The sequence below is a fragment of the Pseudomonas sp. E6002 genome (assembly GCF_013385565.1).
Classification (GTDB): domain Bacteria; phylum Pseudomonadota; class Gammaproteobacteria; order Pseudomonadales; family Pseudomonadaceae; genus Aquipseudomonas.
Window position 1 is genome coordinate 1 of the sequence record NZ_JACAPT010000024.1, and the last position, 57212, is coordinate 57212.

Sequence of the window (57212 nt, forward strand, 5' to 3'; positions counted from 1 at the left end):
ACTACCCTGACACCGGGGGGTACTCAATCAATCAATCAATCAAACCACTCCCCCCGCTCAAGAAACGTATTCCGAATCATCTCCACCACCCACCCCACCTCCAGCGGATGCCGCACATCAGCACCCACCCCCATCCAGACCTGCCGCTGCATCCCCTCCAGAAACACCCCATCCAACGCCGTCAACCCACGATCAAAACAACTCATATACCGCGGCAACAACCCAATACACGCACTGCACCGAATCATCTCCAGCATCAGCGGATACGCTTCCACCCGCACTACCCCCGCCAGCCGCTGCTCCACCAGGCTATTCCACGGCCGCAGCGCCTCCACCTGCCGGTCCGGCTGCCACTGCACCAACATATAATCCGCAAGGTCTTCAATGCTGTCCGGCCGCACTGCCAACCGCGAATACCGCTTGGCAATATGCGGCGAATAATCCAACCGCGCCAACACCTCTGGCGCCCCAATGGCAAAACTCGGCCCCGCCCCCGGCGAATCCATCCCCGACAACCACACCACCACATCCGCATCCAGCGCCTGCAACCCCAACTCGCTGTCGATGGAAATGATCTCCAGCCGCACACTCGCATTGCGCCGCAACAGCGCAATCAGGTCCCGCCCCAGAATGTCATGCAGGATCGACTCGGCAACCGCCAGCCGAATCAACGGCTGCTCCAGCACCGGCAAGCGTCGCTCATGCGCCAGGGCAATCAACTGCGCCTGCAACTGCTGCCCTTCACGACTCAGGGCCAGGACATTGCCCTGATAGCTGAACAGCGAACGCCGCAGTTGCTCTTCCAGCTGCGCCAGGCGCTTGCGCAACTGCGTGGCCTTGATATTGAGGCTGCGAGCCGCCTGCATGAAACACCCACAGCGGGCGCTGATCAGGAAATACTGCGCCACCTCGGGCTCGATGGCGGCCGCCAGGGCCAGCCAGGCCTCGCGGGATTCGGTCGACGCACGATAAGGCGCGACGCCGTGGGGTACAGCCGGTTCAACAAATACCATGGGAGACTCCCTGTCTTGTGGGTACTGTGCATCCAATGCGGTGATACGGTTTTACTCCAGTACCTTGTTCAGCTCGGCGCCGTCGATACTCAAGGTCGCGGTATTGAGCATGCCTTCCAGGTAGGCCTTGGCAATCTGCTCCTGGCGTTGCGCACGCAAGGCCTCGGTCAAGCGGCCACGCAGTTCATCCAGCGTGGCGGTGCGCGCCGGTTGTTGCCCAGTGAGTTTGAGCACGTGAAAACCCGCCGCACTCTGCACCGGCTCCGACACCCCGCCCGTCTTGAGCCGCGCCACCACACCGCGCATTTCAGGCACCAGTTGCTGCAACGGCTGCATCCCGGCATCGCCACCGCGCCGGGCGCTGTCGGGGTCCTGGGAATACTGGCTGGCCAGGGCGGCAAACTCGCCTGGCGAGGCCTGCGCCTTGCGGCTCAACTCCTGGGCCTGGCGGCGCACATTGTCGACGGTTTGCGGGTCGCTCACGGCCAGGAAAATCTGGCTGACCTGGTACAACGGCGGCGTCACCCATTGTGCCTTGCCGCTGTCATAGGCTTGCTGCAATTCGGCGGCGCTGGGGTAATCCGTCGGCACCTGGCTGACCGACAACATGTAGTCGCGAAATACGATCTGCTCGGTGGCGGCGCGGGTCTGTTGCTCCACCTCCGGGCGCTGCCGCCAGCCCTGCGCATCTGCCTGTTCAAGCACGGCCTTTTGCGCCAGGCGTGAACGCAGCCAGGTTTCCAGGGCGCCACGGTTGCCACGCAGTTGCTCGCGGGTTTCCGCCGGCAAGGCGGCCAACACCGACTTGAGTTCGGCGAGGTCGATCTGCTGGTTGCCCAGGCGCGCCACCGCCGGCCCGTCCTTCACGGCCACCGGCGCCGGCTGCTGGGCTGCGACCGGGTCACTGCCCGGCCGCAGGCTCAACCCCACCGCGACCGCCAGCACCACCAGGGCGCCAGCGCCGACCACCAGGGCTGGTTTCTTCACAGTGCAGGCGCCTCTTCGCGCGCGTCGACAGCAGGCGCGGACCCGGCCTGGAGCTGCGCGGCTTGCTGGCTGTATTCACGCAGGTAGACGATGAATTCCTGCAGCAGGCGGTCCCACAATTCCAGCTGATTGCGCAAGTACGGCGCACCCACGCCGGCGGCCACCACGTCCATCTCCATCAGCAGGAACTCACCCTGCAACGACAACCGCGCAAAACGTCGGGAAGCGTTCCAGACCTGGGCCAGCCCCTCGGGCAATTCGCCCTGCACCCGCAGCGCGCAGCTGTAGGTGAAGTCCACATAGCTGCCCTGCTCTGCCGCCGGGTTGCCGAAACGCACGGCGAAGCCGATGCCCTGGCTTGCGCTGAGCAATTGCACGATGCCGTTCTGCTCGGTCTGGTTGACTCGGTAGCCGGCTTCCTGCAGCAGCTCGGTCAAGGCTTGCGGGGTCACGCTGGTGATCAGTTGTACGTCGCTCATAGGGGTATCTTCCTTGTCGATCAATGATTAGTGACGGTCTGTGGAGCATCGAACCGATTAAGGTAAAGGCCGTCACCAAAACCCTGGGCGAGTTCCTCGAACTTGACCCGGGTGCTGCTGGCGAACGGTTGGCGGATGCTCATCACGTCGGCCACGTCGATTTTTTCGTAGGCCGTCAGCAACTGCTGGGCCACGTCGTACATCTGTTGATTCTTGACTGAACATTGCTGCACTTGTGTGTCACGTTCCGTGAGTTGCGCCTGCAAACGTGCGCGCTCGGTTTCTTTGCCCCGGGCGATTACCAGCAAGTCTTCATAGGCTTTCTTGAACTTGCCCACCTGCTCATTGCTCGCGGCCACCTGGGCCTGGGCCTGGCTGTGCAGACTCTGTTGCTGGCCCACCAGTTGCTCGGCCACGCCACGGGTCTTTTCCAGTTCGGCGGTCAGTTGCTTGACCTGCGCCTGGGCCTGCTTGGCCTGGGTTTCGGCGGCGATGCGTGCGGCACTGGCTTGGGCCTGCTCGCTTTGCAGCGCCCGCAACTGCTGGGTGGTGCTGCGCAGCTGAGTGCGCAGGCGCTCCTCCATGCCTTCAGCCGAAGCGCCGGTGGTGACGAGCAGTAGAAGCAGGCCGCAAATTCGCGTGTTCATGAGCTTTCTCCGGCGCATCAGAAGCGCGTGTTGAGTTCCAGTTGCATGACATCCACTTCAAACGGCGCGCCATACACTTCGGAGGCGCTGAGCCAACGGGCACTGGCGTAGATGTTCTTGTCGAGGCCGTAGTTGGCACCGATGAAATAGCCCTTGGCGTTGGTGCCGCCGAGGTGGAACGAGGAGTCGTTGAAGCCGTCCGGCAAGGCATCCGGCTGGATGTATTTGTAGCCGGCCAGCACGTTCCAATCGCCCTTCTTGCGCATCTCCAGCGCACTGCCGAGGGTGAACTGCACCAGCAGCGCATTGCCGCCGCTTTCAAACTGGCCGTCGCTGTTGAGGTTGTTGACGATCTGGCCTTCGCTGCGCTTGAGCATCTCGCCCTTGTCGTAGGCCAGGTTGTGGATGAAGTTGGTCTGGCTGCGCAGCTTGAGGTCTTCCGGCAGCTCGCTGTCCCAGGCCAGGTTGAGGTCCAGCACGTTGAACTTGGACGCCAGGCCGACGAATTGCGGTTGCGGGGTCAGGCCAGGCGTTGCCGGGTTGGGGGTGATGTCCCGCAGCAGGAACACGCTGTTGCCCTTCTGCATGAAGGCCAGGCGCGTGCCATCGGTATCGCACGCCGGCTGGCCGGCCCACGGCGAGCAAGGGCTGGAGCGTTCGCCCTGGATATCGCCGAAGTGGTAGTAGGCCATCGAGCCCTTCAGGCTGTTGCTGCGGTTGATCTTCCAGTCGGCGCCGATCTGCCCGCCGAACAGCCATTTGTTTTCGCTCTCGTCCTTGTCGAAGCCGTTGGTGGTGGCGGTGTCGGGGCTGTATTCCACCGGGAACGCGCCGAGGGTGCCGAACAGGCCCCAGTCGCTGTTGAGCTTGTGGTTGAAGATCGCCGCCACACCGTCGAAGTTGAGGTCCCCGGAATACATCATGTCGGTGGAATAGAACGGGTTGGCAAAACGTCCGGCGGTCAGGGTCATGTAGTCGGTGGTCTTCCAGGTGAGGTAGCCCTGGTCGAGCCAGATGTCTTTCTTGCCGAAGCCGCCGCCCAGGGTCTGGGTGGTGGACACCGGGTTGTTGTCGTTGCCGGTGCCGAGGCGGATGCCGGCGGTCCATTCCGGCGAGATCACGGCTTTCATGCCCAGGCGGGCGCGCAGGCGGAACAGGTTCTCGCGGTCTTCGCGGGTGTTGAGCAGCGGCGGCAATTTGGTGTTGGTGTTCTTGTTCACGTCGTAGGGGCCGCTGTCGTTGAGCTTGGCGTAATCGACGATTTCATTGCTGTTGTTGCCCGAGAAATAGCGCGACTCATCCCGCAGGCGAATATCGCCGTCGAAGCTGATGCGCGAGACCCACTCCGGGAACGTGTTGGGCTGGGCCCAGTTTTCCTGCTTGGCGGTGGCCATGACCTCGGCCTTGACCTGGTCGCGAATCTGGTCGCGCACCGCTGCCGGCACGTACTGCACCCGCACATCGCCGGGGGCCGCAGTTGGACCTGCCGCTACTGCCGTGGCGGTGCTGGCCTGGCGTGCCTGCTGAGCCTCTTTTTCAGCCTGGGCGATCAGCCCGTCGGCCTGTTCCTGCTTGAGCACACCTTGCTGCACCAGCAGGCGGATCAGGTTGATCGTGGCGTTTTCCGAAGGCGCGGCGGCGGCCGTCGCCTGGCCGACCAGGGTCGCGATGACCATGCCGACCGCCAGGGTCAATCGATTCACGTGGGAAATCATCTGCACACAACTCCTGTAGAAAACTGCAAAAAAGGGTTCGATCAATCCGGGCGCCGGCCCTTGAGGGACAGGCGTACCGGCAGGGTCATTGAGGCGGGTGTGCGTTCCTTCAGCCGCGGTGTGGCACGCAATGCGGCCAGCACCTGGGCGTCGGTGTCGGCGTCGCCGCTGGACTTGGCCAGCTCCACGCGCGTCACCTCGCCGTCTGCGCTCAGCCACAGGTCGGCCTGCACCGTGTAGGCCTTCTTGCGCAGCTCCGGGTCTTCCCGCAGCAGGCGCTGGAACACCCCGGCCAGGTACTGCTTGAACGTCCCGGTGCCGAGCCCGCCACCACCGGAACCGGCCATGCCGCCGCCCTTGCCGGCACCGATGTTGAAACCGTCGGTACCGGACTGAGCGTCGCCGTCGATCTGCATCGGGTTGGCCAGGTCGTCTGCTGGCGAAGGCGGTGCCTCTTCCTCGGGCTTGACCTCGTCGGGGGTCGGCGTGGGTTCCGGCTCAGGGATTTTTTCCTGCACCTCGGGCTCCGGTTCCTTGGGTTTTTCCGGCGGCGGTGGTGGCGGTGGCGGCAACGGAATAATCGTCGGCACCTTGGGCGCTTCACGGCGCACGCCACTCATGTCATTGGCCCACTGCCAGAGAAACCAGGCAGCCACGGCGCCCAGCAGCAGGCCAATGCCCCACTTCAGCGGGCGCAATGGCGGCTTGTTCTTGAGGGGCGTCGGCGTGATCGGCATCTGTGCGGTCATGACTCAGCCCTGGCTCGGTTTGCCGGTGACCAGCCCGACCTGGGACAGCTCCAGGCGACGCAGCAGGTCGAGCACTTCGATGACCTTCTGGTACTGCACCATGGCGTCGCCGCGCACGATCACCGGGAAGTCCGGGTTCAGCGCTTTCTCGATGCGCAGGCGCTCTTCGAGTTCAGGCAAGGTCACCGGGTAAGCGTCGAGAAACACCTGGCCGCCATCGTTCACCGAGATGGCCTTGGTCTTGGCCTCGGACAGCGATACCGAAGCACTGGCCTTGGGCAGGTGGATCTGGATCCCCGAGACCTGGGCGGTGGCGGTGAGGATAAACATCACCAACACCACCATCAGCACGTCCACCAGGGGCGTGATGTTGATGCTGTCGACGGGTGCGTCATCGTCATCGTCGTGGGAGGCATTCACGGAAGCCATGCTGATTCTCCTCAGGCCGGGACGTGGGCGTGGTGGTCGCGACGGTGCGCCGCTTCACTGTGCTGGCTCTCGCCGTGCATCTCCGCCAGGCGGGTGATGAACTCGTCGACGAACACGCGCATGTCGGCGCTGACTTCCTTGTTGCGGGTAATCAGGCGGTTGTAGCCAAACAGCGCGGGGATCGCGACAAACAGGCCCATGGCCGTGGCCAGCAAGGCCGCCGCCATGCCCGGGGCGATGGCGTTGATGTTCACGTCGCCGGCCATCGCCGTGCCGAGGAACACCACCATGATCCCCAGCACGGTGCCGAGCAGGCCGATATACGGGCCACCGGCAATCGCGTTGGAGAGGGTCGACAGCTTGGCGCCGAGTTGCTGGTTTTCCCGGGTGCGCACGCCGTCCATGGAGCAGCGGATGGCTTCGATGGTGGCTGCCGAGACCGACGAGGTGTCGGCGCCCTGGGCGCGGCGAGTGCGGATTTCCTTGACCGCGACCCGGTACAGGCGCCACAGCGAGGAATGGGTCAGGCGCTCAGCCAGCAACGCGTCGTCGTAGTACATCTCCAGGCGCGTACCGATCTGTGCGAATTGCTCGCGGAAGATATCGTTGGCAGCACTCACGCGACTGACCTGGCGGTTCTTGCGGAGCATGATGAACCACGACTGGAACATCATCCCCACCAGCACCAGGATGATCACCCAGGCATCCACCGGCACCGCCTTGAGCAGGAACCCCAGGCTGCCGAAGCCGAAGCCCGACTGTTCTTCATCCACGCCATAGGCCACCAGTTTCGACTCGGCGCCCTGGGCCGTGGCATCGGCCAGCAACAGGGCTGCCGGGCGCGCGACCTTGGACAAGCGCAGTTCGTCCATGGCCCCGGTAAACGGCAGGTGCCCGCCGGCGGCTTCCGGCAAATCGGCACCGATGGCCAGTTGCGAATTGAACGCCGGCATCGCCACTGCGAGGGTCGCGGTCTCACGGCCGTTGACGTACAGCGAGACCTTGTCGCCCTCGGCGGTGAACGCCAGGTGCTGCCATTGGCCGGGGTTCAGCGGCTGGGTCGAGACGGCGCGCTGGCCGTCGATTTCAATAAACGGCATGCCCTGGTTCAAGCCCAGCAACAGGCTGTGGGCGCCCTCGCGACGGGCCACCACCACTTGCTCGCCGCTGGCCTGGTCGACCCGCAACCAGGCGCTGAAAGTGAAGGCGCCGCCCGCTGCGTGTTGCAGCGACGGGCTGGCTGGCAGCAGCAACGGCTGGCCACTGAACTGCAAGGCCCGGCCGATCACGCCGTCGATGCTCGCACCGGTGGCGTTTACGGCAGTGTTGCCGTAGGCCGTGGTGTCCCGGGGCGGCGTGCCGTTGGCGCCGTCGAAGTGGTAGAGCGCGGTGTAGTTCGGGTCGAAGGTCAACTGGCCGTTGGCGGTGGCCGGCGCCTTCTGGTTGCCGTAGTACATCCACAGGTCCTGGCGCTGGCCGCCTTCGACCTTGGGCACATCGACCCAGATCAGCGCCATGCCCATCAGCGGGTCGAAGCTTTCGATCTGGTGGTTGAACACGGTCTTGTCATCGGCGCTGACAAAGCGCAGGTCGGCGCCGTCGTCCTTGACCCCGTCAAAGCTGAAGTTGCCGGTGTGCAGGCGCACCAGCAACGCAGTGCGGCCCAGGGCCTGGCTGATGGCTGCGCCCTGGGAGGTGGTGTCCACCGTGATCTGTTTACGGTAGTGCCAATCGTCCTGCCACCAGGCATGGGCGGTGGCCGGGAGCGCGAAGCCCAGGCAGATCAACAGGCTCAGAAATAGGCGTTGCATGTCAGGAGTCTCCGAAAAAAGGGGTCAGAAAGTCGCCTGCACACTGAAGTGCAGTCGCGAGTCCTGTTTCTGGGTATTTGGGCCTTCAAGCAGCGGGTAGCCCCAATCCAGGCTGCCGGACAACCACTTGCTCAAACTGGCGCGGGTGCCGAGGCCGACACTGGCCAGGCTGTATTCGTCTTCCTGCTCGGGCAGCGGGTCATGCAGGCGCAGGCGTGCGCCTTCGGCAAACGCATAGAAGCGCCACTCCTGCACGTAGCTGCCGAGGAACTTGGCCAGGGACGGCGTGCGCAGCTCCTGGGACAACAGGTAGCCTTCGTCGCCGGTGCGCTCGGCGGCGAGATACCCGCGTACCGACGTAGCGCCGCCAGCGGAATATTGCTCGTTGGACACCAGCGGCCCCGAGGCCAGCTGGAAGCCGGCCTTGGACGCCGACTGCCAGTCGTTGCCGAAGGTGTAGGTGTAATTCAGGTCGCCCTTGAGCACCGCAAAACTCGGGCTGGCCTTGTCACGCTTGTACTGGAACTCCTCGGCGTCGCTGCCGTAGCCGAAGAACGCGCGGGTACCCACCACCAGGCTCAAGCCCAGCCCCAATTGCGACTGCTCGGTGTAGCGGTAGCCGTTGTAGCCGAAGGTCAGCGGTGCGTACTTGAGCGGGATATCGTCCGTGCTGCCGCCAAACTTCATCTGCTCCTTGAAGTCCTTGAAGTCGACCCCGGCAGAGAACGAATTGGCCCAATTGCCACTGGCCGGCAGGCTGTAGATCGCCGACACGCCGTAGGAATGGCCCTTGCCCAACACGTTGCTGCCGCCGATGGTGGCGATGTTGCTGTCGGACTGATAACCGGAGAACTGCAGGCTCCAGCGATCAGTCAGCGGCGCGGTGTAGGAGCCCGACCAGACCTTGGCGTTGTCGCTGTCCTGGGGTGCGGTGAAGTAGGTCAGGGAAATGCTGTGGCCCAGTTGCCAGAGGTTGTCGTAACCCAGGGTCGCGACGCTGCGCAGCTCCTTGGTGTCGGCGCTGTAGTCGTTGTTCAGGCCGAGGCTGGCGTGCCAGGGGTTCTGGTCTTCCACCTGCAGGTCGACGTCCATGGTGCCGGGGCGCTGGCCTTCGCGGACCAGCGGCGTGACCTGCCGCCCGGCGCTGCGATTGAGGCCGGCGAGTTGGGTTTGCACGCTGGTGAAATCCGGAACCGCGCCCTCCTTCAAGCCGGGTACTTCGTCGCGGATTTCCACCGGCGAATAGTGCTTGGCGCCGACCACGCGGACGCGCCCGACCTTGGTTTCGCTGACCTGCAGGTAGACGATTCCGTCATCGACCTTCTGCTCCGGCAGTTCGACGAACACCGACTGATAGCCGCGTGCCTGATAGATCTTCTGCAAGGCATCCCGGGCGCCTTCGATGTCGGCGAGGGTCTTTTGCGGGCCGAGAAACGGGTACACCGCCTCTTCGATCGCACGAGCGTCGAGCACGGTGTTGCCGCGCACGAAGTACTCGTTGACGTCCACCAGCCGTGCCGGAGGCTCGGGCTGGGTGCCCTGCTCTTCGGCCTGTAGCGGTTGCGCCAGTGCACCCAGCGTCAGCCAGCACAGCGCCAGCGTTGATTTGAACAGATGCTCCACACCGCCCCCTGGTTTACTCGAGATGATTGCCGTCGCCGTTTGCCCGGCGTTTGGCCAGTTCAATTGCTGGATATCGAGGTGTTGCCGTGCCGTGCGAGCCAGGTGTGCAGCAGGGCGAAGTTCAGGGAGAACTCCGGCATGTGCAGCAAGGCGCCACAGAACACTTCACCAATGATTTTCTGGATCAACTGCACCGCCTGCGGGTTGTTCAGGAACGTGGCGATGTCGCGTTGCAGGAGGTTGATGCCCCAGACTTTCTGGTTCAGGTCGAGGCCGACGAACCAGCGGAACAGCAGGTTGTAGTTGAGTTGTTCGTGCAGTTGCTGTTCGTTGGGGACTGAGTACAGGAGTTGCAGCAGCAGGATCTGCAAGACGGTCTGGGGGGCGATCTGGGTGCCGGGTTGGGCCTGGAGCAGGTCGCGGTGGAGGTCGAGGATGTCGTCGATCTGCGGGCGCAGCAAGACCAGTGAATGGCCTGCGGGGATGTAGCTGGAGACTTCCTTGAGCGCGCCTTGCCAGTCGTCCTGGGAGACGATCCATACCCACGGTGCGCCATAGCGGTAGACCGAGACCGGTTTTTTGCGTGCGGCTTCGACGATCTTTGACAGGCGCTGGTCGAGCTCCTGCATGCCGACTTTCGAGTAACGTTCCATAGTTCCCATTCGCCCCACTCCTGGCATCCTGCTTGCGGCTCTGACGTCGCCTTTTTTGGCGGTGTTGAGCGCGTTACATAGCCAAGACGGGGGTCGCTGGGGACTACCGAACTTTTGTCATAAAAGCTTCTTTTTTGGGCGGGGTGAGGTGGGCATATCCGTTGCTGCGGTCAGGGCTGGTATTGGTTCCGCGCTTACAGCGGCTCACTTTTGGAGTGTTGTGAAGCAAAATCAAAAGTTAAAGCGGGCACGGTTCAAATGTGGGAGCTGGCTTGCCTGCGATGGCATCGCCTCGGTGTATCTGAAAAACCGAGTTGTCTGCATCGCAGGCAAGCCAGCTCCCACAGAAAAGCAGAACCACGGAGTGCGGGCATGCCGAGCCTAGGCGAGGCACCGAGTGGTGGAGCAGAGACCTTTTGGTTACTTTTGGCTGGGCCGGCATTCCGGGCGTTTGCCAAAAGTGACCCGCTGTAAGAGCGGAACCATAAGCGGCCGTTACCGAAGAAACGGAGATGTACTCAAACCAAAGACCCCGGCAACGGCAACTCATAAGACTTCTTAACCGTCCTGACCACCAAAGTAGACGAATAAGTACGAATCGGAATATCCCGATAAATCTCTAAAAACCGATAGATATAATCAGTGTACTCAGTGGCATCCCGAAACTTCGCCACCATCACAAAATCAAACTCCCCGGTCAGCAGATAACAGTCCTGAATCTCCGGATGACTCGCCAGGATATGCTGCATCTTGCGGTCGATATCATTGCTGTCCCTATCAAGCTTGATCAGGAAGAACGCCGTAACCTGAATCCCAAGCTTGCGCTCATCCAGCACCGCCACCTTGGCCTTGATGATCCCGACACTCTCCAACCGCCTGATACGCCGGTAACAACTGGTTGAAGACAGCCCGACACTGTCACTCAACAACTCCAGACTCTGACTGCAATCCCTTTGCAATTTCCCCAGAATCTTCAAATCCATGGCATCTGTCATTTTTTCCATATCTTCCTTGAAAAAACTGCAATGAATCCACCGTAAACACCCACCAATTTGCACAAATCCTGCGCGGTGGCGCACTAACATCAATCCAGCTTAGCAGCCCAGCCAAATCAGGCACCGGGGCCGCATGAGAGGGATCTTATGATAGTCGCGAAACCGACATGGGCCACCGATATCCACGGCCTATTCAGCGCCCCCTACTGGATCCCCCAAGAGCAACGCGCCGCCGTCGCCGCCTCCTGGGTGGGCTGCATGAACGCCTACTTCGTATTCCTCGAAGACCCCGCCTCCGTCAAGACCTGGTCCGAAACCATCTACCAGCACCTGGCCTCCCGCAGCATGCCGCTGACCCTCGACCAGCAGCAGTTCTGGCCCATCGACGCGCTGGAAACCTTCAGGCTGTGGGTCAACCAGGGCTGGCGCCTCACTCCCGCCTCACCGTTCGACGAGGCAGAACGCATCCCCCCACCCGACCTGCCTCACCCGGTCAAACGCGTGCGCCAGGACATTCGCGCACTGACACAGGAACAACTGAACCTGTACCGCTCACGCCTCGATGACGTAATGCAGGTGGCCAACGCCGACAGCGGCTCCCCGTGGCAGCGTTACGCCTATATCCACACCAACTGGTGCCTGCATTACCAGGAAGCGTTTGCCCTGTGGCACCGGGCCTATCTGCTGTACCTGGAAGCGCTGATCGACTGCCCCATCCCCTACTGGGACTGGATGGCCGAAGACGCCAGTGTCGACGGCAGCCCCCAGGCCGGCTTGCCCCAGGCGTTTCTCGATGAAACCTACGTGCACCCGCACACCGGCGAGGTTCGCCCTAATCCGTTGCGCTACGCCGCTGCCAAGGACGGCTGTTCGAAGGTCTGTGAAAAGGCCAGCATCCCGGGTGTGGACTGCCGCTTCGTGCAACGCAACCCGCTGTTCTACACCCGGGGCGAAACGCAGCGCGTCGAACGCACCCAGTTGTACGGCATGAGCCGGATTTTCCAGCAACAGGTGGTCGATGCCCTGAAGTTCAACACCTTCAGCCAGCCCCAGGGCGTGCCAGGTTATCCCTGGGCGAACATCCCGGTGTTTGATCCCCCCCAGGAAGATGACCTGTACCCCAACCGTGCGCTGAATTTCGACGGGCTCTACGAGCAGCCCCACGACAACTATCACGGCTGGATCGGCTGCGACATGGCCGACAACGCCTACACCGCGTTCGACCCGGTGTTCAGCTCCTACCACGCCAATATCGACCGGATGCTGGAGGTCTGGATCCGCGCCCATCCGGCAGCGCAGTACACCACCCAGTGCCTGCTCCAGCCGTTTGCCGGCAGCGAGGCCGACGATGTCACCTTCACCAGTGCCGACGCCTGGCGCTACACCACCCTGGGGGACATGGCCCAGGACAGTCGGCATATCGGCTATGACTACGGTGTGCCCGTCGCACCGCCCTTTGGCACCCGCCGCCCGGCCGCAAAAGCCTGCTGCCAGCAAAGTTCGACGCCGATGCAAGCGCAGGAACAAACCGCAAGCCTGGGCCCGTGGGTGGTGTTCGACCATGTGCGCTGCACCCACGACACCTACCTGATCGACGTATTCCTCAACCAGCCCGACGCCACGCCGCAGCAGGTGAGCGCCGACAATCCGCACTATGTCGGGCGCTTCAGTCGCATCGGCATGGGCCTGGTGGATGACAAAGGCCGCTGCATCACCCATGGCGTATCACGCGCGCTGAATGCCGCGCGCACTGCTGCCGCATTGAACCTTCGCCCCACTGACACCACGCAGTTATCCGTGGTGGTGACCCATCTCGATAGTGCCCGGGTGTTGACGCCGCAAGAGTACGCGCCGCTGCCTGGCTTTATCGCCCAACTGGTGTGGGACGACCCGCGCCAAACCGTCGCCGGCCCTGCTCCCAGTGCCGGTTGCTGCTCCGTTTCCACCACAACAACACCTGGAGAATCGACATGAGCACACCCTTCAAACAATTCACCTCTCCCGCCGGGCAAGCTCCCAAGGACTACAACAAGCTGGGCCTGGAAAACCAGTTGCCGCAGTTTGAAACCGACTGGAACAACGACCTCACCGGCTGGACCCAGTCTGCGATCATCGGCAACCCGTGGTCGGGCCTCAATGACGCGCCGCGCTCGGGCTATTACAACCCACTGGTGGAAGGTTACGGCCCCACCACGCCGCCGGCGATTACCTGGGCGCCCTTCCCCAATCGGCTGTGGACGTTTTTCTATAACAACGGCACGGCGGTGATTCCACAGTTGGGCGGCAAGGCCATGTCCATGCAACAGGTGATGGAGCTGACCGACAACGGCCAGATTACGATCAACAATACCCTGTACATGCTCTACGACCCGAACAAGCAAGGCACCCTGCTGCAACTCCCCGTCACTCGCTGCCCGAGCATCGACTGGCAAGGCAAGTACAAGGATTTCTCGCCTTCGGGCCCCCGTGGCTGGCTTGACGAATATTGCGAGTGGTCCATCGTGCGCGATGCCGACGGCAACATGCGCAAGATCACCTTCACTTGCGAAAACCCGGCGTATTTCCTGGCCATGTGGCGCATCGATCCGACTGCTGTACTGGGGCTGTATCGCGACTACATCGACCCGCAGGTGCAACTCGAAGACCTGTACCTGCGCTACACCGCCGACTGCCCGACCGGTAAGGCCGGCGACCCGGTCATCGACCCCACCACCGGTCAACCGGCCTACGACACCGTCAACAAATGGAACGCCGGCACCGCCTGTGTGCCAGGCCAGTACGGCGGTGCGATGCACCTGACCTCCGGCCCCAACACCCTGAGCGCCGAGGTGTACCTGGCTGCCGCGGCGACCATCCTGCGGCCATTGAGCAGCAGCCAGAATTCCCAGGCGTTGATCTGCTGCGCGCAATACGGGCAGAACTACCGCAACTCCGATCCGCATATCGGTTTCTCGGCCAACAGCGTGGCAGTGAACAACCGGCTGTCGCTGACCAACCCCATCGGCTTGTACCTGCAACAACCCACCGACTTCTCGGCGTGGAAAGGCCCCCAGGGCCAGGATGTCAGCCAGTACTGGAAAATCACCCGTGGCACCGCCAAATCCGCCGCCAACGGCTCCGACCAGATTCTGCAAGCGGTGTTTGAAGTGCCGGTCAGCGCCGGGTTCTCGATAAACGACATCACCATCAGCGGCCAGCCGATCGACTACGTGTGGGTGATTGCCCAGCAGTTGCTGGTGGGCCTGAGTGTGACAACCACGCCCATCAGCCCGACGCCGGATTCCTGCCCGTGCGTGACGGACCGGGTCAACGGTGTGCAACCCTGGCCGGTACAGCTGTTGCCGCTGGACCTGTTCTACGGGCAGTCACCCACCGACCTGCCGGCCTGGCTGGCACCCGGCACCAGCGGGCAGTTTGCCCTGGTGGTACAAGGCGCCGACCTCAAGACCACCGCCGAGACGGCGCGGGTGCAATTCTCCAATCCTGGGGTGACGGCGCAGGTCACAAAGTTCCTGCCGGATGCCTCGGCCATCCCCGGGCAAACCAACTCCGGTGGCACCCAGGGCTACCTGCTGACCATCACCGTAAGCCCCACTGCCGCACCGGGGCTGGTGACAGTGCGCGCCCTCAACCCGGGCGAAGCCGATAATCCCAGCGCGGCGGAACACCCATGGGAATCCGGATTGGCGCTGGTGCCTGGCGCCTGACTGATACAGCCCATCAGCCGCACCCACCCAGGGTGCGGCTTTACCTGCTTGCAAGGAGCGCGATGATGTCCAGGTTACGCTTGAGTGTTTTATCGCTGCTGACCAGTGTGGTGCTGAGCCTGTTCGCCATGCAGGCCGCCTACGCATCCCCCACTTCCGACGCCGACGCTTGCGTGCAGCAACAGTTGGTGTTCAACCCGAAAAGCGGCGGCTTCCTGCCGATCAACAACTTCAACGCCACCGGCCAGAGCTTCATGAATTGCTTTGGCTGGCAGTTGTTCATTGCCCTGAACTGGCCGGTGAATCCCGGTTGGCCAGCCACACCTGCCCTCGCGGGGGAGCCGGACATGAACAGTACCCTGGCGCAATTCGGCGTACCGACTGCCTCCGGGCAGCCGATGAGCGTGGCGCCGGTATGGGCCAGCTACAAGGACGCCAACGATATCTTCCTGCCCGGCGCGCCCGCGCCCACCGGCTGGGGCGTGCAAACCCTGGTGCCGTCCAATTGCAGCACCCAGGGCAGCCTCAGGGCGATGTCGGTGGGGACGCGCAAGTTCATGACCGCCACCTCCGAAAGCGCGATCAACGCGCGGCATGGGTTTCACCTGTCCAGCGGCACCCTGGCCTCGATTCCGGACCCGATCATGGAAGCCTCCGGCGGCTGGCTGACGGACCAGTCGCAGAACCTGGTGTTTTTTGAACGCAAGGTGGGCAAGGCCGAGTTCGACTACATCGTCAGCAAAGGGCTGTACGACGCGGCCAACCAGCTGAAAGTCGCGCAGAACCTCGACAACCAGAACCCCGGCGGGCTGTCCTTGCCCATCGGTGAACCCATGCGCTCGCTGCCGCCCAACCCGGTGCCGCAGGAGCAACTGGGAGCTCTGGAGGTCAAGGCAGCATGGCGAATCCTCACCGGCAAACCCGAGCTCTACGGACGTTACCTGACCACCGTCGCCTGGCTCAAAAACCCGGCCACCTTGCAGTGCACCCAGCAGGTGGTGGGCCTGGTGGGCCTGCATATCATCAACAAGACCCAGGCCTCGCCCAACTTCATCTGGACCACCTTCGAGCAAGTGGACAACGTGCCGGAACCCAACCAGGTGCCGCCACAACAAACGCCGCCCGACAGCTTTGCCTTCAACAACCCGAACTGCGGCACCGGCCCCGAATGCACGCCGAACGTGGCGCGTATCCAGTGCAAGCAGCAGCATCCGGACCGCGACTGCACCGAGCCGTTTCCACGGGACCAACCCGTGCAGACCACCCGGGAACATCCGCTGCCCACTGAACTGCAGGCGCTTAACGGCGCGGTGCAGGCCAATTTCGCCCAGCAGAGCCAGGGCAAGTCGGTGTTCCAGTACTACAAACTGATCAACGTACTCTGGACCCTCACCCCCAACCCGCCCACCCAGCCGGAACCGGGTGTCAGTGCGCAAGTGCCGCTGTCCTACGGGCCATTTATCAGCCAGGGCAACGTACCGGTGGCCAACACCACCCTGGAGACCTACGTCCAGGGCGATAACTGCAATGCCTGTCATCAGTACGCGACCATCGCCGGCAGCTCGACCCTGGCCTCGGACTTTTCGTTCCTGTTCAACAGTGCCGATTCGGCCAGCAAGAAAAGCCTGGTCAAGCGCGTAAAAGCCTTCCAGACCCTCAAGGACAGTTCACCCTGAACTCGACTGTTCAGACCGCTGCTCAAGGTTTCTCGGTGCTGTAAGGCCTTGAGCATTTGGTCCTTGCGCTAGCTCCTGCTGGTTAAAAGAGGCGCCCCTTATCAAGTAACGCCCGAAATGTCCGACAGCCCCCCGCATCTACCCGGTAAGACCGCTCTCGAGGGATATCGTGTGACCACCCGCCGGCCACTCATGACTTTTGGTAAAGAGTCCTTTTCGGATTCAGCGGTTTTTCCGAAGGAACGAGAGGCCGATACTCGACTCCATTGTTCACATCACTTCAGGAGTCACTCATGTCCATTCCCGCATTCGGCCTCGGCACGTTCCGCCTGCAAGGCCAGGTCGTCATCGACTCCGTCAGCACCGGCCTGGAGCTGGGCTATCGCGTCATCGACACCGCACAAATCTACGAAAACGAAGCCGACGTCGGCCAGGCCATCGCCGACAGCGGCATCCCACGGGACGAGCTGTTCATCACCAGCAAGATCTGGATCGCCAACTTCGCCGAAGGCCAGCTGATTCCCAGCCTCAAGGAAAGCCTGCGCAAACTCCAGACCGACTACCTGGACCTGACCCTGATCCACTGGCCATCGCCGGAAGACCAGGTACCGGTCGCCGAGTTCATGGGCCAGTTGCTGGAAGCCAAGCGCCAGGGCCTGACCCGCCAGATCGGTATTTCCAACTTCACCGTCGACCTGATGAAGCAGGCAATTGCCGCCGTCGGTGCCGAGCACATCGCGACCAACCAGGTGGAACTGCACCCGTACCTGCAAAACCGCACCGTGGCGGAGTTTGCCAAGGCCCATGGCATCCAAATCACTTCCTACATGACCCTGGCCTACGGCGAAGTGCTGAAGGACCCGGTGATCCAGCAGATCGCCGAACGTCATCAGGCAACCCCGGCGCAAGTGACCCTGGCGTGGGCCATGCAACTGGGCTACGCGGTGATCCCGTCGTCGACCAAGCGCGCCAACCTGGCCAGCAACCTCAAGGCTCTGGACCTGACCCTGAGTGACGCTGACATGGCGCAGATCGCCGCCCTGGAGCGTGGCCATCGGCTGACCAGCCCCAAAGGCATCGCGCCGAACTGGGACTAAGCCGCAGGGCTGCCGGACAACTCTCGCAGCCACGGCAACACCCGCAACCCGTCGGTGGCTGACGGCGGGTCGATGATGTCCATGAAGTGTTCGAGGTTGATGCTGTCCGGCGTACCCGGCAGACGCACCAGCAGGGTTGGTGCGGCGGCCGGCGTGCCCAGTTCGCGGATATCGTAGACCAGCACATGGCGAATCTGCGGGTGCTGTTCCTGGAAGGCCAGCACCCCGCCGTCGCTGTCTGCCAGCCCGGCGTTGATGATCAGCACATCGAACGGCCTGGCCGGAATCGCCGTGAGGATCCGCACTTCTTCGAAGGTCTGCACCGGAACGATGCGGTAGTAGCCCAGTTGGTTGAGCATTTTTTCGATGTACAGTCGTTGCAGATGCTGTTCATCGGCGATCAGGAGGGTCAGTGCTTTGTTTGGCATGGCGAACACCTGAGCAAGAAGCGCTCGTGAAGGACTGGACGCACTATTTTCCAGACATATTCCGAAGACTAAATAAGGCTTGTTCCACCTTCACGTAGGAGTTGTCCCAAACAGCTCAATACCCCTCCGCACCGGTCAAGTCTGATTGCAATACCCCGACAGCGCGTGGTGCAGGTGCGCGAGCGCTTCATCCATGCCATCGACGGCACTGGCCAATTCGTCGCGGGCCTGACGTTCACAAACGCTTTCCAATACCTCGCAGCAAACCATCAGTGCATGGGCCTTGACCATCTTTGCCCCGCCCTTGGTGCGATGGGCCAGGTCATGCAGGCCGGCAAAGTCTGCCTTGCGTTGCAGGTTCACCAGCTGCCCATGGTCTGCCTCAAGGCTGTCGAGCAAGGGCGCCAGCAGCTCCTTCACCGCGTCGATATCCCCGCCGGTCAGTTTCTCAAGGTGGCTCAAGTCAAAGTCTGCCGCCAGTTCATCCGTGGTGCCGGGCGCCACCGAAGGTGTGGCCGTGCGCCGCGCCAGGGCCGCATGCAAATCCTCAAGCCCGGTGGGTTTGAACAGGCAGCCATCCATGCCCGCCTGCCGGCAGCGCTCGGCTTCCTCGGGCTGGGCGTTGGCGGTAAACCCCAGCAACAGGCACGGCGCCAGGCCACGCTCGCTCTCCAGGGTGCGGATATCCCGCGCCAACTCATAACCGTCCTTGAACGGCATATTGCAGTCGGTAATCACCCCGTCAAAATGCCCGGACAGCCACAACTCAAGCCCCTCGACGCCATCTTCGGCGGTGGTGATCCGGTGCCCCAGGAAGCTCAATTGCCGGGCCAGCAGCAGCCGGTTGGCCGGGTAGTCATCCACCACCAGAATGTTCAGCGCGTGGGCCGGCGGAGTTTCCACGGCAACCGGTACGGGCGGCATCAGCGTGGTGTCGGCGACTGCCAGCTCCAGGGTGACATCCACCCGAGTGCCCTGCCCCAGCAGGCTGCTCAATTGCAATTGTCCCCCCATCATCTCGCACAGGTTGCGGCTGATGACCAGGCCCAGGCCCGAACCGCTGCGCGCCGATTGCGCAGTGTTGCTGCCCTGGATAAACGGGTTGAACAGACGCTTCTGGTCTTCGACACTGATGCCGATGCCGGTGTCTTCCACCCACAGCCTGAGGTTCAAGTAGCCGCTGGCAATCGCCGACGAGCCGGACGCGCCAAGCCGCACCCGGCCGTGAGGGGTGAACTTGATCGCGTTGCTCAAAAGGTTCGACACCACTTGCTTGAAGCGCATCGGGTCCACCAGCACGTACCGATCAATCAGCGGGTCGAGTTCCACCTGCAGTACCAGGCCCCTGGCCCGCGCCAGCCCTTCGAAAACCCGCGCCACCGACGCCAGCAACTCGTGCAGGTTCGAAGGCTCGAGGGTCAGGGACAGGTGGCCCGATTCTATACGCGCGATATCGAGGATATCGCCGATCAATTCCAGCATGCCCCGTGACGCATCGGCGGCCACCTCCAGCGCATCGCGGTCGGCCCGGTTCTGCTCGGCGGCTTTCAGGGCCAGTTCGATCATGCCGATCACGGCGTTCATGGGCGTGCGGATTTCATGGCTCATGGTCGCGAGAAACGTGGTCTTGGCGCGGTTGGCCGCGTCGGCATCCTCCTTGGCCTCCTGCAACTGGCCGAGCAATTGCTGCCTTTCACTGACATCCACCCAGCCGGCGATCATGCCCACCACCTGCTCATTACCGTCGCGGTACGGCAGCATCCAGTGGTAGATGGTCAGGACCGCACCGCCCGGCACCTTGAGCACGCGGTCCTGGATCTGTGGCTCGCCCCGCTCCATCAAGCGCAGGAAATCCTGATGAAAAGACTCGGCCTGGGGGCGATTGCCGGTGTCGGTCTCGACCACGGTTTTACCGGTCACGTCCTCCAGCTTGAAACCGAACACATCAAGGTAAGCGCTATTGCACGCCATCAGCCGGCCCAGGCGATCACGCACATAAATCGGATGGGGTGTGCCGTCGATCAGCACGCCCATAAAGCGCATCTGATCACTCAGCGCTCGTTCGGCCTCGACGCGCTTGCGTATCAGCTGACGCAGATAAATCGCCCAGCCGAGGGTGATCAGCAACAGCAGCGCCGCCAGGCTGAAACCTTGAATAATCGCATTGCGGTGCCGCGCCCAGTAGCTGTCTTCAACCAATACCTCGCTACGCCAGTGGCCAGCCAATTCGTCCATTTCCTGGGGCGTAATACTCAGCAGCGCCTTGTCGAGGATCGAATACAACTCCAGTTGGCTGCGGTTGACGCCAAAGGCTATACGGGCCGGCTCGGACCCGACCGTGCTGGTGATCCGCAACCGGTCACGGTACTCGCGGGCAATCATGTAGCGGGCGCTGATCAAGGTATTGACGGCGGCATCGGCACCGCCATCGGCCACCAGCTCCATGCCGTGTTCGGGGTTCTCGACGTCCACGAACTTGATGCTCGGATAGTCCTGGGCGATGCCCTCCTGCAGGCTATTGCTGCCAATCAGCGCCAGGCGCTTGCCGGCCATGTCTTCCAGGGTAAGGGGGCTGCCGTCATCAATGCGACTGACCAACACAAACGGATTGGTCAGGTAAGGCCGGGTAATGCGTACCTTGTCCGTGCGCTCGACGCTGGGGGTGACCACCGCGATCATGTCTGCACCACCGGTGTTGACCCTGTCGATTTGCCGGAGCATCGAGGTGCCGGGAATGAAGTCAAACTTCAATCCCGTGCGCAAGCTGATGCGGGCCAGCACCTCGGCGCTCAACCCTTCGAACGCGCCCTGCTTGTCGATAAATGAAACCGGCAGAAACTTGTCGAGTACAGCGACCTTGATCCTCGGGTTCTTGTCCAGCCAACGCTGTTCACTGGCACTCAAGCGCAGCCGGTCCGCCCCCAGGAACCCCAGGTTGCCGGCACTCCAGCGCCGCAGGATTTCCATCTGCTCGCTGACCGGGATCACCGCCAGTGCCGCATTGATGATCGACAGCAAGCGCGCGTTGTCCCGGGAAAATGCAAACGCGAAGGGATTGACCTCAAGTGACGAGAAGTCGGCCATGCGGACGTTGTTCAGGTGGTTCCTGTTGATCAGGTAGTTGGTGCTGATTGCATCGCCGAGGTAAACATCTGCATGGCCGAACGCAACCGCGCCGATGGCCTCGAAGGTTGAAGGGAACAGCTGGATCCGGGCATTGGGGTAAAACGCCTGCACCGCGTCAGGCTGCATGTAGTGATAAAACATCGCCACACGTTTATCGGCCAGGTCGCTGCTCAGGCCCTGGCTGTCACCCGTGCGGGTGACCAGGGTCGGTTGATCCATGGCATAGGAGCGCGAGAGCACCAGCTGCGGGTCTGCCGCCTCGTAGCCATTGGCAGATCCCACAAAATCCACCTCGCCACGCTTGAGCGCGGTGACGACTTCATCACGATTGTCGTAGCGGCGCACTTCTATCGTGATGTTCAGCGCATCGGCGATCAGCGACGCGTAATCCGCCGTAATCCCCTCGAGTTCATCGCTGGTGCTCAACTCGAATGGTGCGTAGTCGGGCCCAGAGATCCCCATCAACAACCGGCGCCGTTCGCGCAGCCAGCTCCACTGCGTTTCATGCAGCCGTACGGCGGGCGTTTCAATGACGGAATGCCCCAACAGATACAGGGTGCGCGGCTCGCCAAGCGCCAGGCCTTGTGTGCAGAGCGCGCCCAGCAGCACACTTGCGCTGAGCCACAAGACCCGAAAGTTGATCATTTCAGATCAGATGATTGCGCTGGGCGAACTTGGACAAATGCACCACCGACGACATCCGCAGTTTCTCCTTCAGTCGGGTTTTATAAGTGCTGATGGTCTTGTGGCTGAGCAACATGTCCTCGGCAATTTCCTTGTTACCCAACCCCAGCGCCAGCTTCTGCAGTACGGTCAGCTCGCGGTCGGAAAGCTCTGCCACCAGGTCCTGCTCGGTGGATTGCAAATCGTCGCGGCGCACCGAGCTGGTGGGCAGGCTCGGAAAGCAGCTGTAGTTGGACATCACGGCCTTGATCGCTTTTTGCAGCTCATCCAGCTCGCCGGTCTTGGCGACAAACCCCATCGCGCCGGCACGCATGCAGCGGGTGGAAAAAAACACCGCCAGGTAGGACGTCAGCACCAGGATCTTGCACGGCAGGCCCAGCGCCTTGATCCGGCTGATCACCTCCAGGCCACCCAGCTTCGGCATCGCCAGGTCGAGGATGATCAGTTCGGGGCGTTCCTCCCGGGCAATCTGCATGGCATCGGCGCCGTTGCCGGCCTCGAAGATCGTGTCGAAGCCTTCCTGCTTCAGCAGATAGCGGACGGTTGCGCGGATAAATGGATGGTCATCCACGATTAAAGCTTTGCTCATAAGGCTCCCCTGGGAGGATTCAGTACCGTTACACATCACACGGGACCTATCTACCTGTGAGAAATGACAGTTCCGACGAACGGAACTGAACAGTCCTACAAGCAGCAGTCGGGTCCCTCCATTTGAACAGCGCATAACCCTAGGTAGGCGGCACCTGCGTGCCTGGCTAGTCGCAAGCGCGCAACCTTACCAATGGAACGGCGTAACAACTGAAGGGATAGTCCCAGCTGTATGTAGGACTTTTCCTCACCATAAGCATAGTAAAGAGCCGGTCCCGGGGGCGCCAAGGCGGCCTAGTCGGTGGTACTCGGACTCCAGAACGCTTGCACCACGAGGGCTGAAGTGGAAATACGGGCCACCAGCGCATCCAGTTCGTCACCGTCTACCGAGGTCACGGCCAGCGTCGCCTCGATTTCCACCTCTTCAGGACCAAAGGGACGTACGTCCACATCACTGGCCGGGTAGTTGCAGCGAGCAAGTTCGGCTTCGAGCAAGGCCAATACCGCCTTCTGCTGGGTACGCCGGGCCACCACATACAGAATGTTGGTCACCTCGGCCGACACCACGTCCAGTGGCTGGCGGTTGATGTTATTGACGATCGGGCGCAGCAGCGTGTTGGCCGCCAGCACAAACAGCGTACCGAGCAGCGCTTCGAGGATCAGGTCGGCACCGGCACAGGCACCCACCGCCGCCGACGCCCAGAGCGTGGCCGCAGTATTCAGGCCGCGCACGTTGCCTTCTTCACGCATGATCACACCGGCACCGAGAAAACCGATGCCCGAGACCACATAGGCCACGACCCGCACCGCACCTTCGGCGCCGCCCAGGCGGTTGGCCATGTCGACGAAAATCGCCGCTCCCACCGCCACCAGCACGTTGGTGCGCAGCCCCGCCGTGCGCTGGCGGTACTGACGCTCAAACCCGATCAGGCCACCGAGAATGAAGGCCGCGGTGAGGCTGACCAGCGTGTCGATCAGCGAGTTGAGGTTGATGTTGTTGATTGCTTGCATAGGCGTCTTCCCTATTCATTACCAGCCAAACTTACGCGAGGAAACCTTCGGCCAGGTACGACCATCCTGGGCCGTGATTGAGTCACGGGCACGACAGGACAGGCCCGCCCGTCGCAAACGACAGGCGCGTCCGCAGTACCGCGATGCAAGGCATCACGTACTGTTAGCGTCGATGAGAGGGAATTCGGAATCGGGCCAGGACTGGCCGCCATCGAAATGCCGCTTCTCGCTTCTGGGCGAGACAACGGCATCGGAAAAATGCGCGTTATCTTGCCAAGTATGTGCCGGTTATCGAGACCGGCCGACGACTGTCACTCGAACAAGTACCCACTGAGGGTCTCCGCTATTGATGAAAACGCGCGAAGCTTACGCTCCGAATTAATGAGAGTAAACCGTAGGAAAATTTACCCGATGGGTTTGGGCAGGTTCTTCAGGGAGGGTTCAGGTACGCACCACTGCGCAGCTATCCCCCCCGTAGCAGCTGTCGAGCCCAAGCGAGGCTGCGTCGGCCACACTGCGATCATCAAGCCAGACACTCCAACCAGTCGCGCCGAACGCAGCCTCTCCCAGGCTCGACAGCTGCTACGCAGAAGACGGTCGATCACGCTCCACCAGCGCCAAATACTCATTGATCGCCCCACCCGCCAACGCCTTCACCTGAATGGAAACCCGATTCACCTGCCGCCCCATCTCGATGCCATCCCGAGTCCGCACCTGAACATACCCAAGCCGGGGCCAGAACCGCTCAGCCTTGACGTTCCCCACCACCACCGTCAACCGCAACCAGCGTGCGCCCAGGCTCACTACCCAATCCTGGAAATCGGCATGCAACTGCCGCGCAAAACCGCTGCCATGCAACGGCGTGGCCACCAACAGCAACCCGATATGCCAAACCCCGACCGCCAACAGATCCGACGCCACATTCACCACCGCAACCAACTGCCCTTCGGCATTGCGGTAGCCAATCCAATACATCCGCGTGTAGCTCCAGGTACCAGGCAGTTGAAGAGTCAACTCATCTCGCGCCTCCGTGGGTGAGGCTGGCTCACCGTTGACCGCGAGAAAATATTCCGGGGCTGCTTCGAAAAAGCGCTGCAACTCGGCTTCATCCTCAAGGGTCAGCTCAACCACCCGAATGCCCGCTATCGAACTGCGCGGCAACTCCCCTGCTTCAACAACATCCATGTTCACCGCCCCTCAATCATCCCGCGTCAGTACTTCCAGCAACTCAATCTCAAACCGCAAATTACTGTTGGGCGTGATATGCGCCCCCATCGAGCGCTCGCCGTAGGCCAGGTGCGCCGGCACGAACAACGTGCGAATGCCGCCAACTTTCATGCCCATCAGACCCTGGTCCCAGCCCTTGATCACGCGACCGGTGCCGATCACGCATTGAAACGGCTTGCCGCGTTCCCATGAGGAGTCGAACACCGTGCCGTCTTCCAGAGTGCCGGTGTATTGCGTGGTGATCAGGGCGCCTTTGACCACGGTTTTGCCGTCGCCGAGGCGGATGTCGGTGATTTCCAGTTCGGTGCTCATCGTATTCTCTCGTTGTCAAAGCAGCGGGTGCAGGTTGATTGATGATAGCGAGCCACCCTTTGCGATAATTCAGTAATTGCAAAAAGCTAGCGACACTTTACGTTTTCAAAATAAGGAATGCCGATACGGACTGCCTGACTTCTGGCAACTACAAGTCCCTGGAAGGCAAAATCAGTGACATTTCCCTTTCCTTTGCAGGAAGCTTCCTAGAAAATTCTGCCCCCTTGTGCCGTTCAAATCACATGACTAGTCTCCAGCGGTCACTACCAATTCAGTGACCGGGTTTAGTAGCCCGCTATGTGATTAGGCGCAAGGCGCCCCCTTCTGCAAGGCGCCTTTTTTCGGCCCTGCGTTATGGTGGCCGTGCGTAGGGCACCTTCGGGTGCGCCGGGTCCTAATCACCGGTCTACTAACCTGCGCGCGGCCGCCACCCCGTTTAGTAGCGATGGTGTTGGCTCTCTAACGTCGATTAGGAGTTTAACCATGAGCAAGTTTGTTACAGAAGAACCAGCCTTATTTGCCGTTGATCCCGATACCAGTTTTGAAAGCGCCCTCATCCATACCAGCAGCTTGTTGCACTGTGCATCAGTCACCGCCCAACAAGCCGGCGACCAGTTGGATGGCCCGTCTCGGGCACTAGTCATTTCAGTAATGCACCTGGTGGATATGGCACGCGTAATGGTTGACCGGGCGGTGGATTGTTTACAACCGCGTTAAGGATATCGATCGTTCCCTCGCAGAGCGAGGGAACGATCCCCCATACGTCTATCACACTACCTACCGGAACTGACCTACAACTCAAGGGGAAGCAGCTGACTTACCCTTGTTCATCATTTCACCTCTTATAAAAAAACAACCTCCTTGGTTGCATAAAAATAAGAGGTCACCCGCAATGAGCGATCCAACAAGCCCTGTTCGCATAGCTGTCGTACAGTTTGATCCCCAGGTCGGAATGGAAAACCGGGAGCGCAACCTGCGTCATAGCCTTGAGCTGGCGACGGAAGCAGTGAGCGGCGGTGCCAACCTGATCGTGCTGCCAGAGCTCTCTAACTGTGGCTATTTCTTCTCCAGCCGTCAGGACGCGTTTGATCATGCCGAGGCCATTCCGGGTGGGCCAAGTGTGCAGGCCTGGACAGATTTTGCCTGTAAACATCAGGTGTACCTGGTGGCAGGCCTCAGCGAAATTTCCGCTATGCAGCTGTTCAATACGGCTGTATTGCTGGGGCCGGATGGCTTTATTGGCAAGTACCGCAAGGCCCATCTGTGGAACCTGGAGAAGCTCTGGTTCACTCCCGGCGATACAGGATTCCCCGTTTTCGAAACACCCATAGGCCGTATTGGCCTGTTGATCTGCTGGGACATTTGGTTTCCCGAGGTGCCACGCATCCTCAGCCAGCAAGGCGCCGATATTATTTGCAGCCTCAACAACTGGGTGTGGACCCCGCCGCCGTTGTTCGACGACGCGGGGAAGTGCATGGCGTCGTATCTCACGATGACCGCCGCCCACGTCAATAACGTGTTTATCGCTGCCGCCAGTCGTATCGGCGAGGAGCGCGATGCGCGTTACCTGGGATGTTCGCTGATTGCCGGTACCAATGGATGGCCCATCGGTACGGTGGCGTCGGCGAATCGGCAGGAGATCCTTTTCGCCGATGTCGATCTCACCAGTGCCCGCAGCGCGCCTATCTGGAACAGTCTTAACGACTTGCAGCGGGACCGGCGTGCTGATCTTTACGACCAGATGCTCGGGTACACCCAGCACCCTGCCCTGCCACGCTGATCGGAGGGTGCATCATGGAAAGCCTCTTTGAAAAGCCGCGTGCAGGGCGCTCCCGGGCCGATAACACCGTCATAGTTCTGGGTCTTGCCAGTGCTTTGCTGATCCTATGGATAGCCCTTATTTACCCTTGGCCGGGATATGCCGATATGGTGACCAGCCTTCCACATCCCAGTGCGTGGCTGCGCTGGGTGTTGGGGGATATCAGCGAGGTCGCGTTCTACAAACACGAACTGGCGTCACTGGGCCTGCTGGGCGGTGCGTATCTGGCGTGGTGGGCCAGCCGCACGGGCAAGTCCTGGCAGGGCTTTGCTATCTCGTACGGCACAGGGCTGTGGCCGTGGCTGATAACCAGCTCCTTACTCGGCTTGCTGCTAAGCAACGCGTTATGGGGCTGGACGGTGACCGCTGACACTTGGCAACCGACGTTTGCAGCGTTTGTTTCACTGCCGGCGGCAATGGTGCTGATGTTCGGAGGTGGCTGGAAAGTGACGCTCAACGGCGCCGTACTGGGAGGTTTACTGGTCACGCCGATGTGTTTGTTGATCGTTAATTACGTCTGCATACCGCTGGGCTTGCCGGTGGTGATCGGAAATGTGCTCGGGATGGCGGTTGGCAGTGTGATTGCCTTTGTATTGTGCCGTCACGTGCCGGTCCTGGTACGAAGCGATTACACAGCGCCGCAAAGGCCCGCCCCGCTGAAGCCACCGACTTATGGTGTGGTGTGGAGCGTGCGGAGGGTATTGGCTGACTTTTCCGAAGCGCCGTTCTTCGGCAATGAGCTGGCCAGCCTTGGCTTGCTGGCGGGTGTGTTACTGGCTTACGCGCTGAACCCGATGAGCCCGGCCTATGGATCCGGCCTGATACTGCACCTGATCGGCGCGCAAGCGCTGACATCCGCGCTTGGCGTGGTGATCTGGCGACATCAGTGGATAAAACGAGGCTGGTATCCCACGTATGTCCCGCTGGTATCGGTAGTCCCGGCAGCCGTATTGACCCATGGCGGCAGCTGGATGGTGATGGGGTCCAGTGCGTTGCTCGGCGCGCTGATGGCGCCGCCACTGGCCTGCGCGATTGCAGGACGGTTACCACCGCACTTTCATCCTTATATCGGCAACGTAATCTCAATGGCGCTGAGCACGTTGGCGGTAGTGCCATTGGTGGGATGGTTAGCCGTTTAGCTCCGCTCTCCTACGCCGGGCAAAGGACTGCCCGAGCACTTAAAGCCAATGCCAGAACCGACTCCAGAACCCACGCCCCAGATCATTCTTGCAGCCCGCATATTGCGCCGCATACATCTGCGAACGCGCCTGCACCTTCCCCGCCACCGGCATCAGCCAGGCTTTGCTCGCGTAGGTACGCTGCCGGTAACCGCCCCAGCCTTCGTGGTAATTCAGGTACTGGCCGTAGGCATCGTATTTGTATACGCCGTTAATGGTGTAGGTCTTGTCCATGTACCAGCCGACAAAGTCGATGGCGTCGTCAAAGTCCTGCCGGCTGGCGCCGTAGCGTCCGGTGCTTTTCTGGTAGTCGCTCCACACTTCGTCCTTGGCCTGGGCGTAGCCGGAGGCCGTAGACACACGACCCCAGGGGATGATCCACAGCAGGTACTTGCGTGGGGTCTTGGCGTCCTGCCGGAAGCCCGATTCCTGATACATGATCGCGAACGGCACCTGGATCGGCACGCCCCAGCGCGCCTGGGTCACCTTGGCGGCGTCGTACCAATCGTCTTTTTCGCGGAAGATGCCGCAGATGTCGTTGGGGGTGCGGGGTGGCGAGGTGCCGCATCCCGCCAATAAGGCGGTGAGCAGCAACAGCCCTGCGGTTTTTCCTGCGTTCAAAAGCTCACCGTCTCGTCGTGAGAATAAAAGGCGGGCAGTTTACTCGTTCGCCGGGGTTCCTGCAGAGGTGAAAGCAACACGAATCCTGTGGCGAGGGAGCTTGCTCCCGCTGGAGCGCGAAGCGCTCCCGGACCGGTTGACGCGGTATGCCCGAGGCACTGCGATCATCGGTTTTGGGGCGGCTGCGCAGCCCAGCGGGAGCAAACTCCCTCGCCACATTTTGGTGGGTGGCTCAGGCAGTGACGACCGCCGTCAGTTCCAGTTCCAGCAGGCCGTTGCTGGGTAATCCCGCCACGCCCACCGCCGAACGCGCATGCCGGCCGTGCTCGCCAAACAGCTCAATCAACAGTTGCGAGGCGCCGTCGACCACCTTGGAGAAGCCCTGGAAACCTTCCCCGCCAAACACAAACCCGCGAACGAACAGGATGCGCTCGACGTTCTCCAGCCCTACCGCCTGGTCCAGCACGCTCAAGGCCCGCAGCACACAGGTCTGCCCTGCTTCGTTGACCAACTCCGTAGAGGTCTGGTCTGTCACCGGCCCGGTAATCACGCTGTCACCCTGCCGACAAACCTGCCCGCTGACATACGCCACGCCTCCATGAATCGTCACCGGCACGTAGTCCCCCTTGGGGCTCGGCGCCTCGGGTAATTCCAGCCCGAGGGCTTGCAGTTTTTCGCGCACGCTCATGCCGGTTCCTCGACAAATTCCACATGCCCACCCAGCCAGCAACCTTGCACCTGCCCCGCTGCATCCCGGCGAAACCGCAGGGAGATTTGCGAAGGTCGGCCCATGGCCCGGCCCTGGCGGATGTGCACCGGGCGATCATCTGCCGTCACCAGGCCATTCTCCAACAAGCCAAACGCCAACGCGGCAGCCGCGATGCCGGTGGCGGCGTCTTCCGGGTAACCCGAGGACTTGGGAAACTGCCGCGCATCAAACTGTCGCCCTTCCAGATCCGATGGCGCATAGGGGTACAAACCGGTGGAGCCGATGCGCTCGCACAGTTGCTGCATCCGCCGGTAATCCGGTTTCAGGCTATCCAGTACCGCCACGCTTTTCAGCGCGATCAGGGTTTTCACCCGGCTGGTGCAAGCGTTCTGGATCGGCAGCGGTGCCAGTTCGTTGGAAGTGATGCCGAGCACCGACAGAATCTCGGCCTCGACTTCGGCATCGTTCAACGCCTCGACCTGGCCCTTGGGCTGGCTGATTTCCACCTGGATATCCGGGGTGCCCGCAGCGGTGATCCGCGCATCCACCGGACCGCTCAGTGTCGATAACGTCAGGCGGTCTTTGTGCAGCATGCCCAACCGATCCAGCAGCCACACCGCTCCCACGGTGGCGTGGCCGCACATTTCCATCTCGTGGTTGGGCACCCAGAAGCGCAAGGCAAAATCGAACTCGCTGCCAACCGGTGCGGCGAACACGAAGCCGCACTCATGGCCATAGTCGCGGGCGACTTGCTGCATGTCGGCATCGCTCATGCCATCGGCGACGGCCACGGTTGGCGCGGGGTTGCCGCCACGGGCGGTGGCGGGAAAAACATTGACCAGGTGAACCTCGGGCGTCATTTCGCCTCTCCCTGAAGGGTGGAAACAGTCGGCGCCACGGCGTCGACGATGGAGTTGGTGTAGACCTGCTGCGGGTCGAGTTCGACCGGGTCGCTCTCCACAGCGTTCATGAAGCGGATGTTTTTCTCAACGCCGTCTTTCTCGATGCGCGGCGTGGCCGGGTAGGACGGTAGCGAAGCGGTCCAGGCAGCATTGAAGATGGCGGCGTCGGTGTTGGCGAAATACGGGCGCACCGACTCGCGAGCCTTGTCCGGGTCGCTGGCAATCAGGTGTTCGGCACGCCACAGGGCGCGGACCATTTTTTCGGCCGTGACCTTGTTGCTGGCCAGCCAGTCTTCACGGGCAATCATCGCAGTGAAGAGGAAGCCGTCCAGGGGTTTGTATTCGCCCTTGGCCAGGTCCATCAACACAAAGCCGCCTTGCTTCTCGGCGGTGGTGATGGTGGGTGGCGACAGCGAGAAGCCGTTGATGCTGCCCTGGGAAAACGCCGCGAGCATGTTTGGCGCGCCGCCGATGGGCATGATGGTGAAGTCTTTGTCCGGGTTGAGCCCCGCATCCTTGGCCAGGTAGCGCACCAGCATGTCGGTGGTGCTGCCAGGGCCGGTGACACCGATCTTCAAGCCCTTGAGGGCCTGGGCACGGGCGGCCAGGGATGAGGTGGCCGACACGCCGGCCTTTTGCGCCGAGGCACCGTCGATCACCACGGTGCTGCCGAACTGAGTCTGCACGGCGGCGAACGCCTGGACATTCTGGCCTTTGGTGCGGGCGCGCACCGCGACGGCGGGCAGGCCGACGTACGCATCCGCATCACGCCCCAGCACGGCGGTGAGTGCTGCCGAGCCGCCTTTCTGGAATACGATGACGTCCACATTCAGGCCTTCATCGGCGAAGTAGCCTTGCTTCTGCGCGACGTAGATCGGCACATAGAGGAAGCCTTCGCTGGGGAACGCCAGGGTGACTTTGGTCAGGTCCCGGGCCTGCGCGGCGGGCAGGCATGAAGCGAGTAAAACGCTGGCGATGAACAGTGGTTTGAACATGATCAAGCTCCACAAAAACAAGGGGTTAAACCGCAACTTCACGTTCCGCTTCGTTGGCCTTCCACGGCATCAACTTGCGTTCGGCCAGCTTCACCGCCGTGTTCAGGATCAGCGCGAGGGCGATGATGCCCACCAGTGCGGCAAATACACCGGCGGTATCGAACTGCGAGGCTGCATCCGAGAGCAGGTAGCCCAGGCCCCGGTTGGCGGCGATGATCTCGCCCACCAGCGCGCCGATCAGCGCATAGGGCACCGACAGGCGCAGGCCGGTGAATACCCAGGTGAAAGCGGACGGGATGACCACCATGGTCAGCAGGTCGCGCTCCTTGGCGCCCATCAGGCGCAGGATGGTCAGTTGCTCGCGGGACACGTTGCGCACGCCGCTGTAGGTGTTGAGGAACACCAGGAAGAACACCACGGCCGCGGTCAGGATGACTTTCATCGGCAAGCCGATGCCGAACCAGAGGATGAACAGCGGCGCCAGCGCGACTTTCGGCAAGCTGTAGAAGGCGGTCAGGAACGGATCGAGAATATCCGCCAGCAGCTTGGCGCGGCCCAGCACCAAACCGGCGATCAAGCCTGCGAGGGAGCCGAAGAAGAAGCCCAGCACAGCTTCCAGGGTGGTGATGCCGGCGTGATAGAAGAACACCCCGTTCATGAGGATTTTCCACAGGCTTTGCGCCACCGCCGAAGGCCGGCTGATGAAAAATTCCACGCCGAACCAGCGGGACACACACTCCCAGAACACCAGCAGGAAAATCAGGAACAGCAAGCGATAGACCTGGATCATACGACCTCCAGCGAGTGAGCCAATGAGGCGGGATCGGCAGCACCGGCGACGTCGGGCGCCAGGCGTTTCCAGAGGGCGGCGCAGAGTTCCACGTAGCGTGGGTCGGAGCGCAATTGCACCAGGTTGCGTTCACCGCCCAAGGGAATATCGAGCACATGGTCGATGGTGCCCGGGCGACCGGCGAACACCACGCAGCGGTCCGCCAGCGCGATGGCCTCGTCGACATCGTGGGTGACGAACAGCACGGTTTTATTGAGCTTGCGGCACAGGCGCAAGAGTTCGGTCTGCAGGGTCAGGCGCATCTGCGCATCAAGGGCGCCGAAGGGTTCGTCCATCAGCAGGGTTTCCGGGTCGCTGGCCATCAAGCGCGCCATGGCCGCGCGTTTGCGCATGCCGCCGGAAAGCTGGTTGGGGTAGCTTTCGCCAAAACCGGTGAGGCCCACCAGCGCCATCAGCTCCTCGACGCGGCTGTCGATTTGAGACTTGGGCATGCGGCGGATTTGCAGCGGCACGGCGATGTTGCCGGCCACGGTGCGCCACGGCAGCAAGTGGTCGGCCTGGGTCATGTAGCCGACACGGGTGTTGACGCCCTTGACCTCGGCGCCGTCGTAATGCACCTGGCCCTCCGTGGGGCCGAAGAGCCCGGCGGTCATGTTGAGCAAGGTGGACTTGCCGCACCCCGAAGGGCCGACCAGGGTGATGATTTCGCCCCGCTGAACTTCAAGCGATACGTTGCGCACGGCCACAAACTGGCGGCCCTCGACTTTGAAGCTTTTTTGCACCCCTGCGAAGCTGATAAAGGGTTTTACACTCACCGCCCCTCCTCGTCCGGTAGGCCGGACTTGTTTGTTGTTGACGGGGTGAGGATGAACGGATGACGGATTTGCGGCGCACGGGATCGGGCCGGATCATGCGCGGGATCGGGACATCAAAAACGTTGAGGCGGTATCAGCCGCGGCGCCACTCATCCGGCGACACGCCCAGCACCCGGCGAAACACATGGGCCAGGTGTGACGGTGACTCATAGCCGACGTTATTGGCGATCTCCAGCACCGACATGCGGGTGTGCCGCAACAACGTCTGCGCGCGCTCCAGGCGCAGGCGCTGGACGTACGCCAGCACCGTCTCGCCGGTGTGCAGCGCGAACAGCCGGGTCAGATGGCGGCGCGACATGTGAAACGTCTCGGCGATTTCATCCAGCCCCGGCGCATGTTCGAGGTTGCCTTCCACGTACGCCTTGACGTCACGCACCAGCATGGCGCCGTGGCGCTCGGTAGATGAGCGTTGCAGGCTCGGCTGGCTGAGGGAAATCGCCAGGCATTCGAGCAGCAGCAAGTGATCGGCCTGGGCCACCTGGCGGCGGCGGTCGATGTACAGGTCGGGTTGGCTGAAGGCTTTTTTTGCCAAGAGCAGATGGTGCAACGGCGCGGAGGTTTGCCAGATGCCCAGGGTGGGCACGCGCAGCAAGCGGTTGGCGTCACCGGACAGGTCACGCAAGGCGTAGTGCATGTAGTCGGGGTCGACGTAGAACGCCACGTGGCCCTGGCTGGCGGTGAGTGACGAGGAGGAATGGCTGGATTGCGGCGGCACCAGTACGAACTGGCGGTCGATCACCGAGGTGGTGCGCCCGCTTTCCTCATCCTTGAAACGCAACAGGCCGTGCTCGGGCACCATCAGCATGAATTCGTCGTGGGCATGGGCCCCGGTTTCATAGGCGCCGTTGGAGTTGAAGACGCTGTAGATGTCGCGCATCGCCAGGCACTGCCAGTGGATGTTGGAGTGCTGACACTAGCATGTTTGGTGCCAGCGAAGCATCGTGGCGAGGGAGCTTGCTCCCTCGCCACATAGATCACCTCAGGTCATGATCAGGCCAACGGTACACGACGGGTGGAAATCGCCAGGCGACCCACACCGAAGCTCAACGCTGCGCCCAGCAGCAACATCAACAAGGTGCTCCACGCAGCACGGGACAGTTGCTTGGCCGCGACTTCACCGGCTTCACGGGCTTTCTGTTCAGCCTGTTGCTTCAGTTCGTCGACCTTCTGCACGGCCTGCTGGTAGGCCTGGGCGTAGTTGTCGACAATCTGGGTGGCCTCAGCCTGGCTCTTGCCGGTACGGGCCGCAACAATGTTGACCAGTGCCTGCTTGTCCGCCGCGTTCAACGCCGGCTCACCGGAAGCCTTGACCCGCTCGAACCACTGCTTCAATTCATCACCAGCCTGGGCTGGGTTGGTCGCGGCATCGTTGGCCGACTGCTTGCCGTCCGCAGCCGCCTGATCGGCTTTTTGCTCAACGTTGGCCGGGTCCAGTTCAGGTTTGCCGCTCTGCTTGAGCAGTGTGTCGAGCTGACCTTGCAGGCTGTTCCAGTCCAGCTTGATGCCCTGCTCATTCAGTTGCTGCTTGACGCTGTCGCTGATACCCGGCGCCACGGCGGCGATCCCGCTGCCGGCAGCCGACAGGCCCTTGCCGACGACATTGCCCGCCGCTCCCACAACGCTGGTGGCCAGCGCGGCCAGCAGCCAGGTGGTGAGCAAGGTGGTGATGGTCCAGCTCAGCACGCCGTGCAGGCCGCCGCGATCCGGCGCGGTGCGCCCGGCCACGAATGCACCGGCACCGATTGCCAGCAGCGTCGAGACAAACAGCCAGATCCCGGCACCGGTGCCGAAGCCGCTCAGCGGGTTACCCGCGGCCATCGGGTCTACCGCGCTGGCGCCAATCGCGGTGCCAAGTACGCTCAATACCAGATAGGTCACCAGGGCAATTGCACTACCGGCCAATACCGAGCCCCAGGACACACGAAACAGCGAACGGTTGGTTTCATAGACAGTGGTCATGTTAAATCCTTTGAACAGTGGGTAGGTGGCCAGTTTGGCGAGGCACCTGCCCTGCGGTCTCGACACAATTGCACTAGGCGCACTGGTGCATTCGCACCCCGCGCCGGGCACTTTCTCTGCACTATCCTGAGCCTCAGGTGTCGTACTTCCCATGCGACTTACCCCAGGAGAAACCATGAGCCAGGCCGTCCTCGCCAAAGAAACCAACCGCCGCCAACTGCAGCAGATCATCTCCGGCTTGTCCGATGGGGTGATCCTCGCCGAGGCCGACCAGACCATCCTCTGGGCCAATGAAGCCGCGCTGCTGATGCATGGCGTGGATAAAGTCGAAGACCTGGGTGCCAACACCAAGGAATACGCCGCGCGCTTTGCCTTGCGGTATCGCAACAACCACCCGTTGGTGCTGGAGAATTATCCTCTGAGCCGGGTGGCAGACGGTGAAGAGTTCAGCGATGTGGTGGTGGAAGTCACCCCCACCGGCGACGAGGAAAAAGTCTGGGTGCATCGCCTGCGCAGCCTGGTGCTCGACGACGCGTCGGGCGAGCCGGAATTGCTGGTGTTGATCCTGAGCGACGCCACCGAATGGGCCAGCGCCGAACAGCGCTTCGAAAAGACCTTCAATGCCAACCCGGCGCCGGCGGTGATTTGCCGCCTGAGCGACCTGCGCTACATCAAGGTCAACCAGGGCTTCCTGGAGATGACCGGCTACAACCGCGACCAGGTGATCGGCCACTCGGTGTATGAACTGGACGTGCTGGAACAGGCCGAAAACAAGGACCTGGCCGTCAAGCGCCTGGGCGAAGGCGCGACCATTCCACAGATGCAAGCCGAACTGAAACTGCCCGAAGGCGGCAGCAAACTGGTGATCGTGGCCGGCCAGCCGCTGGACATGAATGAGGAAGACTGCATGCTGTTTTCCTTCACCGACCTGGAGCCTCGCCGCAAGGCCGAAACCGCCCTGCGTCAAAGCGAGGAACGCTTCGCCAAGTCGTTCCGCCTGACGCCGGTGCCGACCCTGGTGTGCAACGCCGCCAACCGCCAGGTGGTGGATATCAACGAAGCCTTCATGACCATCACCGGCTATACCAGTGAAGAACTGATCGGCAAATCCATCGAAGACATCGACTTTATCGACAGCCCCCAGGCCTGCACGCAACTGTTCACCACCCTGGAAAAAGCCGGCAACCTCGACGGCCTCGACCTGAAGATTCGTAAGAAAGGCAATGAGCTGATCGACTGTGTGCTGTCTGCCGACACCGTCAGTATCCAGGATGTGCCCTGCTACCTGCTGGTGCTGATGAACATCACCGAACGCAAGCGCTCCGAGCTGGAACTGGTGGCCGCGATCGAGGAAGTGATGCAGGACGCCTCATGGTTCAGCCAGACGCTGATTGAAAAACTGGCCAACGCCAAGAGCGTCAACAGCCCCAATGTACCGAACATTTCCTTTACCGACCTGACCGCCCGCGAGCGCGACGTACTGGGGTTGATTTGCGAAGGCCTGGCCGACAAGGAAATCGCTTCGCGCCTGAAACTGGCACCCAACACCGTGCGTAACCATGTGGCCACGGTGTACTCCAAACTGGGGGTGCATAGCCGTAGTGCAGCCATCGTGTGGGCCCGTGAGCGCGGGCTGTTTGCCGGTGAGTTGCGGGTTAAAAAGCCGAAATAGAGTGCAAATGCACTAGTGCGACCGGTGCAAATTCGCCTTATTGCGCGGGGGTGCACTGCTTAACCTTGAAGGGTGGGCACAGGGCTTCGGGTCCTGTGCCGTTGAGATGTCATGCCCTTTAAGGAATCCATCATGAAAAGCGAACAAGTCAAAGGCGCCGTCGAAAAAGTGGCCGGCAAGGCTCAAGGTTTTCTGGGTGATCTGACCGGTGACGAACGTCTCCAGGCCGAGGGTGTAGCTCGCCAGGCCGCTGGCCAGTTGCAGCAAACCTACGGTGACGCGCTGGACACCGTTGGCGATTTCGCCAAGCAAAAACCCCTGGCAACGGTTGCGATCGTCGCCGGTGTCGGCCTGCTGCTGGGCCTGTTGCTGCGTCGTCGCTGAGGAGAACCCTGATGTTTACGCTCTCCCAACTGCGCAACTGCATCGAAGAGGCCCTGTCGCCCCTGACCTGCGAATTCACCCTGTGCCGTGACGCGTCGTTGACGCTCAAGGTCTTCGACGCCGAAAGCGGCCGGGTGGATTTGGTGGTCACCGGGATCAGCGTCAACAAGCTGCAGACCCCGCAGGAAGTGGAAAAGATGGTCGACGAGTTGCGGTACGAATTGCAGAGCAACACCGTCGGTAAACTCAGGCTGGATGACCTGCCGCTGCGCCCTTTGTAGGAGCGGGCTTGCTCGCGAAACACGCCCAGGCACCGCGTTCATTCAGGCGTGCCGCGTTATCGTTGACGACCTTCGCGAGCAAGCGTGCTCCTACAGTATGTCGCGGGCTTTCAACGACGCCCCGATAAAATAGAACACCCCTCCCCCGACAATGAACGCTGCCAACATGTAGAACATGTAGTGGGCCGGCAGGTTGGCCAGCACCAGCCCGCACAGCACCGGCCCCAACGCAGCGCCGAGGTTGGAGAGGTTTTGCGCCCCGTAGTACATGCCCCGCAGGTTGTCCGGGGCGATGCGGTCGATGAACATGTACTCGGCCGGAAACACCACGATTTCGCCCACGGTGAAAATCGCCATCGCCAGGATCCACCACCACACGTTGCTCGCCAGGGCAAAGCCAATCACCCCCAGCATGAACATGCCCAGGCCGAAGATCAGCCACTGGCTCAGGTAGCGGTGGGAAATGCGCCGGCCAATCGCGTATTGCAGGGCAATCACCAACATCGCGTTGGTGGTGAGTACCGCGCTGATGATGGTGTAGGTGTATTCGGCGGTAGTGGTGGTCACCAGGTACTGCGACAGGTACGCGGTGAACTGGCCGAACACCACGGCACTGAGCAGGCCGCCGACGGTGAAGCACACCAGTCGGTGATCCCGCAGCAATACACGCCCCACCGCGAGGAACGACACCGGCTTTTGCGTGGTGTCTACCGTGGCCAGCGTGCGGTCGCCCCAACGCCAGTACAGCAGGAAAAAACCGAAGCCCAGGACCGCCGACAGGATAAACGGCAAGCTGATATCGAGCTTGGCCACCATCGCGCCAAAAAACGGCCCTACGGCATAGCCGATATTGGTCAGGGTGTACTTGATGGAAAACGCTTCGCTGCGCTCATCTTCCGGCAACAGGCTGGCAAACCCGGACTTGATCGCGATGTCGATCACCGCGTACGCCAGGTTGATCAGGATCAGGCAGCTGTAGAATGACCAGATTTCCCGGGCCAGCACCGTGCCGATAAACCCCAGGGCAAACACCACACTCAAGCTGAGCAATAGCCTATAGCTATTGATGCGGTCTACCAGGAAACCGCCGTAGACACTCAGCAGCGAGCCGACGATCAACGAGCTGCCGATCACCAGGCCGACCTGGCTGATGTCGAGGGCAAAGTGGTTGGTGAGGTAGATCACCAGGTACGGAAAGGTGATGGCCTTGGCCAGGGTGAGGATCAGCGTGGCCGACAACAACAGGTTCACGGTACGCGGGTAATTTCTTATTGTGGCAAGCATCCTGCTCTCATTCCAGTCAAGGTAAAGGGACCATTGCGGCCCGCAAACGGACGTACCTTAACGTAAAACAAGAGGAAAAAATGCTGATTTATGCATTTATGCAAAAATCAAATGCAGCGGGATGAAGCGTGATCACCCATCCCGCTGAACGCTTTATTTTTTAACGGGCGTGATGTCGAGAATCGTGCCGTTGGTGGTTTTGAGCAATACGTACTTGTCGTTCACTCGAGCCCACTGGCTGTCTTCTTCCGGCTGCTTCAGGCCACGTTTCTTCCAGTCGGCAATGGCCGACTCCTTACGCATCAGAATGTCTGGCGCGCGGTCTCCCGTCTTGAGGTCGCGGGTATTGATATTCGAAGGCTGCACGGTTTTTTGCGGAGTATCCGCGGCCTGGACGGTGAGACTCGCGGCGGACAGGCTCGCGGCAACCAGCAGGCAGGCAACAAGGGATTTGGACTTCATGGGCACTTCCTTCAATGAATGACGCGTAAAGATTCCGACCGCAGCGGCGTGGAATCATTCAGCGCCGTGATGGAAGCGGCAGATGGGTGGACGGCCAGCGACCGGGCCGGCGATTAATCAGATAAGATTGGTTCTTTTTTCCAGCCGCTCAGGAATTCCAATGACTGGTACCCACGTCATCATCATTTTCGTGACCGTTGTCACCTTGCTCGCGCTCTACGTGTTCGGCACCTACAGGGAACTGGTGGCCCTGCTCGATCGCTGCAAAAAAGCCTTCGGCCAATTCAAGGAGGCCGAACAACAATTGGCGGCGGCGCAAAATGCCTCGTCACCCACCGCAGAAATCGCCAGCCTGGAAAGCCGTGTCGCGTTCACCCGCCAGCTCTTCCACGACTCGGTCAACAACTACAACACCTACAAGCACAAATCGCCGACCTCGGTGGTGGCCGAGCTGCTCGGGCATCGTGATGATGTCAGCCTGTCGGGGTTCGAGGCCAAGCGTACGGTCTGACCTGCCGGCGCTTACACAGGTGCACGCTGACGTGTCGGCGTGCCCTGATGAAACACCATCTGCCACTGCCCGCCGCTTTCGCGCCACACCGAACTGCGCAACGACTCCCCCGCCGCATTTGCATCCGTCGCCGCGCGCTGGCAGCGATACGTCACCAACGCCACGCCTTCGGCCAGCACCTTCATTGCAAAGTCACTGATGCTACGGACTGAAAACACCTCATCCTGCAGCCCTTCGATCACCTCGGCCTTGCTGCCCCACACATTGCCACTGGCACCAAATTCGACGAAATCATCCGCCAGCAGCACCGACAACCGCGCCGCATCTGCACGGGTGGTGCATTGGTGCAGCTCCTGTTCCAGGCGGCGTAAATGCTCTGCCAACTCCATACCCATTGCCCTCGTGAAATTAATCCTGTAATTTTTCATGAAATTTCCTGATAAGAATTTCACGAAGCGCCCATGGACAAGCAAGAAGAACTCGACGCCCTGGCGATCCTGATCCACGACCTGCGCAAGCACAAGAAGCTCACCCTGGCGCAACTGGCGCAAAAGATCGAGCGTTCCGTGGGTTTCCTGTCCCAGGTTGAACGCGGCCTGTCGCGCCCGACCGTGGCCGACCTCACGGCCATCAGCCACGCCCTCGGTGTGCCCACCACCTATTTCTACAGCCTGTCCAAACCCAAGGCGGTGGACTGGGTCACCCGCCCCAACGAACGGCGCACGGTGTATTACGCCAATGGCATCACCGACATCCTGGTGTCGCCGAGCATGCACGGCGCGTTCTCGATCCTCGACAGCCTGCTGGCCCCCGGTGCCAACAGCGGCGAACAAACCATGAGCGACCGTGCCGAACAGGCCGGTTACGTGCTGGAGGGCGAGTTGACGCTGTGGGTCGAGGGCGAGCCGGACTCGGTCACCCTGGGCCCCGGCGACAGCTTCCACCTGGCCAGTTTTGCCCACTGCCGCTACGGCAACCTGACCGACCTGCCAGCCCGCGTGCTGTGGGTCTATAACTAGGAGCAACACCCGTGAAAAGCCATGCTTCCACGCTTTTGGCCGAAGTCCGGACCTTTCGCCAGAACCATCCCGATGTGCGCTACGTCGACCTGATTGCCCTGGACATTCCCGGGCATTTCTACGGCAAGCGCTACCCGGTGGAGATGCTGGAAAAGGTCGCCGCCGGCAGCCCGTTGAAACTGCCGCAGAACGCGGTGCTGCTGGGTGCCCAGGGCGGCCTGTTCAAGATCGGCGACTATTGCTTCCACGACGGCGACCCGGACGCCAACCGCCGCCTGGTGCCCGGCACCCTCAAGCCGGTGAGCTGGGAGGCGCAGCCGCTGGGGCAGATGTTGATTACCTCCGACGGCACCGAAGCGCCCATCGAATTCGAACCCCGGGAAGTACTGGCCAAGGTGCTGGAACGCCTGCAGCGCAAAGGCATTCACCCGGTGGTCGCGTTCGAGCTGGAGTTCTACCTGTTCGACAAAAAGCTCAGCGACGGCCTGCCGCAATTTGCCCGCGACCCGCTGAGTGATGACGCGGACGACCAGCCCAACTTGCACATCGAGCGCCTGTCACGCTTTGCGCCGGTGTTGGACGATATGGTCGAGACGGCCAAGGCCCAGGGCATCGACATCACGGTGATCACCGCCGAACTCGGCCCCGGCCAGTTCGAAATCAATTTCGGCCACCTGGAAGACGGCCTGCGCGCCGCCGACTGGGCCGCCCTGTTCTGCCGCAGCACCCGTGGCGTGGCCCTCAAGCACGGCTATCGCGCCAGCTTCATGGCCAAGCCTTACCTGCAACACCCCGGCAGCGGCATGCATGTGCACGTCAGCCTGTACGATGCGGCGGGCAATAACCTGCTGGCGGCCCACCAGCAGCAACCGTTGCGCCACGCGGTGGCAGGTTGCCTGGAACTGCTGCCGCACTGCATGCCGATCTTCTCGCCCAACCACAACGCCTTCCGCCGCCTTGGTGGCACGGTCAACGCGGCAACCCGCGCGTGCTGGGGCTTTGAAGACCGTGACGCGTGCGTGCGAATTCCTGAATCCGACCCGCGCAACCTGCGCATCGAACATCGCCTGGCGAGTGCCGATGCCAACCCGTATCTGGTATTGGCGGCGATTCTGGTGGGGCTTGAGCATGGTCTTGAAGCAGCGAAGGAGCCCATCGCCCCGCTGAACGAAGACCGCAACAGCGGCGCGGACTTCCCCCTGGAAATGCTGGAGGCGGTGCGCGCCATGCAGCATCAGCCGACGTTGCGCGAAGGCCTGGGCGCGGAGTTTGTCGACGTGTATTGCGAAAACAAACGCCAGGACCACCTGGCATTCCAGCAGGAAATTCATGCGCGGGAATATCGCTGGTATCTCTAGGCACTGATGGTTAGCCTCGTGGGCATCTCTGGCTAACCGCGGACTTGCCCATGACCGACCAAAGCGCCCCGGCCCTGAAGGAAATCTTCAACGCCGAACGCCTGCAACACATCGCCAACGAAATGACCGCGGTGTATCCGGCGTTCGACGCCAAGGGTTTTCTCAAACACGCCAAGGCCGGGTTGGCAGACCTGTCGGTGATGCAGCGCATGGCGCGGGTCAGTGAAAGCCTCAACGCTGTGATCCCGCTGGATTATCCGCAAACCCTGAAGTTGCTGTATGCCCTGGCCCCTCGGCTGAACAGCGCCTTTGTCAGCCTGTTCCTGCCCCACTACGTTGCCAGCTACGGCGGCGATGATTTCAAGCGCTCCATGGCTGCCCTCAAGTACTTCACCACCTTCGGCTCCGCCGAGTTTGCCGTGCGGCATTTTCTGCTGAAGGATTTCAAGCGCACCCTGGCGGTGATGCAACAGTGGTCGCTGGACGACAACGAACACGTACGACGCCTCGCCAGCGAAGGTTCACGGCCACGGCTGCCATGGTCGTTTCGCCTGGCCGAGGTGCAGGCCGATCCGAACCTGTGCGCTTCGATCCTCGACAATCTCAAGGCCGACAGCAGCCTCTACGTGTGCAAGTCGGTGGCCAACCACCTCAACGACATCACCAAGGACCATCCGGATTGGGTGCAGGGCCTGATCGAAGGCTGGTCCCTGGATAACCCCCACACCGCGTGGATCGCCCGCCACGCGCTGCGCAGCCTGATCAAGCAAGGCAACACCCGGGCGCTGACGATCATGGGCGCCGGGGCCAGGGCCGAAGTGAAGATCCATCAACTCAAGGTCGAGCCGGCGGCGATCAAGTTGGGGGAGCGGATCAACCTGTCCTTCAGCCTGGAGTCCACTGCCGATTCGTCGCAAAAGCTGGTGGTCGACTACGCCATCGACTATGTGAAAAGCGCCGGTCACAGCGCGTCCAAGGTGTTCAAGCTCAAGACATTTACCCTGGGTGCCGGAGAACATCACGCCATCAGCCGTGGCCAACCTATCCGTGAATTGACCACGCGCAAGCACTATCCCGGCAAGCATGCGGTTCACGTGCTGGTGAACGGTGAGCGGCTGGGAAGCGTCGAGTTTGAACTCGAAAAATAATCCTTAAAACATTAACGAAGGCTCTAGATCGGGCCTTACAGCGTAATTAATTGTCGGACAATGCTAGGCATTCGTGTTGCGATCCATTATCATCCGGCGCCTTCTCGGTACCCCTAGGGTACTTGTGTCAATGTTCCACCTGAGGCGCCCATGCTCCGTTTTTCGTTTTACCGTCCCCTGATCTGCATCAGCTGGGGGCTTGCCAGCCACAGCGCGTTTGCCGCCCTGCAACCAATGGCCGAAGCCCCGCTGGCCAGCGACACCGAGCTGCATTGCCACTTCAACCGCGACGCCAGCGTCGACTGCACTACCCGCTTTCACTACACCATCCTCAAGCCAAGCGGCCGCGAAATGCTCTCGCGGATCGACTTCAGCTACCAGGAAGAAGACGGCTTCGAACTGATCAAGGCCGAGTCCACCCAGCCCGGCGGCAAACCTGTGCCCCTGGACCCGACGCAAATCGACACCCGCACCGCCCCCAACCCGGACCAGGGTTTCTCCCGGGAAAAACAGACCTCGCTGGCGTTTCCCAACCTGCGGGTCGGCACGCAAATCCGCTACACGGTGCGCGAACATCACCCGGCCAAACCGCTGATGACCGAGTTCTACTACGCCTTGCAGTTCGGCCCCAACGCCGCACGGCGCGACCACTTCAAGGCACGCTTCACCGCCGAGCGGCCGATCGAGTGGCGCAGCGAATTGATGGAGGGTTTCAGCATTACGCCATCGGCCAATCGCAAGACCCTGGACGTGGTGCAAAAGGCCCCGACCTACCTCAGCTACATCAACGAATCCGCCAACGCCTACATACGCCACGCCCCGCGTATCGAAGTCGGCAGCTCCCTGGATCGCCAGCAGTACTTCGGCGGCTTTGCCGAACGCTACAACCAGATCCTCGGCGCCAAGCTGCCGCCCCAGGGCGCCGCCGCCGTGGCCGCCGTTCGCGGCTTGCCACCGGCACAACAGGTGGCCGGCCTGATGCAGCACATCAACGACCACTATCGTTACCTGGGCGACTGGCGCGCCTCGGATCGCGGCTATGTGCCCTTCAGCCTGGCGGAGATCGAGCAGCACGGCTACGGCGACTGCAAAGACCTTTCGACGCTGCTGGCGGCCATGCTCAAGGCCAGCGGAATCAAGGCCGAACCGGCCTGGGTCAGCCGCGGCGATGTGGTTAACCCGCTGCTGATTCCCGGTACCGGCGCGCCGAACCACGCCATCGTCCGCGCCGAAGTCGATGGCCAGGTGTGGTGGCTGGACCCGACCAACCCGATCTTCGCCCCCGGCCAGACCCTGCCCGACATCCAGGACCGCTGGGTGCTGGTGACCAACGCCGAGGGCCAGGTACGTGAAGAACACATCCCGCTGCAACCCGCCGCCCCCACGTTGATCCTCGACAAACAGGAGCGCTTCGACGCCCAGGGCACCGCCCGGGTCTCGGCCACCGTTGATTTTCGCGGCATGCCGCTGATGCAACTGAGCGTCGCCGACCGCCAGCAAGGCGCCACCGCCAGCGACCAGAACATCTGCGACAACTTCGGCAAACAGATCACCGACTGCCAGGTCGAGCGCCCCGCCACCGCCTTCTTGATCCCGGCCAGCTACAAGGTCAGCGCCACCCTGACGGACATGCGGCCCCTGGAACCGCTGGGCAACGACCACATCTACAACGATGCCTTGCTGCAAGAGAAATGGGACGGTCTGCTCAACTACCGCCGCAATGGGCAACTGGCCGACTTGTACATAGGCAACCCCGAGACGCTGGATTACACCATCACACTGTCGGGTGGGCAGATCGACAAGGACATCAAGGCTTGCCATGTACGCTCGCCGTGGTACGACCTGGACCTGACGGGTGAGCGCGTCAAGGGCGACTGGCGTTATCACTACGTCCTGACGCAGAAAATACGCTGGCTGACCCACGATGAAATTGTCAGCGCGCCGTTTGAAAAGATGATCAAGGAGATCCGTGCCTGTGGTGAGCAGGTGCATCAGGTGGTGAAGCTCTAACCCTCCCCCAGCAAAACCCCTTGCTCCCGCGCGCAGAGTTCCACCAGGTAATCCCACAACACCCGCAACCTTACCGACTTGTGCAACTCGCGCCGGGAGCTGATCCAGTAGCTGCGCTGGATGCTCTCCGCCGGCAGCAGCGGCACCAGGTCCGGGTCGCTCGCCGCCATGAAGCACGGCAATACGGCAATTCCCAACCCCGAGCGCGCCGCCTGGTGCTGGGCGATCACGCTGGTGCTGTGGAACACCACTTTGGGGTTGCGGCAGAAACTGCTGAGGAATTTCAGTTCCTGGCTGAACAGTAAATCGTCGACGTAATCGATCCAGGCGTGCACCGCCAGGTCCTCGCGTTTTTCAATCGGCGGTGTGCGGTCCAGGTAGCTGCGGCTGGCGTAGAGCGCCAGGCGGTAGTCGGTGAGTTTGCGGGTCACCAGTTGGTCGACGCTGGGGCGTTCGAGGTGGATGCTGATTTCCGCTTCGCGGTTGAGGATGCTGACAAACCGTGGCACTGCCAGCAGTTCCACTTCCAGGCCCGGGTAGCGTTCGAACAGGCCGCCCATGCGACTGGCCAGGAACATCACGCCCAAACCCTCGGCCACCCCCAGGCGGATCTTGCCCAGGGGCGCGGCGGAATGAGTCAGTTCTTCTTCGGCCAGCAGCGCCACGTTTTCCATGGCTTCGGCATGTTTGAGCAGGGCTTCGCCGGAGGGCGTGAGTTCGTAACCCTGGGCGTGCTGCACGAACAGCGCAGTGCCCAGGCTTTTCTCGATGGCCTCGATGTGCCGGGCCACGGTGGCGTGGGTGGTTTTCAGGCGTTGCGCCGCCGTGAGCAAGCGTCCGCTACGCTGTAACTCAAGAAAGAACCGCAGATCATTCCAGTCGAACATGCCTTCCCCTTCTTCCCCTGAACAGCAGCGTTGTCTAAAAACGCACAGCAGCTGGGTAAAAACTAACATTTTTAAGACGAAAACTAACAACTAGGATGGAACCAATAAGAAAAACAAGCGAGGTCACAGATGCATTCTGCAGCTGCTGAATACGATTACGTGGTGGTAGGCGCCGGCCCGGCGGGCTGCCTGCTGGCCAATCGACTGTCTGCCAACCCTGCCCATCGCGTGTTGCTGCTTGAAGCAGGCGGTCGCGATAACTACCCCTGGATCCATATTCCCGTCGGCTACCTGTTCTGCATCGGCAACCCACGCACCGACTGGTGCTTCAAGACCGAAGCCCAGGAAGGCCTGCAAGGCCGTGCGCTGAGCTACCCGCGCGGCAAGGTGTTGGGCGGTTGCTCGTCCATCAACGGCATGATCTACATGCGCGGCCAGGCCCGGGATTACGACGGCTGGGCCGAGGACAATCCCGGCTGGGCCTGGAAGGATGTGCTGCCGCTGTTCAAGCAGAGCGAAAACCATTTTGCCGGTGCCTCGCAATTTCACAGTGACGGCGGTGAATGGCGGGTTGAGCAACAGCGCCTGCACTGGCCGATCCTCGATGCGTTTCGTGACGCGGCGCAGCAAAGCGGTATCGACAGCATCAGCGACTTCAACCAGGGCGACAACGAAGGCTGTGGCTATTTCCAGGTCAATCAGAAATCCGGCGTGCGCTGGAATGCGGCCAAGGCGTTTCTCAAGCCGATCCGCCAGCGGCCCAACCTGACGGTGATGACCGAGGTTGAAGTCGACCGCGTACTCCTGGAGAACGGCCGCGCGGCGGCGGTGGTTGCTCGCCGGCAAGGCCAGCCAGTCACGTGGCGGGCGCGCAAGGAAATCATCCTGTGCGCCGGCTCCGTCGGTTCGCCGGGCATCCTGCAACGCTCCGGTATCGGCCCCTCCAGCGTGCTCAAGCCTTTGGGCATCGATGTGCTGCACGAGTTACCCGGAGTGGGCGGCAACCTGCAGGATCACCTGCAACTGCGCCTGATCTACAAGCTGGAAAACGCCCGCACCCTGAACCAGATTGCCGGCACCGTGTGGGGCAAGATGGGCATGGGCCTGCGCTACCTGTACGACCGCAGCGGCCCGTTGTCCATGGCCCCCAGCCAGCTTGGCGCGTTTGCCCGCTCCGGGCCGGAGCAGACGTCGGCCAACCTCGAATACCACGTACAGCCGCTGTCCCTGGAGCGCTTCGGCGAACCACTGCACGCTTTTCCAGCCTTCACCGCCTCGGTGTGTGACCTGCGCCCGCAAAGCCGTGGCCGCATCGACATACGCTCGGCCAACCCGGCAGACGCGCCGCTGATCCGCCCCAACTACCTCAGCCATCCGGAAGACCTGCGGGTGGCCGCCGACGCCATTCGCCTGACCCGACGCATCGTCTCGGCGCCGGCCCTGAAGCAATTCAACCCGGTGGAGTACCTGCCCGGCGCAGAACTGCAGACGGACGAACAACTGCAGGAAGCCGCCGCCCGCATTGGCACCACGATTTTCCATCCAGTGGGCACCTGCCGCATGGGTAGCGACAAGGACGCGGTGGTCGACGCCCAACTGCGAGTGCACGGGGTTCCCGGCCTGCGCATCGCCGACGCGTCGGTCATGCCACGCATCACTTCAGGCAACACCTGCTCACCGACGCTGATGATCGCGGAAAAAGCCGCGCAGCTTATCCTTTCGCCGAACACAAGGAGCCTCGCCCCGGAGAAAGAACTGACCTTACCGGCTTGACCTGCAGGACCCCGGCTTGCCGGCGGTGGCGTTTTCAAGCGTTGTGCACAGCTTGAGAGCGCCATCGCCGGCAAGCCGGGCGCCTACAGGGGAATAGCGGCGCCGATGTGGCGCCGACAGTGGAACAACAATAAATAATCACTGTGAGGGCTACCCAAATGTCAGAACACGCTCAACCCCTGGGCTCCGCCACCAAGGCGCGAGACAGCAACGACACGCAGAAAGTCATCTTCGCCTCCTCCCTCGGGACGGTGTTCGAGTGGTATGACTTCTTCCTCTACGGCGCCCTCGCGGCGGTGATCAGCAAGCAGTTCTTTGCCGGGGTCAACGACACCACGGCGTTTATCTTTGCCCTGATGGCCTTCGCCGCCGGCTTTGTGGTGCGCCCGTTCGGCGCGCTGGTGTTCGGTCGGCTGGGTGACATGATCGGGCGCAAGTACACCTTCCTCGCCACCATCATCCTGATGGGCCTGGCGACTTTCTGCGTCGGCCTGCTGCCGACCTATTCGAGCATCGGCATTGCCGCACCGATCATCCTCGTCGCGCTGCGCATGCTCCAGGGCCTGGCGCTGGGCGGCGAGTACGGCGGCGCAGCCACCTATGTGGCCGAGCACGCCCCGGCGGGCAAACGCGGCTTCCACACCAGCTGGATTCAATCCACCGCGACCCTCGGCCTGCTGCTGTCGCTGCTGGTGGTGCTGGCGTGCCGTTACTTCACCGGCGACCAATTCGAAGTGTGGGGCTGGCGCCTGCCGTTCCTGCTGTCGATCGTGCTGTTGGGCATCTCCACCTGGATCCGCATGAGCCTGCACGAGTCGCCGGCGTTCCTGAAAATGAAAGAGGAAGGCAAGGCCAGCAAGTCGCCGATCCGCGAATCCTTCGGCAAATGGGAAAACCTCAAGATCGTGCTGATTGCGCTATTCAGCATCAACGCCGGCCAGGCAGTGACGTTCTATGCCGCGCAGTTTTATGTGCTGTTCTTCCTCACACAGTTTTTGAAGATGGATCCGGCGCTGGCCAACATGCTGCTGATCATCAGCGTGGTGATTGGTGCGCCGTTCTTCATCTTCTTCGGCTGGCTTTCGGACAAGCTGGGGCGCAAGCCGGTGTTGATGGTCGGCCTGCTGCTGGCCACCGCGCTGTACTTCCCGATCTTCAAGGGCCTGGCGCACTACACCAACCCGGCGATGGACCACGCCAGCCGCCAGTCGCCGATCACCGTATTGGCAGACCCGGCCACCTGCACCTTCCAGTTCGACCCGGTGGGCAAGGCGCGTTTTGACAGCCCGTGCGACAAGGTCAAGACCTTCCTGGTGAAACAGGGCCTGCCGTATGAAAGCGCGGCCGCCCCGGCGGGCAGCGCAGTGCAGGTGAGCGTGGGTGATGTGCGTATCGACGGTTACGACGAAGCCGCCCTGAAAGGCGCGGTGACCCTGGCGGGTTATCCGCAATCGGCTGATGTGGCCCAGGTCAACAAAACCATGGTGGTGGTGCTAATTGTCGCGCTGATCCTGATCGCCGCCATGTGCTACGGCCCGCTGGCAGCGCTGATGGTGGAGCTGTTCCCGACACGCATCCGCTACACCTCGCTGTCGCTGCCATACCACATCGGGAATGGCTGGTTTGGTGGGTTCCTGCCGACGGTGTCGTTTGCGCTGGTGGTGTACACCGGGGATATTTTCTATGGGCTGTGGTACCCGGTGGTAATTACCGGGGTGAGCCTGATCGTGGGGCTGATTTGCCTGAAAGAAACCAAGAACGTCGATATCGACAATAACTAAACGTCGATCCGGCCGACGCTGGAGTTTCAGTGTGGGAGCGGGCTTGCTCGCGAAAGCGGGGTGTCAGTCGCCGGATAGGTTGACTGATACACCGCATTCGCGAGCAAGCCCGCTCCCACATTGGGTTTAGCACCAGACACACAAATTGCTGTATATCCATCCAGATAAAAGTTGCCCAATTCTGATTTATTGCCCATCCTGCTCCCCATTCAATTGCGTAGCGAATGTGGTGACCATGCGGCTGTTCCTCTGTGAAAAACCGTCCCAGGCCAAGGATATCGCCGCCGTGCTCGGCGCGACCCGGCGTGGCGACGGTTGCTGGCTGGGCTCAGGCGTGACGGTGACCTGGTGCATCGGCCACCTGCTGGAAACCGCCCCGCCCGACAGCTACGACGCCAAGTACAAGCGCTGGGTGCTGGCCGACCTGCCGATCATCCCCGAAAAGTGGAAGATGCTGGTCAAGCCCAAGACTGCCAGCCAGTTCAAGGCGGTCAAGCGTCTGCTGGGGGAAGCCCAGGAATTGGTGATCGCCACCGATGCCGACCGTGAGGGCGAGATGATCGCCCGTGAGCTGGTGGAACATTGCCGTTATCGCGGCCCCATCCAGCGGCTATGGCTCTCGGCGCTCGACGATGCGTCGATCCGCAAGGCCCTGGCCTCGTTGAAGCCCGGTGCTGAAACCTTCAGCCTCTACCATTCGGCCCTTGGCCGCTCCCGCGCCGACTGGCTGATCGGGATGAACATGAGCCGCCTGTTTACCCTGCTGGGCCAACAGTCCGGCTACCAGGGCGTGTTGCCGGTCGGCCGTGTGCAAACCCCGACCTTGCGCCTGGTAGTGGACCGGGACCGCAGCATTGCCGACTTTGTACCCGTCGCTTATTGGGCCATCGATGTGGATCTGCTCCACGACGACATCACCTTTACGGCGCAGTGGCGCGCAACAGAAGACGCCTGTGACGATCAGGGCCGCTGCCTCAATCCGCAGCTTGCCCGGGACGCCGCCAATGCCATGAGCAACGCCGCCAGCGCCCGGCTGGTCAAACTGCGTACCGAGCGCATGCGCGACGTCGCGCCCCTGCCCTTCGACCTCGGCACCCTGCAGGAAATCTGCTCGAAAAAGCTTGGCCTCGGCGCCCAGGAAACCCTGGATGTTGCGCAGTCGCTCTACGAAACCCACAAAGTGATTACTTACCCGCGCAGCGATTGCGGCTACCTGCCCCTTAGCCAGCACGGCGACGCGCCGAAAATTCTCGCGGCGCTGGGCCGGGCCGATCCGGCGGTGAACGCGTTGATGCCGCACATGGACCCACAACGCCGCTCACGGGCCTGGAACGACGCCAAGGTCAGCGCGCACCACGGCATCATCCCTACCGGCGCCGGCAAGGATGTCGGGCAACTGACCGGCAAGCATCGCGCGGTATACACCCTGATTCGCGCCCGCTATCTCGCGCAGTTCCTGCCCAATCACGAATACGACCGTACCCAGGCAGATTTCGATTGTGCCGGTGAAGCCTTGCGGGCTGTCGGTAAAGTCATCGTCGAGCCGGGCTGGAAACGCGCATTGCCGGAAGCATTGGCACCGGCCAAGGGCCGTGAAGCACCTGCGCCGCAGTCCTTGCCAACACTGGTTCAGGGGCAGGACTACGCCGTGGCCAAGGTCAACCTCAAGGACCTGTGGACCCAGCCACCCAAACCCTTCACCGAAGGCGACCTGATCAAGGCGATGAAAAACGTCGCCAAGCTGGTGGAAGACCCGCTGCTCAAGCAAAAGCTCAAGGACACCACCGGGATCGGCACCGAAGCCACCCGCGCCGGGATCATCCAGGGCCTGCTGGACCGCGGTTACCTGGTGAAAAACGGCAAGGCGCTGTCGGCAACACCCGCCGCTTTCAGCCTGATTGATGCAGTGCCACGGGCAATTGCCGACCCCGGTACCACCGCTATCTGGGAGCAGGCACTGGACATGGTACAAAGCGGCGAGATGAGCCTGGAAGAGTTCGTCGCCAAACAGGCGGCATGGATGAGCAAACAGGTGACCCGCTGCACTGGCATGCGCCTGACCATCAGCGGCCCGGCCAGCCCGGCCGGACGTGGCGCCACACCATGGAAAAACAAACGCAAACCGGCCAAGCGCAAGACGGCCACCAGCCCGAAGCGGGCGGCAAAACCGGCAAACAAGGGCTGAGAAGCACTAAGAAATCGCGACAATGACGTTTTTCGACGGGATGTATGCCGCTTTGGACCTTGCCCTGCTGCAGGCCATCCAGGATTCTGTAGGGCCTGCTAACCTCCCAACAATAACAACACCGGAGTGGCCTCCATGAAAACCGTTGCCCAAGTGCTGAAGTCCAAAGACCAGCATAACCATCAAGTCCACACCATCCCCCACGACCATACGGTATTTGAGGCCTTGATCGTGATGGCTTCGAAAAACGTCGGGGCCTTGCCAGTGCTCCAGGACGGCAAGGTGGTGGGCATCATCAGTGAACGAGACTATGCCCGTAAGGTCATCCTCCATGGATTGTCTTCGGTGACGACCAAAGCCCACGAGATCATGAATTCACCGGTGATCACCGTCGACACTCACCAGACTGTCGAGACTTGCATGACGATCATGACTGACCGACATCTGCGGCACCTGCCTGTGGTGGAGAACGGCGAGCTCCTTGGCCTGCTGTCCATCGGCGACCTGGTCAAGGAAGCGATTGCCGAACAGGCCGACCTGATCAAACAGCTGGAGCAGTACATTCGCGGCGAATAATCATTGGGGACCCCATGCTCGATACCCTGCAACATCAAGTCGATAACCAACTCGACAGCCTGCACCGGGCCATGTCCCAACGGCGCTTCCTGGTGCTGACCGGTGCGGGTATCAGCACCTCTTCGGGGATTCCCGATTATCGCGACAGCGAAGGCGTGCGCCGGGGCAAGGCACCGATGATGTACCAGGAGTTCCAGGCAACCCCGCAGGCGCGCCGCCGCTACTGGGCGCGGGCGATGCTCGGCTGGCCGAGGGTGCGTGTCGCGCAGCCGAACGCGGCGCATATCGCGTTGGCCACCCTGCAGCAGCGCCAGCGCATTACCGGGCTGATCACCCAGAACGTCGACACCCTGCACGACCAGGCTGGCAGCCATGATGTGATCGAACTCCACGGCAGCCTTCACCGGGTGCTATGTCTGGATTGCCAGCAGACCAGCGAACGGGACCTGATCCAGCGCCGAATGGAAGCGGAGAATCCGTACCTGGCGGGTGTGGATGCCGTTCAAGCCCCCGACGGTGACACCCTGCTGGACCCGGCCTTTGAAGGACGTTTTCAGGTGCCCCGCTGCCCCCACTGCGGCGGGCAACGGTTGAAACCGGACGTGGTGTTTTTCGGTGAGAACGTCGCCCAGGGCACGGCAGCCAAGGCGATGGCGGCGGTGGATGACGCAGAAGGATTGCTGGTGGTGGGTTCGTCGCTGATGGCGTATTCAGCGTTTCGGTTGTGCAAGGCGATGGTCGAGCAAGGCAAGCCCGTGATTGCCATCAATCTGGGCAAGACACGGGGCGATGAGTTGCTGCAACTCAAGATCGAAGCCTCCTGCGAACGTTTGTTGCCGTTGCTGGCAGAACGCCTGGGATAGCCCAATCCTGCTTTTCTGTGGCGAGGGAGCTTGCTCCCGCTGGGCTGCGCAGCGGCCCCAAAACCGACAACCGAATGATTCCTGCAGAACCGCAGTCAGCCTGGTGGGGGCGCTTCGCATCCCAGCGGGAGCAAGCTCCCTCGCCACAAAAAGCCCCCGGATCCCGCGACCTGCCCGCACGAAAAGTGACGCCCAAGTCACGTTTTCCGCTCACACCCCCGCCCTGCAAGGATTTATGTAGTGCTCAAAAATAATCACTACATAATCGTTGACGTAACCGTTTTGTAATTGCATGATTCAAGCGTCTCCCGGATCGGGAGCGTTGGTAACACGCGTTTTGAACAAGCTCGTCTGACCGCCGAGCTGTTTTTTCCGGATGTGCACTGCCCACAAGGCAGATTGATGAAGCTGACCGGCCCGAAAGGATCGGTACAAGGAGCTCAAACGCTGCTTGTCTTCGTTATGAAACCATTGCGTAGCAGGTCATCAGCAAGACTACATGCATCGGTTCAAGACCCTGCCCGTATTCGGCAGACAGTCGCTGACGCCCGGTTTTCTGAGCCGGAGACAACTTAGTAGTTTTAACGGATCAACTAGAGATCGCCAACTGGTCAAGGGGCTTACACATGAATCTGAACAACCAACCAACTATCGATGAATTGGCTGAGATGTTCGCAGCGCAGAAAGACACGCTCGACGACCATATCCTCTGGATTGGTAAATCGGGCCAGGTCCATATTGACTGCCTGGCGCCCCACACCGTGGAAGAAGAGTTCGACAGGAATAACCGTGAACTGGCAGCGCGCCTGAAGATGTACCGCCGCGGCCAGGGTTATGTCGGCAAGAAAGCCGCCGCCGATCGCAACTTTATCGAGCAGGTCTTCCATACACTTAATACCGAGTGGCAGAACCTTAAAGGCCATTCGCAAGTTAAGGTGATCGACAGATACTGCTGATAACTACGCACTTATCACTTAAGCCTGCTCGCTTAAAACGAGCAGGCTTTTTTATGGCCGACGGTTATCGCAACAACGCCGGAAAACGCCCCTTCCCCGCTTCATCGCAAAAAATATCAAACATGGCCTGGGCCGCCGCTGAAAGTTCGTGGCCGGGCTTGGTCAGTACACCAATCGGCCGTTCGATCACCGGATCGCTCAAGGTGATGCAATGGGCGCCTGCTTCCTGCATTTGGCGTGCACACAACGCCGGCACTGCACTCACGCCCAAGCCACTGGCAACCATCTTGCCCACCGTCGCCAGTTGATGGCTCTCCAGGGCTACGGGCAGCTTCAGGTCCAGCACCTTCAGGTGTTCTTCAAGCATCACTCGTACCGTGGACGGGCGCTGCAAGGTGATGAAGGGTTGTTCCAGCAGGGTGTGCCAGGCGATATCGGAGCGGCGTGCCAATGGCGAGTCACCGGGCACCACCGCCACAAAGCGGTCCACATACAGCGGGGTGAACACCAGCGATGAGCTTTCCGACGGTTCAAACGCCACGCCCAACTCCACTTGGCGATCGCGGACCATTTCCAGCACCTGCTCGTTGATCACGTCATTCACCGTTACGTTGACCTGGGGATAGCGCGCGCGAAAAATCTTCAGGATCGGTGGCAGCAGGTTTCCGGCAAACGACGGCATCGCCGCCACCGTTACCCGCCCGCGCTGCAGGGTGAAACGCTGGCGCAACTCATCCTCGGCGTTGTCCCAGTCGGCGATCAAGCGCCGGGCCAGGGGCAGCAGGGATTCGCCTTCAGGGGTCAGCGCGACATTGCGCGTATTGCGGCTGAACAGGCGCCCGCCCAGGCCTTCTTCCAGGCCTTTGATGGTCAGGCTCAAGGCCGACTGGGAAAGATGCAAACGCTCACAGGCGGCCGCAAAGCTCAAGGTCTGGGCTACGGCAAGAAAGGCGCGCATCTGTTTAACTGTCATGAAGCTTCTCTCGATGGCTGAGGACTATGCTGTTTTTTAAATCAATCAACCTTAAAAAACAACTTAACAAATCAATCCGTCGGCGCAACACTCGGTTCATATGGCTGGCCCACAAACAATAAAAGAGGTGCATATGGCAGGTTTTGATAAACGCGTAGCGTCCTATGAAGAGGCGCTGGCAGGCCTGGAAGATGGCATGACGGTTCTTGCCGGTGGTTTTGGCCTGTGCGGCATCCCGGAAAACCTCATTGCCGAAATCAAGCGCAAGGGCACCCGCAACCTGACCGTGGTCTCCAACAACTGCGGCGTCGACGGCTTCGGCCTGGGCCTGCTGCTGGAAGGCAAGCAGATCAGCAAGGTCTTCGCGTCCTACGTCGGTGAAAACGCGCTGTTCGAGAAGCAACTGCTCAGCGGCGAAATCGAAGTGGTCCTGACGCCCCAAGGCACCCTCGCCGAAAAACTGCGCGCAGGCGGTGCCGGCATCCCGGCCTTCTTCACCGCCACCGGCGTCGGCACGCCAGTCGCTGAAGGCAAGGAAACCCGCGAGTTCAACGGTCGCCCGTACCTGATGGAAGAATCCATCACCGGCGACTTCGCCATCGTCAAAGGCTGGAAAGCCGACCACTTCGGCAATGTGATCTATCGCCATACCGCCCAGAACTTCAACCCGCTGGCCGCCACCGCCGGCAGGATCACCGTGGTCGAAGTCGAAGAAATCGTCGAACCGGGCGAGCTGGACCCGGCGCATATCCACACCCCAGGGATCTACGTCGACCGGATCATTTGCGGCACCTTCGAGAAGCGCATCGAACAGCGCACCCTCCGCAAATAATCCACCAGCCCAAATAATAAGGAGACAAAAAATGGCTCTTACCCGCGAACAAATGGCTCAACGCGTCGCCCGCGAAATGCAGGACGGTTTCTACGTCAACCTCGGCATCGGCATTCCGACCCTGGTGGCCAACTACATCCCAGAAGGCATGGAGGTCATGCTGCAGTCGGAAAACGGCCTGCTGGGCATGGGTCCGTTTCCTACTGAAGAAACCATCGATGCCGACATGATCAACGCCGGCAAACAGACCGTCACCGCGCGCATTGGCGCGTCGATCTTCTCCTCGGCCGAATCCTTCGCGATGATTCGCGGCGGCCACGTCGACCTGACCGTGCTCGGCGCGTTTGAGGTCGATGTACAAGGCAACATCGCCTCGTGGATGATCCCCGGCAAGCTGGTCAAGGGCATGGGCGGCGCGATGGACCTGGTGGCCGGTGCCGAGAACATCATCGTGATCATGACCCACGCGTCCAAGGACGGTGAATCCAAGTTGCTCAGCCGCTGCAGCCTGCCGCTGACCGGCGCCAACTGCATCAAGCGCGTGCTGACGGACCTGGCCTACCTGGAAATCGAAAATGGCGCTTTTGTCCTCAAGGAACGCGCACCTGGCGTCAGTGTTGAAGAGATCGTCAGCAAGACAGCCGGTAAACTGATCGTCCCGGACCACGTTCCAGAAATGCACTTCCAGTGAGGACAGATTCCATGCAAGACGTCGTGATTGTTGCTGCCACCCGCACCGCCGTGGGCAGCTTCCAAGGTTCGCTGGCAAGCATCCCGGCCCCGGAGCTGGGGGCTGCGGTGATTCGTCGCCTGCTGGAGCAGACCGGCATCGACCCGGCACTCGTGGATGAAGTGATCCTTGGCCAGGTGCTCACCGCCGGCAGCGGCCAGAACCCGGCCCGCCAGGCCTCGATCCTCGCCGGCCTGCCCCACGCCGTGCCGGCGCTGACCCTGAACAAGGTCTGCGGCTCGGGGCTCAAGGCCCTGCACCTGGGCGCACAAGCGATCCGTTGCGGCGATGCCGAGGTAATCATCGCCGGCGGCATGGAGAACATGAGCCTGGCCCCGTACGTATTGCCGGCCGCCCGCACCGGCCTGCGCATGGGCCATGCGAAGATGATCGACAGCATGATCACCGACGGTCTGTGGGATGCGTTCAACGACTACCACATGGGCATCACCGCCGAGAACCTGGTGGACAAGTACGGCATCAGCCGTGAAGCCCAGGACGCCTTCGCCGCCGCCTCCCAGCAAAAAGCCACGGCGGCCATTGAAGCCGGGCGTTTCAGCGATGAGATCACGCCGATCCTGATTCCCCAGCGCAAGGGCGACCCGGTGGCCTTCGCCGTGGACGAACAGCCACGGGCGGGCACCACCGCCGAATCCCTGGCCAAGCTCAAGCCGGCCTTCAAGAAAGACGGCACCGTCACCGCCGGCAACGCATCCAGCCTC

General features: G+C 61.5%; 54 protein-coding genes (1 of these 54 running past the window's edge). 24 read left to right on the top strand and 30 right to left on the bottom strand.

What is annotated here, in order from left to right; genetic code table 11:
- Window positions 1–35 precede the first annotated feature (35 nt).
- The 11 genes from HX815_RS19930 to HX815_RS19980 form a co-directional block, all read right to left on the bottom strand.
- Window positions 36–1013, bottom strand: coding sequence for a LysR family transcriptional regulator (locus HX815_RS19930; RefSeq protein ID WP_177021677.1), 978 nt, complete (start codon window positions 1011–1013; stop codon window positions 36–38).
- A 51-nt stretch (window positions 1014–1064) separates the two neighbouring features.
- Window positions 1065–2000 carry a peptidylprolyl isomerase gene (locus tag HX815_RS19935; RefSeq protein WP_177028759.1) on the bottom strand — a complete coding sequence of 312 codons (936 nt, stop codon included), beginning with the start codon at window positions 1998–2000 and terminating at the stop codon, window positions 1065–1067.
- Window positions 1997–2479, bottom strand: coding sequence for a YbjN domain-containing protein (locus tag HX815_RS19940; protein ID WP_134326873.1), 483 nt, complete (start codon window positions 2477–2479; stop codon window positions 1997–1999). Before HX815_RS19940 ends, HX815_RS19935 begins: the two co-directional genes overlap by 4 nt.
- A 20-nt stretch (window positions 2480–2499) precedes the next feature.
- Window positions 2500–3126: a DNA repair protein gene (locus HX815_RS19945; protein ID WP_177028760.1), complete on the bottom strand. Its 627-nt coding sequence runs from the start codon at window positions 3124–3126 to the stop codon at window positions 2500–2502.
- 17 nt (window positions 3127–3143) lie between these two features.
- A complete protein-coding gene (locus tag HX815_RS19950) occupies window positions 3144–4841 on the bottom strand; it encodes a putative porin (protein ID WP_177028761.1) in 1698 nt (565 codons plus the stop codon).
- Between the two features lie 41 nt (window positions 4842–4882).
- The gene (locus tag HX815_RS19955; protein ID WP_177009737.1) at window positions 4883–5590 is read right to left on the bottom strand and encodes an energy transducer TonB; all 708 of its coding nucleotides are present in this window, start codon (window positions 5588–5590) and stop codon (window positions 4883–4885) included.
- Window positions 5591–5593: 3 nt separating this feature from the next.
- Window positions 5594–6019 (bottom strand): biopolymer transporter ExbD, encoded by a 426-nt coding sequence (locus HX815_RS19960; RefSeq protein ID WP_003211540.1) that lies wholly within the window; start codon window positions 6017–6019, stop codon window positions 5594–5596.
- Window positions 6020–6030: 11 nt separating this feature from the next.
- Window positions 6031–7830 (bottom strand): DUF2341 domain-containing protein, encoded by a 1800-nt coding sequence (locus tag HX815_RS19965; protein ID WP_177009738.1) that lies wholly within the window; start codon window positions 7828–7830, stop codon window positions 6031–6033.
- A gap of 24 nt (window positions 7831–7854) precedes the next feature.
- Window positions 7855–9453 carry a ShlB/FhaC/HecB family hemolysin secretion/activation protein gene (locus HX815_RS19970; protein ID WP_008430334.1) on the bottom strand — a complete coding sequence of 533 codons (1599 nt, stop codon included), beginning with the start codon at window positions 9451–9453 and terminating at the stop codon, window positions 7855–7857.
- A gap of 59 nt (window positions 9454–9512) precedes the next feature.
- Window positions 9513–10106, bottom strand: a complete 594-nt coding sequence (locus HX815_RS19975) for a transposase (RefSeq protein ID WP_087694077.1) — start codon at window positions 10104–10106, stop codon at window positions 9513–9515.
- Between the two features lie 518 nt (window positions 10107–10624).
- On the bottom strand, window positions 10625–11089 hold the full coding sequence (locus HX815_RS19980; RefSeq protein ID WP_032899475.1) for an Lrp/AsnC family transcriptional regulator: 465 nt from the start codon (window positions 11087–11089) through the stop codon (window positions 10625–10627).
- A 159-nt stretch (window positions 11090–11248) separates the two neighbouring features.
- Here HX815_RS19980 and HX815_RS19985 point away from each other — a divergent pair, with 159 nt between their 5' ends.
- The 4 genes from HX815_RS19985 (at window position 11249) to dkgB (ending at window position 17581) form a co-directional block, all read left to right on the top strand.
- Window positions 11249–13075, top strand: coding sequence for a tyrosinase family protein (locus tag HX815_RS19985; protein ID WP_177028762.1), 1827 nt, complete (start codon window positions 11249–11251; stop codon window positions 13073–13075).
- A complete protein-coding gene (locus HX815_RS19990; protein WP_102606333.1) occupies window positions 13072–14808 on the top strand; it encodes a hypothetical protein in 1737 nt (578 codons plus the stop codon). Before HX815_RS19985 ends, HX815_RS19990 begins: the two co-directional genes overlap by 4 nt.
- 65 nt (window positions 14809–14873) lie before the next feature.
- Window positions 14874–16484 carry a hypothetical protein gene (locus tag HX815_RS19995; RefSeq protein WP_177028763.1) on the top strand — a complete coding sequence of 537 codons (1611 nt, stop codon included), beginning with the start codon at window positions 14874–14876 and terminating at the stop codon, window positions 16482–16484.
- Window positions 16485–16777: 293 nt separating this feature from the next.
- A complete protein-coding gene (gene dkgB, locus HX815_RS20000) occupies window positions 16778–17581 on the top strand; it encodes a 2,5-didehydrogluconate reductase DkgB (protein WP_003211554.1) in 804 nt (267 codons plus the stop codon).
- Here dkgB and HX815_RS20005 read toward each other — a convergent pair.
- From HX815_RS20005 to HX815_RS20030, 6 genes are all read right to left on the bottom strand, one after another.
- Window positions 17578–18009 (bottom strand): hypothetical protein, encoded by a 432-nt coding sequence (locus tag HX815_RS20005; protein WP_003211555.1) that lies wholly within the window; start codon window positions 18007–18009, stop codon window positions 17578–17580. The genes dkgB and HX815_RS20005 overlap by 4 nt on opposite strands.
- 135 nt (window positions 18010–18144) lie before the next feature.
- Complete coding sequence (locus HX815_RS20010) at window positions 18145–21780, bottom strand: transporter substrate-binding domain-containing protein (protein WP_177028764.1); 3636 nt, start codon at window positions 21778–21780, stop codon at window positions 18145–18147.
- 1 nt (window position 21781) lies between these two features.
- Window positions 21782–22408, bottom strand: coding sequence for a response regulator transcription factor (locus HX815_RS20015; RefSeq protein ID WP_003211560.1), 627 nt, complete (start codon window positions 22406–22408; stop codon window positions 21782–21784).
- A 293-nt stretch (window positions 22409–22701) separates the two neighbouring features.
- On the bottom strand, window positions 22702–23418 hold the full coding sequence (locus tag HX815_RS20020) for an MgtC/SapB family protein (protein WP_003211562.1): 717 nt from the start codon (window positions 23416–23418) through the stop codon (window positions 22702–22704).
- A gap of 582 nt (window positions 23419–24000) precedes the next feature.
- Window positions 24001–24603: a GNAT family N-acetyltransferase gene (locus tag HX815_RS20025; RefSeq protein ID WP_102369368.1), complete on the bottom strand. Its 603-nt coding sequence runs from the start codon at window positions 24601–24603 to the stop codon at window positions 24001–24003.
- A 12-nt stretch (window positions 24604–24615) separates the two neighbouring features.
- Entirely contained in the window at window positions 24616–24957 is a 342-nt protein-coding gene (locus tag HX815_RS20030; protein WP_003211564.1) for an FKBP-type peptidyl-prolyl cis-trans isomerase, read from the bottom strand.
- 483 nt (window positions 24958–25440) lie between these two features.
- On the opposite strand from HX815_RS20030, the gene HX815_RS20035 reads away from it, so the two are divergent.
- The 3 genes from HX815_RS20035 to HX815_RS20045 all read left to right on the top strand — a co-directional run bounded on the left by HX815_RS20035 (window position 25441) and on the right by HX815_RS20045 (window position 27915).
- The gene (locus tag HX815_RS20035; RefSeq protein ID WP_177028765.1) at window positions 25441–25674 is read left to right on the top strand and encodes a DUF6124 family protein; all 234 of its coding nucleotides are present in this window, start codon (window positions 25441–25443) and stop codon (window positions 25672–25674) included.
- A gap of 175 nt (window positions 25675–25849) precedes the next feature.
- Window positions 25850–26737, top strand: a complete 888-nt coding sequence (locus HX815_RS20040) for a nitrilase family protein (RefSeq protein ID WP_032899456.1) — start codon at window positions 25850–25852, stop codon at window positions 26735–26737.
- 14 nt (window positions 26738–26751) lie between these two features.
- Entirely contained in the window at window positions 26752–27915 is a 1164-nt protein-coding gene (locus tag HX815_RS20045) for a hypothetical protein (protein ID WP_166742172.1), read from the top strand.
- Window positions 27916–27954: 39 nt separating this feature from the next.
- Here the strand turns inward: HX815_RS20045 and HX815_RS20050 are convergent, their stop codons facing one another.
- The 8 genes from HX815_RS20050 to HX815_RS20085 all read right to left on the bottom strand — a co-directional run bounded on the left by HX815_RS20050 (window position 27955) and on the right by HX815_RS20085 (window position 34805).
- Window positions 27955–28575 (bottom strand): hypothetical protein, encoded by a 621-nt coding sequence (locus HX815_RS20050; RefSeq protein WP_023658938.1) that lies wholly within the window; start codon window positions 28573–28575, stop codon window positions 27955–27957.
- Window positions 28576–28807: 232 nt separating this feature from the next.
- Window positions 28808–29263 (bottom strand): RidA family protein, encoded by a 456-nt coding sequence (locus HX815_RS20055; RefSeq protein WP_102604868.1) that lies wholly within the window; start codon window positions 29261–29263, stop codon window positions 28808–28810.
- Window positions 29260–30144 (bottom strand): PhzF family phenazine biosynthesis protein, encoded by an 885-nt coding sequence (locus tag HX815_RS20060; protein WP_177028766.1) that lies wholly within the window; start codon window positions 30142–30144, stop codon window positions 29260–29262. Before HX815_RS20060 ends, HX815_RS20055 begins: the two co-directional genes overlap by 4 nt.
- Window positions 30141–31181 (bottom strand): ABC transporter substrate-binding protein, encoded by a 1041-nt coding sequence (locus tag HX815_RS20065; RefSeq protein ID WP_008435866.1) that lies wholly within the window; start codon window positions 31179–31181, stop codon window positions 30141–30143. Before HX815_RS20065 ends, HX815_RS20060 begins: the two co-directional genes overlap by 4 nt.
- A gap of 25 nt (window positions 31182–31206) precedes the next feature.
- Complete coding sequence (locus HX815_RS20070) at window positions 31207–31971, bottom strand: ABC transporter permease (protein WP_008435867.1); 765 nt, start codon at window positions 31969–31971, stop codon at window positions 31207–31209.
- Window positions 31968–32786, bottom strand: a complete 819-nt coding sequence (locus tag HX815_RS20075) for an ABC transporter ATP-binding protein (protein ID WP_177028767.1) — start codon at window positions 32784–32786, stop codon at window positions 31968–31970. The genes HX815_RS20070 and HX815_RS20075 overlap by 4 nt, the downstream gene beginning before the upstream one ends.
- A 133-nt stretch (window positions 32787–32919) precedes the next feature.
- Window positions 32920–33723, bottom strand: coding sequence for an AraC family transcriptional regulator (locus HX815_RS20080; RefSeq protein WP_003211578.1), 804 nt, complete (start codon window positions 33721–33723; stop codon window positions 32920–32922).
- A 113-nt stretch (window positions 33724–33836) separates the two neighbouring features.
- Complete coding sequence (locus HX815_RS20085; RefSeq protein WP_177009748.1) at window positions 33837–34805, bottom strand: hypothetical protein; 969 nt, start codon at window positions 34803–34805, stop codon at window positions 33837–33839.
- A gap of 175 nt (window positions 34806–34980) precedes the next feature.
- On the opposite strand from HX815_RS20085, the gene HX815_RS20090 reads away from it, so the two are divergent.
- The 3 genes from HX815_RS20090 (at window position 34981) to HX815_RS20100 (ending at window position 37142) form a co-directional block, all read left to right on the top strand.
- The gene (locus HX815_RS20090; protein WP_003211582.1) at window positions 34981–36477 is read left to right on the top strand and encodes a PAS domain S-box protein; all 1497 of its coding nucleotides are present in this window, start codon (window positions 34981–34983) and stop codon (window positions 36475–36477) included.
- Between the two features lie 132 nt (window positions 36478–36609).
- Entirely contained in the window at window positions 36610–36861 is a 252-nt protein-coding gene (locus HX815_RS20095; protein WP_003211583.1) for a CsbD family protein, read from the top strand.
- A gap of 11 nt (window positions 36862–36872) precedes the next feature.
- Complete coding sequence (locus HX815_RS20100) at window positions 36873–37142, top strand: DUF1652 domain-containing protein (protein WP_003211585.1); 270 nt, start codon at window positions 36873–36875, stop codon at window positions 37140–37142.
- 90 nt (window positions 37143–37232) lie between these two features.
- On the opposite strand, the gene HX815_RS20105 is transcribed toward HX815_RS20100, so the two are convergent.
- Complete coding sequence (locus HX815_RS20105) at window positions 37233–38426, bottom strand: MFS transporter (protein ID WP_177028768.1); 1194 nt, start codon at window positions 38424–38426, stop codon at window positions 37233–37235.
- 153 nt (window positions 38427–38579) lie between these two features.
- Window positions 38580–38888 carry an RcnB family protein gene (locus tag HX815_RS20110; protein WP_003211589.1) on the bottom strand — a complete coding sequence of 103 codons (309 nt, stop codon included), beginning with the start codon at window positions 38886–38888 and terminating at the stop codon, window positions 38580–38582.
- A 160-nt stretch (window positions 38889–39048) separates the two neighbouring features.
- Between HX815_RS20110 and HX815_RS20115 the strand changes: the two genes are divergently transcribed.
- The gene (locus HX815_RS20115; protein ID WP_008435873.1) at window positions 39049–39399 is read left to right on the top strand and encodes a LemA family protein; all 351 of its coding nucleotides are present in this window, start codon (window positions 39049–39051) and stop codon (window positions 39397–39399) included.
- An 11-nt stretch (window positions 39400–39410) separates the two neighbouring features.
- Here HX815_RS20115 and HX815_RS20120 read toward each other — a convergent pair whose 3' ends face one another.
- Entirely contained in the window at window positions 39411–39788 is a 378-nt protein-coding gene (locus HX815_RS20120) for a DUF4440 domain-containing protein (protein WP_023658940.1), read from the bottom strand.
- Between the two features lie 72 nt (window positions 39789–39860).
- Here HX815_RS20120 and HX815_RS20125 point away from each other — a divergent pair, with 72 nt between their 5' ends.
- From HX815_RS20125 to HX815_RS20140, 4 genes are all read left to right on the top strand, one after another.
- On the top strand, window positions 39861–40418 hold the full coding sequence (locus tag HX815_RS20125; protein ID WP_003211595.1) for a helix-turn-helix domain-containing protein: 558 nt from the start codon (window positions 39861–39863) through the stop codon (window positions 40416–40418).
- 11 nt (window positions 40419–40429) lie between these two features.
- Window positions 40430–41776, top strand: coding sequence for a glutamine synthetase family protein (locus tag HX815_RS20130; protein ID WP_008435874.1), 1347 nt, complete (start codon window positions 40430–40432; stop codon window positions 41774–41776).
- A gap of 50 nt (window positions 41777–41826) precedes the next feature.
- Window positions 41827–42924 (top strand): DNA alkylation repair protein, encoded by a 1098-nt coding sequence (locus HX815_RS20135; protein WP_177028769.1) that lies wholly within the window; start codon window positions 41827–41829, stop codon window positions 42922–42924.
- Between the two features lie 150 nt (window positions 42925–43074).
- Entirely contained in the window at window positions 43075–44934 is a 1860-nt protein-coding gene (locus HX815_RS20140; protein ID WP_177028770.1) for a DUF3857 domain-containing transglutaminase family protein, read from the top strand.
- On the opposite strand, the gene HX815_RS20145 is transcribed toward HX815_RS20140, so the two are convergent.
- Window positions 44931–45821, bottom strand: a complete 891-nt coding sequence (locus tag HX815_RS20145; protein WP_003211603.1) for a LysR family transcriptional regulator — start codon at window positions 45819–45821, stop codon at window positions 44931–44933. The genes HX815_RS20140 and HX815_RS20145 overlap by 4 nt on opposite strands.
- Before the next feature lie 129 nt (window positions 45822–45950).
- Between HX815_RS20145 and HX815_RS20150 the strand changes: the two genes are divergently transcribed.
- From HX815_RS20150 to HX815_RS20175, 6 genes are all read left to right on the top strand, one after another.
- Window positions 45951–47594 carry a GMC family oxidoreductase gene (locus HX815_RS20150; RefSeq protein ID WP_177028771.1) on the top strand — a complete coding sequence of 548 codons (1644 nt, stop codon included), beginning with the start codon at window positions 45951–45953 and terminating at the stop codon, window positions 47592–47594.
- Window positions 47595–47752: 158 nt separating this feature from the next.
- On the top strand, window positions 47753–49375 hold the full coding sequence (locus tag HX815_RS20155) for an MFS transporter (protein ID WP_008435879.1): 1623 nt from the start codon (window positions 47753–47755) through the stop codon (window positions 49373–49375).
- A 235-nt stretch (window positions 49376–49610) separates the two neighbouring features.
- Window positions 49611–51560, top strand: coding sequence for a DNA topoisomerase III (locus HX815_RS20160; RefSeq protein ID WP_177028772.1), 1950 nt, complete (start codon window positions 49611–49613; stop codon window positions 51558–51560).
- A gap of 135 nt (window positions 51561–51695) precedes the next feature.
- Window positions 51696–52136, top strand: coding sequence for a CBS domain-containing protein (locus HX815_RS20165; protein WP_003211614.1), 441 nt, complete (start codon window positions 51696–51698; stop codon window positions 52134–52136).
- A gap of 14 nt (window positions 52137–52150) precedes the next feature.
- Window positions 52151–52999 carry an NAD-dependent protein deacetylase gene (locus tag HX815_RS20170; RefSeq protein ID WP_177028773.1) on the top strand — a complete coding sequence of 283 codons (849 nt, stop codon included), beginning with the start codon at window positions 52151–52153 and terminating at the stop codon, window positions 52997–52999.
- 626 nt (window positions 53000–53625) lie between these two features.
- The gene (locus tag HX815_RS20175; protein WP_003211618.1) at window positions 53626–53955 is read left to right on the top strand and encodes a hypothetical protein; all 330 of its coding nucleotides are present in this window, start codon (window positions 53626–53628) and stop codon (window positions 53953–53955) included.
- Window positions 53956–54019: 64 nt separating this feature from the next.
- Here the strand turns inward: HX815_RS20175 and HX815_RS20180 are convergent, their stop codons facing one another.
- A complete protein-coding gene (locus tag HX815_RS20180; RefSeq protein ID WP_032899462.1) occupies window positions 54020–54928 on the bottom strand; it encodes a LysR family transcriptional regulator in 909 nt (302 codons plus the stop codon).
- 133 nt (window positions 54929–55061) lie between these two features.
- Between HX815_RS20180 and HX815_RS20185 the strand changes: the two genes are divergently transcribed.
- The 3 genes in view from HX815_RS20185 to HX815_RS20195 are tightly spaced (at most 31 nt apart) and all read left to right on the top strand, a layout consistent with a single transcriptional unit that may run on beyond the window.
- Window positions 55062–55760: a CoA transferase subunit A gene (locus HX815_RS20185; RefSeq protein ID WP_008435892.1), complete on the top strand. Its 699-nt coding sequence runs from the start codon at window positions 55062–55064 to the stop codon at window positions 55758–55760.
- A gap of 31 nt (window positions 55761–55791) precedes the next feature.
- A complete protein-coding gene (locus HX815_RS20190) occupies window positions 55792–56451 on the top strand; it encodes a CoA transferase subunit B (protein WP_017475483.1) in 660 nt (219 codons plus the stop codon).
- Between the two features lie 11 nt (window positions 56452–56462).
- Window positions 56463–57212, top strand: partial view of an acetyl-CoA C-acetyltransferase gene (locus tag HX815_RS20195; protein ID WP_177028774.1) — the 5' portion only. Its footprint extends 432 nt past the window's final position; 750 of the gene's 1182 nt are visible here — the first part of the coding sequence; its start codon is at window positions 56463–56465; its stop codon lies beyond the right edge, outside the window.

Excerpts from the sequence above, each read along its gene's own strand:
- HX815_RS19965 (WP_177009738.1), bottom strand. The coding sequence starts at position 7,830 with ATGCAACGCCTATTTCTGAGCCTGTTGATCTGCCTGGGCTTCGCGCTC.
- HX815_RS20150 (WP_177028771.1), top strand. The coding sequence starts at position 45,951 with ATGCATTCTGCAGCTGCTGAATACGATTACGTGGTGGTAGGCGCCGGC.
- HX815_RS20140 (WP_177028770.1), top strand. The coding sequence starts at position 43,075 with ATGCTCCGTTTTTCGTTTTACCGTCCCCTGATCTGCATCAGCTGGGGG.
- HX815_RS19975 (WP_087694077.1), bottom strand. The coding sequence starts at position 10,106 with ATGGAACGTTACTCGAAAGTCGGCATGCAGGAGCTCGACCAGCGCCTG.
- HX815_RS19990 (WP_102606333.1), top strand. The coding sequence starts at position 13,072 with ATGAGCACACCCTTCAAACAATTCACCTCTCCCGCCGGGCAAGCTCCC.
- HX815_RS20010 (WP_177028764.1), bottom strand. The coding sequence starts at position 21,780 with ATGATCAACTTTCGGGTCTTGTGGCTCAGCGCAAGTGTGCTGCTGGGC.
- HX815_RS20120 (WP_023658940.1), bottom strand. The coding sequence starts at position 39,788 with ATGGAGTTGGCAGAGCATTTACGCCGCCTGGAACAGGAGCTGCACCAA.
- HX815_RS20170 (WP_177028773.1), top strand. The coding sequence starts at position 52,151 with ATGCTCGATACCCTGCAACATCAAGTCGATAACCAACTCGACAGCCTG.
- HX815_RS19940 (WP_134326873.1), bottom strand. The coding sequence starts at position 2,479 with ATGAGCGACGTACAACTGATCACCAGCGTGACCCCGCAAGCCTTGACC.
- HX815_RS20025 (WP_102369368.1), bottom strand. The coding sequence starts at position 24,603 with ATGGATGTTGTTGAAGCAGGGGAGTTGCCGCGCAGTTCGATAGCGGGC.
- HX815_RS20005 (WP_003211555.1), bottom strand. The coding sequence starts at position 18,009 with ATGCCAAACAAAGCACTGACCCTCCTGATCGCCGATGAACAGCATCTG.
- HX815_RS20160 (WP_177028772.1), top strand. The coding sequence starts at position 49,611 with ATGCGGCTGTTCCTCTGTGAAAAACCGTCCCAGGCCAAGGATATCGCC.
- HX815_RS20190 (WP_017475483.1), top strand. The coding sequence starts at position 55,792 with ATGGCTCTTACCCGCGAACAAATGGCTCAACGCGTCGCCCGCGAAATG.
- HX815_RS20065 (WP_008435866.1), bottom strand. The coding sequence starts at position 31,181 with ATGTTCAAACCACTGTTCATCGCCAGCGTTTTACTCGCTTCATGCCTG.
- HX815_RS20115 (WP_008435873.1), top strand. The coding sequence starts at position 39,049 with ATGACTGGTACCCACGTCATCATCATTTTCGTGACCGTTGTCACCTTG.
- HX815_RS20045 (WP_166742172.1), top strand. The coding sequence starts at position 26,752 with ATGGAAAGCCTCTTTGAAAAGCCGCGTGCAGGGCGCTCCCGGGCCGAT.
- HX815_RS20040 (WP_032899456.1), top strand. The coding sequence starts at position 25,850 with ATGAGCGATCCAACAAGCCCTGTTCGCATAGCTGTCGTACAGTTTGAT.
- HX815_RS20060 (WP_177028766.1), bottom strand. The coding sequence starts at position 30,144 with ATGACGCCCGAGGTTCACCTGGTCAATGTTTTTCCCGCCACCGCCCGT.
- HX815_RS20070 (WP_008435867.1), bottom strand. The coding sequence starts at position 31,971 with ATGATCCAGGTCTATCGCTTGCTGTTCCTGATTTTCCTGCTGGTGTTC.
- HX815_RS19960 (WP_003211540.1), bottom strand. The coding sequence starts at position 6,019 with ATGGCTTCCGTGAATGCCTCCCACGACGATGACGATGACGCACCCGTC.
- HX815_RS20015 (WP_003211560.1), bottom strand. The coding sequence starts at position 22,408 with ATGAGCAAAGCTTTAATCGTGGATGACCATCCATTTATCCGCGCAACC.
- HX815_RS19930 (WP_177021677.1), bottom strand. The coding sequence starts at position 1,013 with ATGGTATTTGTTGAACCGGCTGTACCCCACGGCGTCGCGCCTTATCGT.
- HX815_RS20090 (WP_003211582.1), top strand. The coding sequence starts at position 34,981 with ATGAGCCAGGCCGTCCTCGCCAAAGAAACCAACCGCCGCCAACTGCAG.
- HX815_RS20085 (WP_177009748.1), bottom strand. The coding sequence starts at position 34,805 with ATGACCACTGTCTATGAAACCAACCGTTCGCTGTTTCGTGTGTCCTGG.
- HX815_RS19950 (WP_177028761.1), bottom strand. The coding sequence starts at position 4,841 with ATGATTTCCCACGTGAATCGATTGACCCTGGCGGTCGGCATGGTCATC.
- HX815_RS20185 (WP_008435892.1), top strand. The coding sequence starts at position 55,062 with ATGGCAGGTTTTGATAAACGCGTAGCGTCCTATGAAGAGGCGCTGGCA.
- HX815_RS20175 (WP_003211618.1), top strand. The coding sequence starts at position 53,626 with ATGAATCTGAACAACCAACCAACTATCGATGAATTGGCTGAGATGTTC.
- HX815_RS20180 (WP_032899462.1), bottom strand. The coding sequence starts at position 54,928 with ATGACAGTTAAACAGATGCGCGCCTTTCTTGCCGTAGCCCAGACCTTG.
- HX815_RS19945 (WP_177028760.1), bottom strand. The coding sequence starts at position 3,126 with ATGAACACGCGAATTTGCGGCCTGCTTCTACTGCTCGTCACCACCGGC.
- dkgB (WP_003211554.1), top strand. The coding sequence starts at position 16,778 with ATGTCCATTCCCGCATTCGGCCTCGGCACGTTCCGCCTGCAAGGCCAG.
- HX815_RS20095 (WP_003211583.1), top strand. The coding sequence starts at position 36,610 with ATGAAAAGCGAACAAGTCAAAGGCGCCGTCGAAAAAGTGGCCGGCAAG.
- HX815_RS20165 (WP_003211614.1), top strand. The coding sequence starts at position 51,696 with ATGAAAACCGTTGCCCAAGTGCTGAAGTCCAAAGACCAGCATAACCAT.
- HX815_RS20035 (WP_177028765.1), top strand. The coding sequence starts at position 25,441 with ATGAGCAAGTTTGTTACAGAAGAACCAGCCTTATTTGCCGTTGATCCC.
- HX815_RS20125 (WP_003211595.1), top strand. The coding sequence starts at position 39,861 with ATGGACAAGCAAGAAGAACTCGACGCCCTGGCGATCCTGATCCACGAC.
- HX815_RS20055 (WP_102604868.1), bottom strand. The coding sequence starts at position 29,263 with ATGAGCGTGCGCGAAAAACTGCAAGCCCTCGGGCTGGAATTACCCGAG.
- HX815_RS20135 (WP_177028769.1), top strand. The coding sequence starts at position 41,827 with ATGACCGACCAAAGCGCCCCGGCCCTGAAGGAAATCTTCAACGCCGAA.
- HX815_RS19955 (WP_177009737.1), bottom strand. The coding sequence starts at position 5,590 with ATGACCGCACAGATGCCGATCACGCCGACGCCCCTCAAGAACAAGCCG.
- HX815_RS20080 (WP_003211578.1), bottom strand. The coding sequence starts at position 33,723 with ATGCGCGACATCTACAGCGTCTTCAACTCCAACGGCGCCTATGAAACC.
- HX815_RS20105 (WP_177028768.1), bottom strand. The coding sequence starts at position 38,426 with ATGCTTGCCACAATAAGAAATTACCCGCGTACCGTGAACCTGTTGTTG.
- HX815_RS20145 (WP_003211603.1), bottom strand. The coding sequence starts at position 45,821 with ATGTTCGACTGGAATGATCTGCGGTTCTTTCTTGAGTTACAGCGTAGC.
- HX815_RS19995 (WP_177028763.1), top strand. The coding sequence starts at position 14,874 with ATGTCCAGGTTACGCTTGAGTGTTTTATCGCTGCTGACCAGTGTGGTG.
- HX815_RS20030 (WP_003211564.1), bottom strand. The coding sequence starts at position 24,957 with ATGAGCACCGAACTGGAAATCACCGACATCCGCCTCGGCGACGGCAAA.
- HX815_RS20155 (WP_008435879.1), top strand. The coding sequence starts at position 47,753 with ATGTCAGAACACGCTCAACCCCTGGGCTCCGCCACCAAGGCGCGAGAC.
- HX815_RS19980 (WP_032899475.1), bottom strand. The coding sequence starts at position 11,089 with ATGGATTTGAAGATTCTGGGGAAATTGCAAAGGGATTGCAGTCAGAGT.
- HX815_RS20020 (WP_003211562.1), bottom strand. The coding sequence starts at position 23,418 with ATGCAAGCAATCAACAACATCAACCTCAACTCGCTGATCGACACGCTG.
- HX815_RS20100 (WP_003211585.1), top strand. The coding sequence starts at position 36,873 with ATGTTTACGCTCTCCCAACTGCGCAACTGCATCGAAGAGGCCCTGTCG.
- HX815_RS20110 (WP_003211589.1), bottom strand. The coding sequence starts at position 38,888 with ATGAAGTCCAAATCCCTTGTTGCCTGCCTGCTGGTTGCCGCGAGCCTG.
- HX815_RS19985 (WP_177028762.1), top strand. The coding sequence starts at position 11,249 with ATGATAGTCGCGAAACCGACATGGGCCACCGATATCCACGGCCTATTC.